Origin of the sequence: Enterococcus sp. UD-01 (assembly GCF_044909655.1) — a bacterium.
Classification (GTDB): Bacteria; Bacillota; Bacilli; order Lactobacillales; family Enterococcaceae; genus Enterococcus_L.
Map to the genome: position 1 here is coordinate 1 of NZ_JBIYEU010000020.1, position 52,722 is coordinate 52,722.

The following is a 52,722-nucleotide window of genomic DNA, read 5'->3' on the forward strand; positions in this document are numbered from 1 at the left end:
ATCTTCCTTTCACTCTCTACTATAAACCTAAAAAAGGAAAATAGAGGAGAAACTCATCCGTCGATAAGTTTCTCCTCTAATCTTAGTATGTTTTTTTAGTTATAATCGACATTTAAAATAGAATATCCGCGCTGATCATAACGGTTTCGACTGCAGGAAAACTCAATCGGCCGACCGTCTTTTAGATAGACTACCTGCTGGACTTCAAGAACTGGATCGTCTTTTTTACAATGCAGATATTTTTGGTCGTATTCATCTGATTTGCTGGCTTGGATATTGCGATAAGCACCCGCAAAATTCAGTAATAATTCTTCTTTCACATACGTATAAATAGAGCTTTTTAAGATATCTGTCGTTAAGCCCGGCACTAGATCACAAGGCATATAAGTATGCTCTAAAATAAACGGCTCATCCTCAAGAATACGTAAGCGAATAATCTTATAGACTGGCTGTTCTGCGGAAATGGCTAAGCGTTCCTGCACTTCCTTTGTGGGGAATTCCACTTCAAACAAAATCACCTGACTTTTTAGATCCTTCTGGCGTTCGTGCATTTGCTTGCTAAGCCCGCCGTATTCATTTGCCGGAGAAGTGTCTTTGTCCCAAAATGAGCGATTTAATACCTTTGTTCCAGAACCACGCTGAGAGTAGAGCAAGCCTTCCATCACTAAAATACCAATTGCTTTTTTGATCGTCATTCGACTCACGTTGAATTCTTTAACCAAATCTGTTTGATTGGGTAAAAGTGTATCTGCCTGATACTGATTACTTTTGATTCTTTCACGTAAAGTATCTGCAATTTCTTCATATTTTGGTTTCATCACCACAACCTCCTCTCTTGTATTGTAACCGATTGTTAATGTATAGACAATTGTATAAAAAGAATATAATAAGAAATCTTATCTTCTGAAAGGGCAGAGTAATTGTTTTAAACCGGATTTCAATAAGAAAAAACTCGGGAAGAAGGCGTTTCTGCACTTTTGTCCCGAGTTTTGTTTGTATTCGTTAGCGTTACTTAAAATTTTTCCTTATCTAAAATACGTAGGAATGGATACCAGATGACACCGACGATCACCATATCAACTAATTGTAGCAGACCGCCTAAAATAGAATTGGTGGCAAGCATCCCGCTAAAGAAGATAGGAACGGTCCAAGGAACCGATACGCCGGTTGGCGCCGGAACAAGACCAGCAGCCATCACTAAATAATTTAAGACAGTAACAATCAAAGGCGCAATAACCCAAGGAATCAAAATCGTCGCATTCAATACAATCGGCAAACCAAAGATCGCTGGTTCATTAACGTTGAAAATTCCAGGTGCCAGACTCAAACGACCGATATCGCGGTATTGTTTTTTCTTCATGACAAAAGCCATAATCAACACGACGGCTAAAGTCATTCCGGAACCGCCAAGTCCAACTGTAAAGGTTTCCATAAATGGTTTTGTGATAATATGAGGCAGCTCTTTTCCTGCTTTATACGCTTCCAGATTATCAAGCATCAAGGTATTCCAGATAGGGTCCATTACAGAGTTAACGATGATTTGACCGTGTAAACCGAAGAACCATAAAAATTGTACAAAGAATAAAGCAATGAGTGTTGCCGGCAAGCTGCTGCCAAGTCCCACTAATGGTTTTTGAATAATTTCATAGATCACATCATGTAGATTTGTTTTAAATAAACCGGTTACAGCTGCATTTAAAAATAAGAAAACAGATAACGTCAAAATAGCCGGGATTAAGGCAGCAAATGATTTTGAAACAGCTGGTGGTACACCGTCAGGCATTTTAATTTGCCAGCCCTTTTTAGTGATGCGGCAGTAAATTTCTGCAGCTAAAAAAGCAGCGATCATACCGATAAACATCCCTTTAGCACCCAGACGATCTAAAGATAAGACACCGGAAACTTCAACGCCTTCAGCAGTTGTCATAACAAAAGGAGTCAATAACAAGAAGCTGGCAAAAGAAACCGCACCGCCGAAAATACCTTCTACATCATAAGATTTTGATAAATAATAGCCAATCCCAAATGTGACAAACACAGACATGATGCTCATTGTTGCATTCTGTCCATTGCCGAATAATGACGATAAGGTTCCTTTGGTAGCATCATTGAAAAACGGTAAATTATTGATTACGACAATAATAGACCCAAACATGGTAAGCGGAAAAGCAAGCATAAAAGCATCTCTAAGTACGGATAAATAACGATTTTGCCCTAGCTTATTGGCTAAAGGCATTATTTTTTCGGCAAGAGAATCCATAAAACCGTTCATGTTAATCACTATCCTTTATAATATAATTGTAATCGATTACAAAAGTAATATACCATCTTTAATGTTAAATGTCTATACTTTTGTTTTGTAAAGTTAGTTTTTATTTTTGAGCATGAAAAAACGCTTGATAAAAGCAAGGAAGCTGTCTATCAAGCGCTTATTCTAAAAAATTATCTCATTAAATGCTGGCACCGCCGCCGCCGGATGAACCGCCGCCTCCAGAGAAGCCGCCGCCACCGCCGCTAAAACCACCGCCGCCGAAGCCGCCTCCAGAAGAACCGCCACCGAAACCGCCGCCGCCCCAATACCAAGGACCGCCGCCGCGTCCCCCGCGACCGCCACGACCACCTGTACCTATTGTAAAGAACAGGATAATAAGGAAAATAAAGCCGATTGGCAAAAGCTCTGAAATAACAGAACCTTCATCGGAAGAAAATTCGTCAATTTCCTCGTCGGACAATGCATTCTTGTCGGCAGGATAGTCATAGTGCTTATCAATCAAGGTAGTGACTGCATTAAAAGTATACTGAAGACCTTTATTAATCGCAGCAGAGTCACTGGATTTTAGATCATCCTTAGCTTGCTGCAGAATATTACCGGCGATACTGTCAGTAATAACCTCTTCTAAACCATAACCAACTTCAATACGCACATTTCTTTCTCCATCATTAACTGCGTAAAGAATCAAAACTCCGTTGTCTTCTTTTTGATTACCAATTTTCCATTTTTGAAAAAGATCAGGCGCATAGCTGTCTATACTGTCGCCATCGGTTGAGTCAATGACGGCCAACACGACTTGCGGCGCTTCTGCTTTTTCCTTATAGATTTCGCCCTTTTTATCGACCAAATTTTTGGTTGTTTCGTCAAGAATACCAGGTTGGTCTAAATAAAAATGAGAAGGTGCTGCGGGTAAACTTTCCGCAAATGCAGGAACCTGAAAACCGGTGAAAAGAAAGACAAGGAGGAGGAAACTACCAGCTAAAACTCCTCGTCTAATTATCTTCATCTAGATCACTTCCCACTAGTTGAAGTCGTTGAGTTGTCAAAATTGACAGATGGCACAGTGCTTGCTGTTGGATCGGCTTTAAAGTAATCCTTCTTACCTAAGCCCATCATATTAGCAAAAATATTTTTCGGGAAAGAGACCACTTGTTCATTGTAGTCTTTTACAACGTCATTGTAACGTTTACGTTCAACGGAGATACGGTTTTCCGTGCCTTCCAGCTGTGTCATTAATGTTTGAACATTATCGTTTGATTTTAATTCTGGATAATTTTCATTGATGACATTAATCAAGGTCCCTACAGATTGATCTAATTCTTGGCTGGCTTTGATTTTTTCTGAATCATTATTCGCTGAGCCATATGCTTCACGTGCTTTTGCGATATCGCCAAAGACTTTTTGCTCTTGCTGCATGCTGCCTTTTACGCTGTTTACTAAATTAGGCACCAAATCTGCCCGACGCTGCATGACGTTTTCGACCTGACTCCATTGAGATTCGACTGATTGTTCTTTTTTAGCTAAGCCGTTGTATTGACTGATACCAAAGACTACTAACAAAACGATGACAATCAAAGCAATTAAGCCGACTTTTGATTTACTACTTTTCATAACTATTCCTCCTTAAAATAAAACCATATAAGCCTTGTTAGGCTGTGGAACTCCTAGTGAAAACGTTAAAGCAATCCGCTTTCTAAAAGAACAACAAAAGAAATGGTTCATTTGATGTAACGAAATTGTAATCTAAATGAAATGTTTTGTCATCCAACTTAAGACCTATTTTTTATATTGCTTATATATCTTTTAATTATACTCGTATTTACTTAGAAACCCAAGTGAGTCACTTGGAGAATCGTATGATTTGTGCTACATAAATTTTTGTATTAGGCTAAAGGTATAGGCAGAATGTCACTTTAGTAGGAAAACAAATTTATAGGAGGAATCCAGATGACAGAAAATATTGAAAATCCGTTAACAAGATTCTATGATGGGAAATTTGAAAAACAATCTCAAGAGGCACCTGCATTACAAACAAAAATGACCCCTGTGCCAGATTGTGGAGAAGATTCTTATGTAGGCTCTGACAAATTAAAAGGGCGTAAAGCGTTGATTACCGGCGGCGATTCTGGTATAGGTCGCGCTGCAGCGATTGCTTATGCCAGAGAAGGCGCAGATGTTGCGATCAACTACTTGCCGTTTGAAGAAGAAGATGCACAGGAAGTGAAAGCGGTAATTGAAGCGGCTGGACGCAAAGCAGTCTTATTGCCGGGTGATTTAAAGGATGAACAGTTTACACGTCAATTGATCCATGATGCTGCCAAAGAATTAGGCGGTTTAGATATTTTGGTGTTGAACGCCGGAATGCAGCAATCTGTGGCTAACATTAAAGATTTGACTACACAGCAAATTATGGATACCTATACAACAAATATTATTTCTATGTACTGGGCTGTACAGGAAGCGTTGGATTACCTGCCAAAAGGCGGCAGCATCGTAACGACAACCTCTATTCAAGATGCAGAACCAAGTGCTAATTTATTAGATTATGCAGCAACTAAAGGAGCGATTACGTCCTTTACTAAAGGCTTGGCTGCTCAATTAGCATCATCCGGTATCCGTGTAAATGCAGTTGCACCGGGACCAATTTGGACAGCGTTGCAAATTTGCGGCGGTCAACCACCTGAAAAGATTCCGGAATTTGGTCAAAAAGAATTAATGGCTAGAGCAGGCCAACCGGCTGAATTAGCTGCGGTCTATGTGTTCTTGGCTTCCAATGAAGCAAGCTATGTAACTGGACAAATTTACGCAATTACTGGCGGAAGCTTCTTTGCTTAGTCACTGATGAAAGGAGCTGACAAGGCATGCCTTGGGATTTAAATGATTATCCAAGTTCTTTTAAAAACTTTGATCCATTATTGAAGAAAAAAGCGATTGATATAGCCAATGCGCTGATTAGTGAAGGCTATCCTGATGATCGGGCAATTCCAATTGCGATTTCTCAATCCAAGAAATGGCTGGATGAAGCAACGGATTCAGAAAAAGCAGCGTTCAAAAAAGCGCCTGCGCCTAAAAAATCAGATCGCCATGGCGACAAGAAAATCAATCAGGATTTACTAGATAATGACGTATTGGTTTATCATAAAAATGAACGCTGGTACGTTGAAACCAAAAATGCTGAAAAACCTTCTGATTCATTTGATACAAAAGAGGAAGCAGTAAAAAGAGCGAAAGAAATCGCTGAAAATAAAGAATCAAAGGTCATCACCTATAAAAAAGGCGAGAGCCCCGCTCGTTAAGTTGTCAGCCTTAACTCTAACCGGCATAAAATATTTGTACACTACGTATTGCTGAATTGTAATAAAGGTTGCTACTTTAATTTGAAGACTTTTCAATAAACTAAATCACCAGTAAAATTAACAAAATAGCTGTAAAAGTTAATGAATTATTGACTTTTACAGCTATTTTTTTGCTTTTTAAGTTAAGTCCAATGCTTTTTTTAATTTGAAACTAAATTAGACCCAACAACGCTATGAATTGTAGCGTTTACATTATATAGTTAAAGCAGGAGGAGCGAATATGATTGATTATCGAATGAGTTATCTTATGAATATGCCGGCCGGAGTGGATTACTCCATTCAAGAAATCAATGAAATAACAGGATTGACAACAGAAGCTGTGATTGATCAACTTGGAAAAATGAATCAGTTTTTGGCTCAAAATAATTATGAACAGTTCTCTTTTGTAAATGGTCACGTTTATTTTTCAAAAACAATAGCAGAATTATGGTTAGAGCTGCAGCTTGAAACTTGTGAATTGGATATTTATTATACGGAACAAGAGAGGCAAGCACTGATTTACCTGTTAACGTTTATTGAAAAAGAAGATTGGTCTGTTTATCATTATCAGGATTTTTTTCAGGTAAGTAAAAATACGATTTTATCTGATATCAAAAAATTACGGGAAAACTTAGCAGCGGATCAACTGGAATTAAAGTATTCTCGCAAACAGGGCTTTTATTTGTCAGGCGAAGAACGATGTTTACGGTTAAAAGCACATGAAATGATTACACATATAGTTTCTACATTAGCGGGAAAATGGGGGTTGAAAAAAGGGTTGCTGTGTCAATCGATAACACTTGAAGCGGATGTTCGTTTGTATTTATTTGATACGTTCAAAAAAAGCGAATTATTGATTGTGCCTAGCCGAATCGAAGAAACGGTTTACTTTATTGCTTACATTTTAACACGAGGACCAAAGTATTCCGTTCGATTGGAGAAGCAAACGACCTCATGTTTAAGTCAATTGAATGCTTTTCAAGCTAGTAAGCGATTTTTAGCTCATTTTTCACAAATAGAAGAGCGAAAAAATGAAGAAATTTATTTTACTTTGCTTTTTATGACGATTATTCAAGGCGAAATCAGAGATACGGCTTTGGAGTTTCTGTTGGAATGTGCCGGGCAAATTATTCATGATATGGAGCGGCTAGCTGCAGTTGAGTTTAAGGCTTACCGCAAGCTACTATTAGATCTTTTTTATCATCTAGTACCGGCTTTCTTCCGAATCAATTATGGTTTTACTTTAACAAATGTATTAATAGAAGAAATCAAAGAGCAATATGGTGAAATTTTTGCTTTGACTAAAAGTGCTTTGCAGCCTTTAGAGAAATTAGTTGGTCAGAAAATTCCAGATGAAGAAATTGGCTATTTTACAATTTTGTTTGGTGGAGAAATCGGAAATCAACGAGAGTTAAATCGAGTAATCCGCTATAAAGCACTTGTTTTATGTCCTAGTGGAATCAGCTCATCCTTAATTATGCAGTCAGAACTGAAAGAATTGTTTCCGACGATCGATTTTAGTTTAGCAACAACTGTGGATCAGTTGGAAAGTATTTCTGAAAGTGAGTACGATATTATTTTTTCTAGTGTTCCGCTAAGTATTACTAAAAAAGTTTATCTGATTAATCCGATCATGTCACAACTTGAAAAAAATAATTTGATTCGTTGTGTTCAAGAGGATTTATTAATTCCAGGAATTGTTGTTCCTTCGGTTGATGAAATTCTCGATACGCTATTGCCCTATATTGAATTGAAAAAAGGAGTTACTAAAGAAAAAATTTATCGAATTTTAAATCGAAAAATGATCAAAAAATTGAAAGTGAAAGAAGATGAGAAGCCGATGTTATCTGAGTTATTGACCTGTGATATGATCCAGTTGTCGGATAAGAAAATGAATTGGGAAGAAGCAATTATTTATGCTGCAGCTCCGTTACTTAAACAAAACAAAATAAACGAGCATTATATAGAAGCAATGATCCAAAAGGTCAAAGACTATGGCGCCTTCATTCATATTGGCAAAGGAATTGCTTTACCTCATGCAAGACCAGAAGATGGCGTGAAGCAATTGGGGATGTCGCTGCTGAAAGTCAGTCAGCCAGTTTATCTTTTAGATGACCCCAAACATGAAATCACGATTTTTATCTGTTTGGCAGCAATTGATAATGAAATGCATTTAAAGGCATTAGCTAATTTGACAAAGATACTTTCAACGAAAGAAAATTTGGAAAAATTATTGGCTGCATCTGATCAAAAAATGATTATGGAGCTATTAAAGGAAGGAGAATAATAATGAAAATGGCAGCAGTATGTGGCTCAGGATTAGGATCTAGTTTTATGGTTGAAATGAATATCAACAGTGTGTTGAATGAATTGGGGGTAACGGGAGTTGAAGTTTCTCACTACGATATGGGAAGTGCAACACCGGATTTAGCAGATGTATTCTTTGTAGCCGGAGACCTTGCGGATAGTGCGCAGCATTTGGGAAATGTCGTTGTTTTAGAAAGTATTATTGATATGGATGAACTACGGGAAAAAGTAAAGGAGCTTTGTCTAGAAAATGACTTATTGTAGTAGAAAAAAGTTCGCTGTTTTAAGGAAAAGAAAGTGAGGAAAAGCAATGAATGGATTATTGAACTTATTGATTGATATTGCAAGTACACCAGCTATTTTAGTTGCTTTGATTGCAGTGCTGGGATTAGGTTTACAAAAGCAGTCGATTTCTAATATAGTCCGTGGCGGGATTAAAACCTTTGTCGGATTTTTAGTAGTAACTGCAGGAGCTGGCGTGATTGAAGGGGCGTTAGCGCCATTCGGTGAGATGTTTCAGTATGCATTTAAGATGCAGGGGGTTGTACCAAACAATGAAGCCATCGTTGCGTTGGCTTTGACAAAGTACGGTACTTATACAGCACTAATTATGCTCGTCGGGATGGCTTTCAATATTTTGATTGCCCGTATCACGAAGTTTAAGTATATTTATCTGACAGGTCATGCCACTCTTTACATGGCTTGTATGATCGCGGTAATTATGAGTGTAACAAAAATGAATGCCGTATCATTGGTTTTAGTTGGTGGCTTGGCGTTGGGTTTAGCAAACACAATTTTTCCGGCGATTGCCCAACCTTTTACAAAACAGATCACTAAAAATGATTCAGTTGCGTTAGGGCATACAGGAAATTTTGGCTATGCTCTTAGTGGATTTATTGGAAAATATGTCGGAAATAAAGAAAAATCAACTGAAGACATTAATTTTCCTAAGGGTCTTTCATTTTTACGTGATTCTACGGTGAGTATTACATTGACAATGGGGATTGTCTATACAATTGTGGCGTTGTTTGCGGGAAATAAGTTTATCGCAGAAAATCTTAGCAATGGAACAAATTATATTATATATGCGCTACAACAAGCGGGAATGTTTGCAGCTGGTGTTTTTGTGATTTTAGCTGGTGTTCGGTTGATATTAGCAGAGATTGTTCCTGCTTTTAAAGGTATTTCAGAAAAACTAGTACCAAACTCAATACCGGCACTAGATTGCCCGATTGTTTTTCCTTATGCACCCAATGCAGTATTAATTGGCTTTTTGACTAGCTTTTTGGGTGGAATCGTGAGTTTGTTTATTATGGTAGCCACTGGTACAACGGTGATTATTCCAGGAGTTGTTCCGCATTTCTTCTGTGGTGCCACTGCAGGTGTATTTGGAAACGCAACAGGCGGTGTCCGCGGAGCGATTGTAGGCTCCTTTATTCATGGTGTGATTATTAGCTTTATGCCGATTTTATTAATGCCAGTAATGGGCGATCTAGGTTTTCAAGGATCAACTTTCTCTGATACAGACTATGGTGTGACTGGAATCTTCTTTGGTAAATTAGCAGATATGGGCGGTCAAACAGCTGTTATTGCTGGAGTAGTTGCAGTATTAGCAATTTTGATTGGCTTAACAGTTTTCAGTAAGAAAAAAGGAATTGTAACGAAGGAGACAGCCTAATGAATACACAAAAATTTGCTGATCAGATACGTTATTATACGATGAGAGAGCTGGATAATTTAGGGTTTGGTCATTTTGGAGGTAGTTTGTCTATTGTTGAAACATTAGCTGTTTTATATGGTAAAGTTTTAAATGTTACGCCGGAAAGAAAAGATGATCCCAATCGTGATTATGTGGTTTTATCAAAAGGACATGCTGGTCCTGCGCTTTATGCTACTTTGTTTTTAAAAGGTTATTTTGATGAAGCATTTCTTTATAGCCTTAATCAAAACGGAACCAATCTTCCTTCACATCCAGATCGGGTTAAAACACCGGGTATAGATATGACTACTGGTTCTTTAGGTCAAGGGATTTCCGCAGCAACCGGTATTGCGAAAGGGAATCAGCTATTAGGAAAAGCAAATTATACTTTTGCTATTGTTGGCGATGGGGAGCTAAATGAAGGTCAGTGCTGGGAAGCGTTTCAGTTTGCAGCACACCAAAAGCTTGATCATCTAATTGTATTAATTGATGATAATAAAAAGCAACTGGATGGCTACACATCGGCTATTTGTAATCCTTTTGATTTAGTTGGAAAAATGCAGGCGTTTGGTTTTAAGAGCTGGCGTGTAGCTGGCGGCGATGTTGATGCGATAGAAGCTGCGATTGAGCAAGCAAAACAGACGGTGGACAAACCGACAGCGATTGTTTTAGATACAATAAAAGGCCAAGGAATTCCTTACTTTGAAGCCTTGCTGGATAACCATCATGTTCGACCCGATGAAGCCGGCAAAGTAGCTATTAAAGAAGCAATTGAAGTGCTGGCTGAAAAGATCGGGGTGACGCAGTAATGAAAGACATAGAAATGCGCCAGATTTATACAAGGACGATTCAGGAGTTAGCTGAAAAAGATCCCAAAGTCATTGCGCTGGAGGCAGATCTGGCCGGCTCGATGGGAACAAGTAAATTGAAAGAAGCTTTAGGTGATCGTTATATTAATGTAGGTATTATGGAAGCACAAGAAATGAGTGCGGCTGCTGGCTTAGCTGTAACCGGTTTTGTTCCGTTCATTCATACGTTTGCACCATTTGCCACACGGCGTTCTTTTGACCAAGTATTTATTTCCTTAGGCTATGCTCAAAATCATGCAGTAATTGTGGGAACAGATCCTGGTGTAACAGCGGAAATGAATGGCGGCACGCATATGCCGTTTGAAGATTTAGCCTTGATGCGGACAATTCCAAAAATTCAAATCTACGAAGTGTCAGATCCCCATTTATTTAAAGCGATTTTGACGTATGCACATACAGCCCAAGGCTTGTTTTATATTCGTACAATCCGTAAGCAAGCGATGGCGCTTTATGACGGAAGTGAAGATTTCTCAAAAGGATACTACAAAATCAAAAAAGGAACGGATGGTACAATATTTGCCAGTGGTATTATGTTAGAAGAAGCGCTTCAAGCTGCGGAGCTTTTAGAAAAGCAAGGGGTTTCCGTTCAAGTGATTGATCTGTTTAGAATTAAGCCGATGAATGAAGAGATTGTAGTTGAAGCTGCAGCTTTAGGTCCGATTGTAACAGCTGAAAATCATACTATCATTGGAGGCTTGGGGAGTGCAGTAGCAGAGATCGTTGCTGAACAGCGTCCTGTAAAAATGAAAAGAATTGGTATAAAAGAACAATTTGGTCAAGTCGGAAAAATAGCGTATTTAAAAGAAGTCTACGGATTGGAAGCTGTTACTATTTCAAAGGCCATGTTAACATTGTTGCAATGATAGGCTGTCATAGAGTTTGGATACAAATGTATTCAAGCTCTTTTTCAGTTGTAAAATATTGAGTTCATAGGCTTCTTTCTTTTGTGCTATTATAAAAGAAAAAATGAGTGATAGGAGAAAAAATGAAAGAAAAACAATCGTCAACCTTTGATTGGTATCATCAGCAGTGGGGCAAGCCGACGCATGATGATCGCCTGCTTTTTATCTTGTTAACGGTAGGTACCTTTCAAGTGGGCTTAAGCTGGAAAGTCGCTGCTGGTAAGCTACCGGTTTTTTTTAGAAATTTTCATAATATGGAAATTGCCCAAGTAGCAGCCATGCTGCCGGATGAGGTAGAAGCAATTTTGAAAGATCCGGAAATGATTCGCAATCCCAGAAAAGTTCAGGCGACGATCCAGAATGCGCGAGCTATTTTGGCCGTCCAAGAAGAATATGGCAGCTTTGCTGAATACATGTGGAATTTCGTAGGCGGCGTGCCGCGTTTGAATGTCTATGAAGAAGCGTATGAAGTACCTAATGTGACACCGTTGTCTAAAACTGTTGCCAAGGACATGAAGCGTCATGGCTTTACCTTTGTCGGACCGGTCGTGACCTATATGTTTATGAAAGCCAGCGGCATGATTCAGGATGAAGTGTTGAATCCGGAATTGAGATAGTTTTTCCTTACATTTCCTTACATTTAGTGTTACAATGGTTATAAGAAAGATAAAGAGGAGGTTATGTAATGCAAACAAAAAAACAGGCGGCTATTATAGCTAAAATCACTACAAAGAATCAAGTGACTATTCCAAAACCAATTCGTCAACGTCTCAACATTCATTCCCATGATGAACTAGCTTTTGAGGTTCAGGATAACGGGGATATCCTTGTAAGAAAAAATGAAGAGAAAGAAGATATCTGGCAATTAGTTGCTGAACAACAAAAAAAATATGGGCATTATGAAGCAACTGAGTTTAATTGGGGCGAAGATGTGGGGAAAGAGGTTATTTCAGAATGAAAAAATTACGACAAGGCGATATTGTGTTTGTCGACCTCAATCCTACAAAAGGGGTGGAAACAAACAAGAAAAGACCCTGTGTAGTTGTTAGCAATAACCAATACAACGATCTGCTAAATACAATCATTGTGGCTCCTATCAGTAGTTCTCCAAAGTATCAAGAAAATACTAAATATGTAGAATCTCCATTATTTATCAATTTGCTTGATACTAAGAAAATAAAAGGGACGATTTTATTGCAACATTTAAGAAGCATCGATCCTACTGCCAGAATCAATCAATCAGCTATATCACGGATAAATGAAAAGTCATTGGAACGACTAAGAGAAATTGTTCATCAATTTTTCTAATAAGCACTAATCAAACACTAGTAATAATGAAAAACAACTTGAGTTAGTCATAAATAACCTACACAAGTTGTTTTTATCGTTTCTAGATTAGCGCATTCAAACGTTTCCCGGCATCAACTAATAATGTATCGAAGTTCTGATAAACCACGTCAAACAGTTCAGCGCAGGCTCTTATTTCGTTAGGATTCTTCTTGCTACCAGAATCAAGAAAATGATTCATAAAATGCAGCGCCTCATGCCACTCTTTTAACTCAAGTAAATCAGCGTTTATTTCCAAAAGATGTTGGTATGCGATCGTATTTAATTCTTGTGGTTTTTCCATGTCTACCTTCTCCTATTCTAAATTTGGTCTAAAGCCCAACTAGATAGGCAAACAAAAAACGATCAGACCCGCGCCTCATCGTTTTCAATAGACAAATCCACAGCAAACCTTACGACACAATCCAAAAAAAATTCTCACATATAGTAGAAATTTCCGCTGAAATTGGGTACAATGAAACAGGCTGGTACTTCGGTATCGGCTATCGGCAACTTGTATTGGCAGTTACTGCTGACTTTACAGGGCCTCATGCTATTGGTTCCCGCCAAGATCATGAGGTGCCGTTTTTTATTTGCTATCAGGTTGTTGTTACGTTAAGTAGTATTACCTCCTTAGTATGAAATGATAGGATAAAAACAAAAAAGATATCGGGAAAATCTCCCAATACCTGTTCATCAATAGTATGAACTAACTTTACTACATAGCTTCTTAAAAAATGAAACACGACAAAAAAAGCGGTCAAACACTTGATTTTTTTGTAATGAAAGAAGGCGTAATGTTAGCGCCTATTGGCGACTTGCACGGGCAGTTACTGCTGTCTTTACAAGGCTTCAAGTAGTAGGTTCCCGCCAGATACTTGAGCTGCCAATGGTTATTTATATGTGATGTAGCTTTATGAACTTTTCCTAGTTTGTAAAGCTTTTTCGTGGTTATCCTATATCAATAAGTATAAATAATTTTACATGAATAATCAATACGAACAAAGAAGAAAATCGGTTGTTTTGTTTATTTATTTATACAAATACGGTAGTATAAATGATAGTAAGCGTTTTCTAGAATGTTTGGGAAAGAATGTTTTAATTTCCTTTACACTTTTAGTATCTGCTAGTATATTATCTCCGCTTACTGCTTTGTCAGAGTCTAATGTTGAAACAAAAGCGCAAAGTGACTATAAATAAGTAGAAGTGATCTATAAACTATCTAGAAAGGGTGAATAGTAATGGATAAATTCTTAGCACGACGTTTGAAAGTAGTATCATTATTATTGTTATTGGGTTCTGGTTTATTCAGTAAATTTAGTGGAGAAACAGGAAAGGTTATACATATGACAATAGAAGTTCTTTTATTTGGCTCATCGATGTATATACTTTGGTTGATTCCAAAAACTGACGAATTTGCAGGTTTCTTTACAATGGGGAAAGCAAAAAAATATACTCTTGTTGAGGATGTATCCACGTTATTAATTTTAATTTTTCTATTTTTATTTCTTATACTATTTTGATTCTATAACAGCACTTATAGAAAAAGAACAAGATAAAAACGGGATTTAGGTCGAGTCTAACAACAGGGTACTACATTTTTTAGTACATGCTAATTAAATAACTAGATTTAGACGGTGCAGACAAAATAAACAGTTAGCTTATAAAAATACTTTTTCTGTACCTCAAACAAAACGAAAGGTGGAATAAAAAGACATGAATCTAATGAATAATTGGTTAACATTGTTTTTTTTCTGTATTGCAATGTTGGCTCCATACTCTTATATATATATAAGCCGGGATCTCCCAATTTTAGTGGCAGTAATTTTGCTGGTATTAGCCTGTATTTATCGAATAATAAAAAGATTCTATAGATAAATACAAATATAACGTTTTTTGATACTATAAGATTTATTAATCATGTTATAACCCTATCTTTTATGCTTTTATTTTAGACGTGTTTCTTTTAGATAGTTTTTATTGGTTTTGAAGGCTGAATCTGTATAAGCTGATTTTGTTTTTTTGATGTAGGAACAGTAATATTGCTGGAATATAACGATCCGTTCAAAAAAATGTTTATCATGCAGCCAATATCACTTTCAATAATTATGTGTTTTTTCCTGCTTCTTAAATAATAATGAAACAAGTCTAAAAGATTTATATATTATGCTAATTAGCATAATTACCACATTATAATTTACTTTTGGTTTAATATATGTTACTTTAGTATCGGTAAAGCGCTTACTTTATTAAGAATATGGAGGTTCATTATATGACTAAAAAATCAAAAATAGCATGTCTTATTGCTGGAATATTTTTAACATTGATCCCCTTTGCAACTTCGGGTAGTTATGTTTATGCTAACGAGACTTATAACCAAAGTTTAAATGAAACAAAAAAAGTTGTGGATAAACAATTAAAAAAAATGGAACATATGACTCTTGAAGAGAAAGAAGCTGAAGTTAATCGATTATTAAAACAATACGAAGGAATGACTGTAACTTTATATACTTCAGGTAATCCAATGCTTAGAAATGCTAAACCTTCTACGGAACTTAAAGTAATTAATGGAGGAATCAATTACTTTGCATACAATCAAGCAGGAATAAATAAACTAGCTAATCTTTTTGGGCAACTTTCGTTCGCTGAAGGAACTTCAGGAGGTGCAGCAGGTATAGCTGCTGTTATTGCAGGTGCTTTAGGGGTTGCTACAGCAGCAACGGCAGGATTAGCAGCTATAATAGCTGCTATGGGGGCGTATGCTTTCCAACGATTTGCAGTTGCTAACAAAGTAATGCGCGAACATGAAAAAGCAGGACATTCCAAAGCAGGTGCAAGAATTACCCTTACCGAGGTTCTTGATATTACTAAAATGGGAATTAATGCTTATGGATAAAAAAATCCAAGGGATATTATTTTTAATTGTAATAACTATTCTTATTACCTTTCTATTCCTTGTGACGCATAAGGAAAGTGGTTATGCATCATTATTCTTTTATATTTTTGCATCAGTCATAAGCTACTTCGTTGGTAAAAATAACAATAAGTAATATCTAATAACTAAAGGGTTTTATAGATTAATAAAAAGATAAAAGGAGTTTCTTTTATGAAAAAATTAACTGTTTTCATATCAGTCTTATTATTGTTAGTTACAACGTTTATCTTAAGTGGAGTAAACGTTGATGCTGCCATGGAGCCACCAGAAATAGAGACAATAACAATTCAGGAATTTACTGAACCGTATAAAAAAAGGTTTACCATGCAATCAATACCTGAATCTACTATTGAAGTATTAAATTTTGTTGAAAAATCAACTAATAGACAAACAAATCAATTACTAAAATATGTTTATCCAACTTATAGTGATACACAATTAAAATCTGTTAATGCAACTTTAGAACAAACTAATAAATATTTACTCAACCAAAATTACAAAACAAAAATTATAAAAGGCGTTTTAGATATTGCTCAATTGAAAGAAGAACTTTCTAAGGGTCGTCCTGTCATCGCCTACTTAACAGCAAATGGTGATTATTGGATTGAGCAAGAGACAGCTGTAATTATTTTTGGTTATCAAAAAATAAAGTTCCCAAATCAACCAGAATGGATTTCTTATACTTATAAAAGTATTAATCATGGTAAAGGAGCTATATATAATGGAGCGGAAAATGAAATTTTTCTATTACTGAACGAAGGTATAATAGATCCTTCCGCAAACGTGACATTTAAATGGGTCTCTACCCTGTATGGATTTAGTAAGTAAGAAGGAGTGGAATATATGAAACGAATAAGAAGTTTTGGATTAGGTGTTTTTATAGCTGTTGTCTTTATGATAACCGTAGTTACAACAGAAGTAGATGCGGCTCCTTTATACGTAAAGTCCACTGATGTTCCAACTGAAACAACTACTTTAGCTAAACAATATTGGCAAGAATATCTGAACAGAATGATGGTTATAGAGAGTGGAAACAGCTCTGACTATTACTTGGGTCATCCTTTCACAATTAGTTATCCTGAAAATACTACATTTAACTATCCAATTATTGGTGCCGAAAACAAACAAATTGCCTACTTGCTGCAAATTGATTCCTCTGATAGCCAAAATCCCGATAGTTTTATTTTGTCAAAGGCTTTGGCAAAGAAACTTGAAGAATTAAGTGTAACAATTCCAGTTGACAGTAATGAAGCAATTACACTATTTGGTCTCAAACAAAATATTTTTTATGAGTATCAAGGGCAACAACATCCATTGTTAACAATTAACAATACCGATATTCCAACTATCACTTCTGATTTGCAAACAATTATTGATATAACTGAACCAACTGCTCAACCTCGGTTACGAAAGGCAAGAGCTTTAGTAGAATTTGAAACGAATATATTGCCTTGGACAGTTTATGAAACCCAAAATGACCAACCATGGTGCCAGGATTTTACTATGGCTTCTGTTATTAACCATCAAGCTGGAAAACAAGTAACATCTGCTAGTGATGTTATTCATAAGTCGTATCCTAAAGCAACTGAATCACAACTTATGGATATAAACTGGATTTCTAAACAAAATCTCTATGATATTATTAACTATGTAAATAAAGCATACAACTATTCAATTAAATTAGAGAATAACACACTTCCATTCTCAATGGTAAAAAAAGAGATTGAAAATAATGCTCCTGTTATTACTGATTTAAAATCAAGTACTACTTATGGTCATTCTATTGTTCTTATGGGTTATACTGCACCAAAAAATGGAAATGTGACGTCATATCCTCCTTATTATTTTTATTGGAATCCTTGGTGGGAAGATACTTTTATTGTTTCAAGTAATTCGGAATATATGACATTAGGACAGTCGAAATACGAATGGTATCGATCATTATATAATTTTAGAAGAGGAAAATATCAAGATAAAATAGGGACAGTTGTTACTTTACAATCGTTTGCATCTCACTACCAAACGGGAGAAAGTATTCCTACAAATTTAAGAAATAAAGAATACAGCATTAAAGATGTGAAAGAAGTGAAGCAGTCTAAATCAAAATTAGCTTATTATCTTGAGGGACTAAATAAATGGGTATTAGAGCAAGATGTAAAATCCTATGCAACTCCTTTATTAAATAAAAACGTGTTATTATTATCCAAAGCTTCACATGCTCAAACGGGTGAATTTCTTGATCCTTCTTTAAGGAATAAAAGATATTCGGCAATACAAGTTAAACCTGTAAGACAATCTAAATCAAAATTAGCTTATTATTTAAATGGATTAAACAAATGGATTTTAGAACAAGATCTTACCCAATAACCAAAAACGAGCAGAAAAATGACTTTCTGCTCGTTTTTGGTTATTTCTCTAAAAGTTTTACAACACTTCGCCATTACTTTTAATCACCTGCTGATACCAGTCAAACGACTTCTTCTTAGAGCGTGCCAGCGTTCCGTGACCCTCATTATCTTTATCTACATAAATAAAGCCGTAGCGTTTTTTCATTTCACCGGTGCCGGCGGAAACTAGATCAATAAAGCCCCATGGCGTATAGCCGATTAAGGGAATGCCGTCGTATGCAACGGCTTCTTTCATCATTTCAATATGTGCTTTTAGGTAATCGATTCGATATTGGTCATTAATCGTGCCATCCGGTTCGATTTCATCTACCGCCCCAAAGCCGTTTTCAACAATAAACAAAGGCAGCTCGTAGCGTTCGTTAAACCAGTTCATGGCATAACGCAAACCTAAGGGATCGATCTGCCAGCCCCATTCGGATGCTTGAACATGGGGATTACGGACTAAATCCTTTGATTCATCATAATCGAAGGCAGGACCTTTGCTGTGGTCTTTAATAGCGAATGACATATAGTAGCTGAAGCCAATATAGTCCACACAACCATGCGTAAGATCGGCGATATCCTCATCGGTTATGTCCAAGTGAAAGTTTTTGCGGGAAAAATAGCTTTCAATGTAGCTTGGATAATGACCGCGCACATGAACATCTGTAAACCAGTAGCGTTTTTGCATCGCACTGACAGCCATCATCATGTCCTTCGGATCGCAGGAATAGGGATAAATCGGACACATGGCGATCATACAGCCAATTTGAAATGCCGGGTTAATCTCGTGACCGATTTTTACCGCCTGGGCACTGGCAACTAGCTCGTAATGTGCTGCCTGATACATGATTTCTTCACGATTTTCACCTGCTTGATACTTAATACCAGAATTGGTAAAAGGCGCGAAGTCTTCTGTAAAATTGGCCTGATTATTGATTTCATTAAAGGTCATCCAGTATTTGACTTTTCCTTTGTAGCGTTCGAAGCATACCCGAGCGAATTTGACAAAAAAGTCAATCATTTTTCGGTTACGCCAGCCGCCGTATTCAGTGACTAAATGATAGGGCATTTCAAAATGAGACAAGGTAATTACAGGTTCAATTCCATTTTTTAAGCATTCATCAAACAAATCATCGTAAAATTGTAGACCCGCTTCATTCGGCTCAGCTTCATCGCCTTTGGGGAAAATACGTGTCCAGGCGATTGAGGTACGAAAGCAATTCAAGCCAAGCTCCGCGAATAATTGAACGTCTTCTTTGTAATGATGATAAAAATCAATCGCTTCATGATTGGGGTAATTTTCCCCAGCCAATACGCCGTCTGTGATTCTGCGAGGCACACCATGAGCGCCTGCTGTCATCACGTCTGCTACGCTTACGCCTTTGCCGCCTTGATCCCAGCCGCCCTCCAGCTGATGGGCTGCGACAGCGCCGCCCCATAAAAAGTTTTCTCTTAAAATCGACATATGATCTACTCCTTGCAGTATTCGCTTTTTTAGAAAAGAAGTGCCCAGCTAGTCGTTTCAGCTAATTTGACTGCTGGGCAAAAACATTGTTGCTTGGTTGAAACGTTATGCTTGAACCTCGATTTCTTCAAGTGTTTCTTCAGTAATTGGTTGATTCGTTTCTTGAGCGTAATTGATTGCATCCATTTTTCTAGCAAATGGTAAGTAAACAAAGAAGCCAACGGTTAATACAACGAGCTGCAGTAATGCTGCCTGCCAGCCGCCGACTAATAAGCCGGAAATAATTGGCGGTGTTGTCCAAGGTACTTGTACTGCCGTAAATAATGGAACTAAGCCAGTATATAGCGCAAAATAGGTAATAACAGAAGAGATTACCGGTGTTAAAATAAATGGAAGTGCCATAATTGGATTCATCACGATTGGTGTGGCAAAGGTAATCGGTTCGTTAATATTAAAAACTGCAGGTCCGATTGACAGACGACCTAATTGTTTGAATTGAGCAGAACGGGCAAAGAAAACCATGTAAACAACTAACCCGATCGTCATTCCAGCCCCAGTTACGGTCAAGAATTGATCCAAGAATTGTTGCGTAACGATATGGCCGCCGTTAGCAACAGTTAACGCTTTGCCGGAATTTAAAATCTCTGTGTTTTCCAACGAATTTGCCTGTAAAATCGGCCCCATGATACCGCCGACAATGGTTGAACCATGAACACCGAAAAACCAGAAGAGTGGTACTAAGAAACCTAATACCAGCGCGCCACCCAGTGAATCGGTCACGCCTTGAAGCGGTGACTGCAGCACATCATAAATGAAGTCAAAGAACGTCGTTTTAAAGACTTTGTCAAAGAAAATATAAACAAGCATAGCACCAGTAATTAAAGCCCCAGCGGGAATTAATGCAGTAAATGAGTTTGCCACATTTTCCGGTACAGCTTCCGGCAATTTAATGCGAATATCGTGACGTAGGAACCAGCTGTACACCCAGCCAACGATTAAACCAACGATAATTGCGGTGATCATGCCTTTACCGGCAGTCCAGTCTTTATTAATGATATTACCGATCGTTACGCCGCTTTCTGTGTCTGTAATTTCAGCAGCCATAAATAAAATAAAGACAACTAATGAAATCATTCCGGCAGGCAATCCCTCAAAGCCCTCTGATTTTACATAAGAATAAGCGATGCCGATTACAGCGAAAATAGACATAATGGCAAAAGAAGCACCATAAGCCTGATTAAAATAAACAACCAAACCGCTCTCTGTGATCCAATTGGCTACAGATTCAATCGGTAAATTTGCCAGTAATAAGAAAATCGAACCAACAATTGTAAAGGGCATGGTATAAAGCATCCCATTTCTTAACGCGGTAATTGCTTTGGTATTGACAAATTTTAGTACGGGCGGCAGAACTTTCTCATTGATCCATTCATTCATGCTAACTCTCTCCTTTGTCATTATAGTAAACGAAATAAGTGCATATAATCGTAGTCAAAAACGGCCGTTAAATATTTTTTTGAATACGTTTACATTTTTACTATAATAGAATTAGTATAAAATTAAAATAGATAAGCTATGTGAAAAAACATGTACCACAGAAAAAAACAAAGGATACAAAAAAAGGCCGCCAATCTGTAAAGAGCGGCAGCAACCTTAATTTAATTAATCGATAGAGCTGTGGTTCATACGTTTATTTGCTTGATGAGCTAACAATTCAATGAGTGCAATAATCGGCACTTGGGTGGTTGTATTAATATAAGGATCTCCGTATATGGACTGTTCATGAGGCATGTAATAAGAGATATTATAATCGGCCAAACGTGCAATGGTCGAATGCTCATTATTCGTAATACTCAAAATTTTTGCACCGGAGCGCTTAAAATCTGTCGCTTGTTTGATCATTTCAGCTGTTTCACCTGAGACAGAAAGAATAATAGCTAACGTATTTTCAAACCCTCTTTGAGGAATCGGAGTGAAGGGATCGCCGATACTATAAGCATTAATGCCCATATTAGCAAAATAACGGCTGCCGTAGCTCCCTAAAATCCCGCTGGTGCCAATGCCGGAAAATACCACATGATGAGCGGCAATGATCATTTCGATCGCCGGCTCCAGTGTTTCATGATACGTTTCCTGATTAATCCGCTTTAAAAAAGAATCAACATGCACCGCTGCATCATAATATTGCTCAAAAGAAGGCTGTTTTTGCGTTAATTCCTTTTTTACTGCGTACTTTAATTCCGAAAAACCATCGAAGCCCAGCTTAGAACAAAAGCGTAAAATCGTTGACGTTGAAACATGACAATCGGCTGATAATTGCCGAATGGTCAGTCCCGGTACGCTGGCTAAATGCTCCAAAATATAATGGTAAACAATCATTTCCAGCTCATTTAATGATTGAACCTTCTTTGAATCAAACAAAAAAGCTCCCTCCTTTTCAAACAGAAAATTCCTTATTTCTATTCTACATGAAGAGAGCCGATTTCGCCTTCTTTTTACTTATTAATTCCGCTTGTTATTGTGACTGCTTGGCTCTTTTGTAAAAATTTTGGTAAAGCAGCAGTGCAATCAGCGTGAATAAGAGCGGTCCGCTTAACAGCGTGAGACTTTGTAAAATATCACCCTGCGTTAAAGGCTGATATACCTGAAAGCCAATGGCCAAAGCGATACTTAAGACCACGCTGCGGCTGATGAAAGTACTGCTAATTCTGGAATGAATGAGTGCTGCCGCTGGATTCGCTGCAAGCTGCTGCTTTTTAAAGGCTGGATAAGCTAAGGCAACCAGTAAATAAGGAATCGCGCGGGAAACATTCGTCATCAATGTCAGCTGATTATACAAAAAGACAACATATTGACTGCCGCCGCTGATGCCGATAATAAACAGGCTGATTAAGCCACCTTGAAAAAGCAGCGCATAAATCGGCATGTCGTGACCATTCTTTTTACGCATAAGCGGATGCCAATAATGCTTAGGTGTTCCTTCAACTAAGGTGCGCAAAGGCAAATAAAAAATCGTTGATAACAAGCTGATATAAGATAACGCCAAGGTTAACGCTGTTAAACGCGTGAACAGCTGTGCGATCAACAGACTATTTGTTTCAGATAAAGCCAACGAATGACCTATTTCATAGCCTAGATTTTCCATTAAATCATACATTAAATTTCCTAGATGAATGCTGCTGTTTGCCTTAATATGAGCCAAATTCATTCCGCCGCTCCACAGAAGAATCCCTAAAAAATAACAGCCGACAACTAGAATACTGCTGATAATCAATAATTTAGGAAATTTTTTCTTCTGTTTGCCGGTTTTGTCCACAAGACTGGCAATCGTATCCAAGCCGCCAAAAGCAGTAATGGCGAAAATCAAAAAGGACAATTGGCTCAAAAGCCCCTGCTGATCGTCGGCTGCTGATTGCCCCCCGCTCATACTAATCAGCAAATTAGGTAAAATCTCGCTTTGATTTTTTAGCCAAAGCCACAAATTTCCACCCAGACTAACAAGGATCAGCAAGGTCATGGTAATTCCACTTAAATATAACACTGAAGCAATCCCTTTAAAGCCTTTGCTGACAAAATAAAGAGTAAGCCCTACTGCAGCAATTGATAAAAGTCCGATGAGCAAAGAAGTTGATATATGTGGAATCGGACTGCTCTTTTTCGTTAAGTCTTCCCCAAATAATAAAACGGAAAAAGGAATCCAAAGCTTCATGAATAAGCTGATCATCCAAATAAAATAACTGCAATACCATAAAAAAGCAGCAATAAAAGCGACCTTTTCAGAAAGATGCCCGGCCAGCCATTGATACAGGCCGCCAATATGATTTTTATATACACCAGTAAATTCTGATATAATAATGGCGTAAGGGACAAAATAAAATAGCGCCGCTCCGATAAAATAAGGAAAAGCTTTAATCCCCATCAGAAAAAAAGCAGTTGTCATACTCGAAAAAGAGAAAACAGTCATTGTAATAATAATAATTAATCGTTTAGAATTAAAAGTAGTAGTTTCCATTATAAATCCTTCTGTAATAATAGTTGTTGGGTTAAGGATAAGAGAAGCTGCTGCAGAAAACAAGCTTTTTATGAAAAAGTAGGGAATAGGAGTAGTCCAATGACCAAGATCCAACAAAAAATCAATCAGATAAAAAAAGAGCTGGAGGTCGATTTTACCGCACTGGCTCTTTCAGAAATAAACCCGACAACTCATGTACGGGACATTCGCTGGCAATATGTTGCCGGCAATACGAATCAGCATTATACTCGGATTCGACTACAGGTCGGTAAAGGCATTGGCGGGATCGTTTGGCGAACCGGTCGCGGCTATCAAGCGACAAATTTGCAAAAGCAGCCGGAAAAGCTCGTTGAGCTGCCGATCACGCGAATGGAAAAGCTGGAAACGGTGATTGCTTATCCTGTTTGGCAAGCAGAAGAGGTTAAGGGTGTTTTGCTATTAGGCTATCGTAGCATCACAGAAGTGCCGGAATCTTTTTTAACAGCGGCAAAGGAAAAAGCTGAGGAATTGGCAGAATATTTATAGGTGAAAAAAATGAAGAAAAATCTATGGGAAAATCTTTTTAAAGAAACAAAGGATGCCTTGTTTTTGATTGAGGCAGGCCAATGTATTCAACAAAACAGCGCAGCTGAACGGCTGCGGGAGCGCACACATTTTTCATTAACAAAAGTGCTTGAAGTTGCTAAAGGCAAAGGCTGTGTACTGCACCCGACCAAAGACGAGTGTCAGGATTGCGAGGTGAAAACTCATTGGGATCAAGCCTCGTTTCCCCTTGTTTTGGAAACGAAGTCAGAGAGTTTTGAGCATTTTTATGGTAGCTATACAGAGCTGGGACAACAAACAGCTTTATTGAGTATTCGTTGTGTAGCAGAGCAGGATCGGCTACAGCAGGTAATTCAAAATAAACGCTTGATTGAATATGTTAATCAGGCGCATGAAAACGAACGACGGGCACTATCACAAGAGCTGCATGATGGTCTGGCCCAGAGTATCTATAGCTTGATGCTGGAAACCAGACAGTTGAAAGGGGTTGGACAATCACCAGAATTAACCAGTAAACTGGCAAAAATTGATGAAGATTTCGTTGCCTTGTTAAGTGAGGTCAAGCAATTAGCGGTAGATTTACGACCGGCTGCGTTAGACGACTTAGGTTTGATACCAGCGATTGAAGCGCTCATTCATCGCTTAACGGAAACGACCGGTATCGATATCCATTTTATTCCCATGCTTAAGACAAAACGTTTTTCAGAAAGCATTGAAACGGTGACCTATCGTGTGGTGCAGGAAAGTATGATGAATAGTGTGAAGTATGCCGGAGTTGATGAGCTCTGGGTCACATTAAGTGAGCAACGGGGGCATCTTGTACTGAATGTCAGAGATCATGGCAAAGGCTTTGACGTGAAAATGCTTGATCAAAACAGTCGCGGTCTGGGCTTACTGCATATGCAGGAGCGAGCGGAATCTGTTGGCGGACATTTGGACATTCAATCAAAACCGTTGGAAGGCACGAAGATTTCACTGCACTTGCCGGTTCAATTGGAGGGGAAAGCATGAATCTAATTATTGCTGACGATCATGCGGTTGTCAGAAGCGGGTTGCGGTTACTTTTGGAAGGTCAGGCGGATTTGACGGTGGTGGGTGATGCTGCTGATGGAACGGAGGCTTTTTTGCTCCTTGAAAAATTTCCGGTTGATGTTGTATTGATGGATATGCGGATGCCGCCGGGGGAAAATGGACTGCAGACAACCCGCCGCATAAGTGAACATTTTCCAGAGGTAAAAACGATTATTTTAAGTATGCACGAAGAAGAAGAGTATGTACGGACAGCGCTGGAGTATGGCGCGCGCGGCTATATTCTAAAAAGCTCACAGGATATTGTTCTATTGGAAGCCATTCATAAAGTGATGGATGGCGAGCTTGTGATTGATCCTTTGTTCGGTGATTACGATCAAAGCTATTGGAGCAAATCAGGCGAACCGCTAGAAAAGGATGAAAAGTACGAGCGTCTTTCAAAACGTGAGCGAGAAGTTCTGCCGTTGGTTGCTTTAGGCTACAGTAATAAAGAAATTGCGGAACGACTATTCATTTCAGTGAAAACGGTTGAAGTTCACAAATCACATATTATGAAAAAAATGACCTTTGATTCTTTTAGCGAGCTTTTACAATACAGTATGAAACATCAATTAATCGACTTATGAGGTGAGAAAGATGACAGGAATTTTATTTGTTTTTCATGGCAGCCAAAAGCAAGAAAAAAATACCGCAGCGCTGTCTTTCGTTAAGCAGTTGCAGAAGCAGTTAGCCGCTAAAGCTGACAGCAGAGTCGCTTTTTTAGAAAAACATCCGGCGACCATCGAAAAAATGGCGCAGGATTTGATTGATGCAGGAAGCAACAAACTAATTGTGGTGCCGGTTTTATTGTTTGCCGGTCGTCATGCGCTAACGGACATTCCAGAAGCCTTAAATAACGTTCAAAAAGCTAATCCTGAGATCAGCGTGGTACAAACTAAAACCTTTGGTGCAATGAAAGGCTGTCGAGAGATTTTACAAGAACGTTTCCAGACAGCTGCACAAAAACTTCCACAAAAAGAAATCGAAGGGATTTTAATAGCACATGGCACTAAACGTTCACTTGAACCGCAGCGTGAGCTAGAAGAAATAGCGGCGGAGATTGCCGAAAATGTAGGCTTTCCTATTCGTGCCTTAAGCTTAAAAGGAGACGTTAATTACATTGCAAGCCTAAAACAGCAGCCGTTGGCAGGAACGGGAATTGTCGTTCCGTTTTTCTTATTCGAAGGGCATTTAATTACACTGATGCAGCAGCAGCTTGCCGAGCTTTTACCGAATCATGACTACGTGTTTACTAAAACATTAGAATTTGACTCGCGGATTTTAGCCGATCTGGCAGAATTGATTGATGAGGCGCTTGTATGTACCCAATAATGCTACAGCTGACAGGAAAGAAAATAGTGGTGATCGGCGGTGGTAAAATTGCTTTGCGAAAAACGGTAGAGCTGGTCAAAGCGCAAGGGCAGGTGACCGTAATTGCGCCCGTTTTTTTGTCAGAGTTTAAACAGCTGTCTAGCGTGACGTTAATCGAAGCAAATTACGCATCAGAACAGCTGGTGGATGCCCAACTGATTTTTGCCTGCACCGATCATCCGGCGATTAACCGACAAATCGTCAAAGACGCAAAAGCAGATCAATGGGTAAATGATTGTAGTGAAAAAGAGCATAGTGATTTTTACAACATGGCGACAATCACTGCTCAGGATTACTTGATCGCCATTTCCACCTACGGCAAAAATCCGACAGCTGCCAAAGCACTAAAAACAAAGCTAAACGAGCTGTTAAAAGCTTCAAGCGCTAAATGAATTGAATAGTAATTCGTTCGCAGAAGTCGTCAAGGCTTCTGTTTTTTTTATGGGAAAGACTGAAAAAGTCAATAACCCAATGATCAACAACTGTGCATTAATGTACAAAAAGTAAAAGGAACAGGTTATTAGGTAATTCCCTAATAGTCAGCCGCAATTATTATTGCTATTCTAAAAACAGCTAGTTATCGAAAAGATTGCTCAAAATATCACAAAAGGAGACAATAGCTAAAATGAAAGAGAAACTTGTTCTAATCGGAAATGGTATGGCCGGTGTCCGCACGATTGAAGAAATTTTGGATCGCGATGCCGAGCGCTACCAAATCACCATTATTGGAGAAGAAAATTATCCAAACTATAATCGCATTATGCTTTCAAACGTTTTGCAAAAGAAAATGACGGTTTCTGAAATCATTACAAATCCACTGGAATGGTATACAGAAAATCAGATCGAGCTGATTAACCATGATCCAGCTGTAAAAATGGATACAGTAGCTAAAACAATTATTACTCAATCAGGGAAAGAGGTTTCTTATGATAAGTGCATTTTAGCTACAGGTTCCAGAGCCTTTATTTTACCGGTGGCAGGTGCCGAGCTTCCGGGGGTCGTTGGGTTTAGAACAATTGACGATACGGAAAAAATGCTGGCGGCTGCTCAAAAATACCAGAAAGCAGTGGTGATTGGCGGCGGGTTGCTTGGCTTGGAAGCGGCGAAGGGACTATTGGATCAAGGCATGGATGTGACGGTGGTCCATTTGGAAAAATGGCTGATGGAAACGCAGCTGGACGAAAAAGCCGGCAAAATGCTGCAGGCTGATTTAGAAAAGCAAGGGTTAAAATTCTTAATGGAAAAAATGACGCAAAAGATTCTTGGGGAAGATCGTGTGACAGGCTTAGCTTTTAGCGATGGCACCTCGATTGAAACGGATATCGTCGTTATGTCCATTGGGATTCGTTCGGAAACCACACTGGCTCGTTCAACGGATATTCGAGTGAATCGTGGGATTGTAGTAGATGATTTTATGAGAACTAGTGTTGAAGATGTTTACGCAGTTGGCGAATGTGCGGAGCATAATGGCAATGTTTATGGTTTGGTGGCGCCCTTATTTGAACAAGGAAAGGTGTTAGCGGATGTCCTAACAGACAAAGAAGCAAAAGCCTATCAGGGAAGTACAACCTTTACCTCATTGAAGGTATCAGGCTGTGATTTATATTCAGCTGGAAATATTCGTGAAACAGAAGGCGTCAATAGTATCGAAGCCTTTGATGGCGTAAATTATACGTACAAGAAAATTTTTGTTAAAGACAATCAGGTCGTTGGCGTTGTGCTTTACGGTGATACAAGTGAAGGCAATCGCTATTATAATATTTTGAAGAAAAATGAAAGCATTGAAGACTATACACCGGTTTCGCTTTTACATATGGTTGGTGAAGAAGCCAGCGCAGATGTTAGTGAATGGCCGGACGACGAAGTGATTTGTGGCTGTAATGGCATTGATAAAGGCACTATTATGACGGCGATTAAGGAAAAAGAGTTGACCTCTGTAGCTGAGGTGACGAAGCATACTAAAGCTGGTGGCTCCTGTGGAAAATGTAAATCAGTCATTGGCGATGTGCTGGCGTATGCTTTAGGCGGCGAAGTAGTTGCCGGACCGACAGGTATTTGCGGCTGTACCGATTTAACCAGAGATCAAATTGTTACCCAAATTTATGCGAAAAAGCTTACTTCCTCGGAAGAGGTCTATCGTGAATTGAATTTCACTAATCCGGAGGGCTGTCCGAAATGTCGCCCTGCCATTAATTTTTATCTAAACGTTGCCTGGCCAAAAGAGCATGCGGATGAAAAGGAATCTCGTTTTGTGAATGAACGTTTATATGCCAACATTCAAAATGATGGTACGTTTTCAGTGATTCCAAGAATGCGCGGCGGGAAAACCAATCCGCAGCAGTTATTATTAATTGCGAAGGTAGCTGAAAAGTACGATGTACCAATGGTTAAGGTCACCGGTAGTCAGCGGATCGGCTTATATGGAGTGAAAAAAGAAGACTTGCCGAAGATTTGGGAAGAACTGGATATGAAATCAGCAGGCGCTTATGCTAAGGCTGTGCGATCTGTGAAAACCTGCGTGGGTGCGAACTTCTGTCGTTTTGGTACGCAAGATTCAATGGGCTTGGGTATCAAGCTAGAGCAGCGCTATGAATTTATTGATACACCACATAAATTTAAAATGGGCGTTTCTGCCTGTCCAAGAAGCTGTGTCGAAAGTGGTGTTAAAGATTTTGGCGTGATCGGCGTTGAAAATGGCTTCCAGATTTATATTGGCGGTAATGGCGGAACAGAGGTTAAAGAAGCACAACTATTGACGACTGCGGAAACGGAACAGGAAGTCATTGATATTTGTGGTGCAATGCTGCAATATTATCGTGAAACAGGAATTTATGCAGAACGGACAGCGCCATGGCTTGAACGAATGGGCTTTGATGCCGTTAAAGAAATTCTGTTGGATCCGGCAAAACGTCAAGAGTTGCTTGCTGCACTGGATGAAGCAGTCCGAGATCGTCGCGGCAATCCGTGGAATGAAGTAATCGAAGACGACCAAGCACGTCAAGAACTATATACAGTAGGGAGAGTCTAGCATGGAAAAGATTTTTGTAGCTCGTTTAGGAGAATTAGCGCCTAGAATTGGAAAAGAAGTGATTGTTGGCGAACAAAAAATTGCCCTCTTTCGTTTAAATGATGACCGTGTCAAAGCAATTGAGAATGTTTGTCCCCATAAGCAGGGGCCTTTAGCGGAAGGAACGGTGTCCGGCGAGTATGTTTTTTGTCCGTTGCACGATTATAAAATCAGCTTGAATGACGGTCAAGTGCAGGAGCCAGACGAAGGCTGTGTCCGGGCCTATGAAACGGTTGTTGAAGTTGATGCTGTTTATGTCATGGTGTAATTATGGGAAAGGTCTATTTTGTAGGCGCTGGTTCTGGTGATCCAGAGCTGTTAACCTTGAAGGGAAAAAGAGTGCTGGAATCAGCTGACGTCATTATTTATGATCGGCTGGTTCAGCCGGTCTTATTATATTTGGCTAAAGAAACTGCACGTTTTATCTACAGTGGGAAATATCCTAAAAACCATGTCGTAAAGCAAAAGAACATTAATCAGCTCTTACTGGAAGAAGGTCGTCAAGCGCAAATCGTGGTTCGGTTAAAGGGCGGCGATCCGGGGATTTTCGGTCGTGTCGGTGAAGAAATTGCTGCACTTCGAGCTGCTGAAATCAAGTATGAAATTGTACCGGGGGTTACGGCGGCTTCAGCTGCCAGTAGCTATAGTGGAATTCCATTAACACACCGCGAGCATAGTAGCAAAGTAACGTTGGCAACTGCACATCGCCAGGCCGGTGAAGTGCTTGATTTTAAAGGCTTAACTGATAATGGCACTATGTGTTTATATATGGGGGTTGAAAAAGCTGACAGTACCCGCCAAAAGCTTCTGGAGCAGGGCGTTCCGCCGCAATTGCCGGCAGCTATCGTGGAGTGGGGCAGCTTAGGACGTCAACGAACATTGACGACAACTCTGCAGGAGCTAATAAAAACAATTGATCAAAATCAGGTACAAAATCCATCGCTGATTATTCTGGGCGAAGTGATCGCCAGCCGTAAAGGTCCGGACTGGTTTGAAGAGTTACCTTTGTTTGGGCATAAAATTCTTTTGATTGATACGAAAAAAATTGAGTTCGAAACCATTCTTTCCTATACCCAGCAAGGTGCAGACACATATGCCATCCAAGTAGGCGCAGACCGTGACCGCAGATACGACGAAGTACATCAGCACTATTTAGCCGATCATTCTTTTGATGAAATTATCTATTTGGATCAAGAATTAACAACGATACATGAAAAACAATGGGCTATATTAAAGAAAGAATTCATAAGGTAGTATTTTATAGAAATTAGTGATTATTTTCACTATGTTGGATAGGACAAGTTTTTGCTGAGAATCATAGTGGAAGAAATGAGTTGGTGATAAACGGTAGAAGACTTGCTGAGAATCACAACGAAAGAAGTGAGTTGATGATGAACAGTACAAGACTTTCGTAGAAAGTGTTGATCATTATTATTATCCAGCTGCACAAATCAATCCTTAGGAAAATAGATAAATTGCCAGTGAGACAAGAAGCGTCTCAATGTCAATTTCCTAATTTTCTACAGGATTAAGCGATTTGTTCCGCTTTTATTAAAAGGAGATGTTTGTTTATGGGGTCTTTACAGCCACCGGAAATTGTTGATGTTACGATTGAAAAAGGGATTCAAAAAGCGCGGGCTAGTATATTGACATTAGCAGTGTTGGGCTTTTTGGCGGGTGTTTTTATTGCGATTGCCGGAATTGCGATGATTCGAGCCATGGGAACGATGCCGAAAGAATGGGGCACGCTGGTAAATGTGATCGGCGCAGCGGTGTTTCCATTTGGGCTAATTTGTCTGCTGTTGGCTGGCGGAGAATTAGTTACAGGAAATATGATGGTCGTTTCCATGGCACTGTTTGCGAAGAAAATTAATGGAAAAGAATGGCTGCGAAATATTGTTATTGTGACTATTTTTAATTTATTAGGGTCATTATTTGTTGCTTATTTTTTCGGTTATTTAAGCGGCGCGCTGCAGGGAGATTTTGCTGAGCGGGCGATTCAGGTTTCTTTGGGGCGAACGAAGGATACGTTTTTGCAAGGCTTTCTTTCAGGAATTGCCTGTAACTTTTTAGTGAGTACGGCCGTTTATTTAAGCTTTGCGGCGAAGGATTTTATCGGGAAAATCGTCGGGATCTTTTTGCCGATTATGGGCTTTGTGATTTGCGGCTTTCAGCACGTGGTAGCGAATATGTTTTTGATTCCGATGGGAATTTTTCTAGGAGGAAATACCTGGGCTGCCTTTTGGCAAAACATGTTGAGCGTCTATTTAGGGAATATTATTGGCGGCGGCTTTTTCGTTGCCGGACTGTACTTTTTAGCTTACAAGGTTGGTACAGGGCAGTTGTCAAAAAAATAAAAACTAGTACAATTGAAGATAAGAAAACACAAAGGAAGTTAGTTTAATGAAAACCGTTCGTGTCGGTACCAGAAATAGTCCGTTAGCTATGAAACAAACGCAAATCGTATTGGATCTGCTCAAAAAGATTCATGGGGATTTTCCTGTTGAAATTGTCCCGATGACGACGAAAGGAGATCAATTACTTTCGGTTAGTTTATCGAAAATTGGCGGTAAAGGCTTGTTTATCAACGAAGTGGAACAAGCCTTATTACAGGGGAAAATTGATTTTGCGGTTCATAGCTTGAAAGATATGCCGGCGCAGATAGCAACGGGCTTAGCTTTAGCTGCGATTCCTGAACGGAGCGATCCGGCTGATTGCTTGATTTTTAGAGAAGCGACTGCGTTGGAGGAATTGCCGCAAAATGCCAGAATTGGTACAAGTAGCCTGCGCCGTGAGTTTCAAATGAAAAAATTGCGCCATGATTTACAGGTAGAATCGATTCGCGGCAATGTGGGTACACGTTTGCAGCGTATGGAGGAAAATGGGCTGGATGGGATTGTTTTGGCGGTGGCCGGCTTGAAGCGTCTCAACTGGTTTGAAGAGCCTACTTATCCGTATTTGATTTTAACGAGTGAGCAGTGTATTCCGGCGGTAGGACAAGGGGCATTAGCGGTGGAATGTCGCAGTGATGATCTTGAAATGATGAGGTTTCTGCAAACCATTGATCATGCTGAAACAAGAGAACTGGTATTAGAGGAACGTGCATTTCTTGCAGTTTTGAATGGCAATTGTGATATTCCTATTGGTGCCTATGCTACGAAAACAGTAGCGGGCTATCGTTTTTCCGGCTTTTTAGGCGATAAGAGTCAGCAGCAATCCTTTAGCGAAACGGTGACCGTTAAAAATCTAGCTGGCACAGGTTTAGCTGTAGCTCAACGCTTATTGGCTGCGATGGAGCAGGAATAGCATGAAAACTATTTTACTAACCAGACTTGAAGAGGATAATCAGGCGGAGCGAGTGTATTTTAGTAATCAGGGCTATCAGGTTTTGGAAATTCCGTTGATTTTTTTGGAAAAACGGGAGTGGACATCTACGCTGGAAACTTTGCTGAAAGAGAGTGAATGGGTCTTTTTAACAAGTCAGCATGCGGCAGACTTTTTATTGCAGGCAACTTCTAGAGAAATATTAGATTCAAAAAAGTTTGCGGTTATCGGTACGAAAACTGGCGAGGTTCTTCTTCAGAGCGGGTACCAAGTGAGTTTTCAGTCACCCTTTCCTGCTAAGCAGCACATGTTCGATGCTTGGGCTGCACATTATCCGGCACCCGCAGCGATTTTTTATCCAAAAAGCAATCTTGCTGATATTAAGGGAGAAAATGCATTGAAAAGAGCCGGTTACCGACTTGCTGCTCCCATTTTGTATGAAAATGTTTTTTCAAAAGAAAGCCAACAGCAGCTTGCACATTGTTTAAAAACGACCACTTTAGCCGCTGTTTATGTAGCGAGTCCGTCATTGTGGCGGCGATTTTTGACTGTTTTTAATCGCAGCGGTTTAAAGCAAATGCCTAAACTTTATTGTCTAGGTCAAACGACTGCTGATGCAATCGCTGAATCAGGCTACACTGTCTGTATAAAAAGGCTCTAAAAGCAAGATAACTCTTTGCTTTTAGGCTTTTTTTGTGGAATCAAATCGATTGACGAAACCAGAAAAACAGGTAGAATAAAGAGTTCAGAGAATGGTACATGAGGGGAGTTTCTTTTATGAGCAGAGAGGTTATTTTATATATTGCAGCTAGCTTGGACGGTTATATTGCTGAAGCGGACGGCAGTATTGATTTCTTGGGCGGCGGTGCTGAGGTGGTTGAAGCAGAAACCAGCTATCAAGAACTAATGAAAAAAATCGATACAGTAGTTATGGGACGAACAACCTATGATCAAGTAGTTAATGAATTGTCTCCTGAGCATTATCCGTATGAAGAACAACATTCGTATATTATTACAAGTCATCCCGAAAAGAATCATGACAAAATAACGTTTACTGACCAAGCACCCACAGCGTTGATTGAACAGTTGCGGACAGAAAACGGCAAGGCTATTTGGATTGTGGGCGGCAGTAGTATTATTACACCACTAGTGGAAGCGAATTTGATTGATACGTATATTATCACCACTATTCCTGTTATTTTAGGCAAAGGAATTCCTTTGTTTAGAACATTTGACGGAGCTGTAAGAGTAAAGGCTGAGCAGGTTGTGTTGAAAAATGGGATGATCTATTCGACCTATTCCCGTTGTGAGTAATCACTTAAATAGTTGCGGAATTGGCTGAAGTCTAAGGATGCCTAGGTTCATCGCTCAGAATGATTATTTTTAAAAAAATTTTTTTCGAAAATTAACAAAAAATGCTATAATTATAGGAGAGTTCTATTCTAGAAACAACAGAAGTATAATTTTTATTTAGGACAGTTAAAAAGAAAAAATAGGAGGGTTACTTTTGAGAAAAGGATACAATACAAAAGGGTCAGGTGGTAATTGGGGCGCCACATTGCTTGTTTTTTTGTTAATAGGATTGGTGATAACGTATTGGCCTTTTATCATACTTGCATTAGTAATCATAATTGGGGTATGGCTTTACACGTATTTACCAAAAAGAAAAATTCAAAAACAACATGAAAAGGAAGAAGCGGAACTTGTTGAACGTGAAAGACAACTTAAGCTTGAACGCAGAAGAATTCAGTTAGAGGAACAAGAAATGAAGCTAGGTGTTCAACGAACTGAAACGCTGGATAAAGATAATTGGGACGATTTTTAATAAATGAAGCACCTGAACACACCAAATGCCAGCTGAAGTTTTGAAAGTGATAAGCAGGTGATTATTAAAAACTATGCTGTACTATTACTCGCATAAGGCTGTTTTATAAAACTATTAATTCGATCAGAAGACCGCCACAGACAAGATAGTCAATTTGTCTGTGGCGGTCTTCTGATCGTTTGGCTGATATAAGAGCGCTTTTTGAGTTTCAAAGCTGTTAATCTCTGTCATTTAATAAAAAAGCTGGAATTGATTTTTTTTGAAGGTAAGTAAACCTTCTTTTTGTAATTTGCCTAATTCTTTAGAAAGTGCGCTGCGGTCAACGGCTAAAAAGTCAGCCAGCTCTTGACGATTATAGGGAATAACGAAGCTGGCGCTGTTTTTTTGTTTGGCCATGGTTGATAGATAAGCCAAAACCTTTTCGCGAATCGTTCGTTTGGTGATAAAAGACATTCGTTGAACCAGCTTACTATTTTTTTCAGCGATAATTTGCAGGATATTCTTGATAAGCTGGGCGTTAGAACGAGTATCGTGTGCCAAAAGAATTTTCTGATAATCGATTAGTAAAATTTGAGTCACTTCAGCAGCGATTACAGAAACAGGTAGCTGTGTGGGATTGCCGCAAACATAGGACTCTGCAAATAAATCCTTTTCTCCGACTTTTGAAATAATCGTCGTATTGCCAAAAATATCCTCCTGTTGAATGATCACTTCTCCTGATAACACCAAGTTTAACGTATGAACGCTTGCTCCTTCAACCAGTATACTCTCGCCTTTTTGATAAGCTTTTGTTGTTATTGTGAGGCTTTCCAATAAGTGTACAAGTTCTGTCTGAGGAATCTGCATAAATAAAGGTACATCTTTAAGCATTGAACTGATTTTTTCCATAATAATCCTCTTTTTCCGTGGTAAAAACAACCGCTTTCTTTTTTTTAGTATAGTATACTTCCTGTATGAAATGCAATGAGCGAGAAGAAGGGATGATTGATGTGGAAAAGATGTTCTGTTTTCAATGCGAGCAAACAGCTAAAAATGAAGCCTGTATGGTTTCAGGCGTTTGTGGAAAGACACCTGAAGTGGCTTTAGAACAAGATATTTTAACGTGTGAGATGATTGCTTTGGCGACCGCTGCCAAACGGCAAAATGTGCAGGATGAAAAATTGGTTGACTTGTTGGTGGATGGATTGTTTACAACGGTCACCAATGTCAGCTTTGATGCGCAACGAGAAGCGCAGTTGACTCAGCAGATCAAAGCTGCGCGTTTGGCGCTTTCTGGTGAAGATATTGTCTTGCCGACCGATTTGTTTCACGGCGAGGCGGATAGTAGATCATTGCGCTCAACCTTGCTTTTTGGACTGCGGGGAATGGCGGCTTATGCACACCATGCAAGGGTTTTAGGCTATCGGGATGAACAGGTGGATGCTTGGTTTATTAAAGGGCTGGCGTTAGCCGGTCAAGCGCATAGTGTTGCGGACTGGTTGGCTATTTTAATGGAATTTGGCGAAATTAATTTAGCCTGTATGGCTTTATTGGACGAAGCTAATACCGCTAGTTATGGCGATCCAGTTCCGGTGGAGGTTGCCTTTGCCATTGAACCCGGTCCGTTTATTGTGATTTCCGGTCATGATTTACATGATTTAAGTATGCTGCTGGAGCAAGTCAAAGGTACCAATGTAGCGGTGTACACGCACAGTGAAATGCTGCCGGCGCATGGCTATCCCAAATTGAAGGCTTATCCGAATTTGAAAGGCAACTTTGGAACTGCTTGGCAAAATCAGCAAAGTGAATTTAAAGACTTGCCGGCTCCGGTTTTATTTACGACCAATTGCCTGATGCCGCCGAGAAAGAGCTACGCGGATCGTGTGTACACAACTTCAATAGTGGCTTATCCCGAATTGCAGCATATTGAAGCAGATCAAAACGGTCATAAGGATTTTTCAGCGATTATCGCTCAAGCCATTGAATTAGGCGGTTATACTGAAACAAAACAAATGACGGGAATTAATCACGGAACTAAAACAACCACAGGCTTTGGTCGGCAAACTGTTTTAGAAAATGCGCCGGCGATTATTGAGGCTGTCCAGACTGGTGCAATTAAGCATTTCTTTTTGGTCGGCGGCTGTGATGGAGCGAAGTCCGGCCGGAATTATTATACAGAATTCGTACAGCAAACGCCGGAGGATTCGGTTATTTTAACCTTGGCCTGCGGGAAATACCGCTTTAATGATCTTGAATTAGGAACAATTAATGGCTTACCGCGATTACTTGATATGGGCCAGTGCAACGATGCCTATGGTGCTATCCGAGTAGCCTTAGCCTTGGCGGAAGCCTTTGATTGCGGCGTAAACGAGCTACCTTTAACATTGGTTTTGTCTTGGTTTGAACAAAAGGCTGTTTGCATATTATTGACGTTGTTGTCATTGGGCATTAAAAATATTTATATTGGTCCAAGCGTGCCGGCCTTTTTCTCAGAAGCTGTTGTTGAGGTATTGGTGGATATGTTTGATCTACATGTTATTACTAGCGTGGAAGCAGATTTACAAGCTATTTTACAGTAAAAGAAGGGAAAGAGACGTTATTCACTAGCTTTGTGTAGTGAGTAGCGTCTCTTTTTTTCATTTAAATAATCGTTACGTCATTTTTGTAATGCTTTTTCATTTCATCCAAGAGCTGATCATCTGTAATCAAGCTTTCCAATTGGTTTAATTGAGCAAAAGTAGCAATCGATTTTTTCTCGAATTTGGTGCTGTCGATTAAAGCGACCGTTTGAGGAGCAATCTCCACCATGCGTTTTTTCAGTTCGACTTCGTATAAGTTAAAATCAGACAAGCCTTCAGAAGCAGAAATCGCATAAGCGGATGTAAATAAGGTATCAATATTTAATTTTTTTAGAATTTCAATCCCTAAAATGCCTTCTACTGCGTTGGACGAGCCTTTCACGACCCCTCCTATTAGAATCACCGTCAAGTTATAATTTTCCTTTAGTAAAGAAGCTGTGCGGATGCCATTGGTTAAAATGGTTAATTTCAAATCAGATTTATCAATAAGCTTGGCTAATTCGTAACAGGTAGAGCTGGCATCTAAAATGATGCATTCGCCGGAATGAATAAGCGGTAAAGCTTTTTTAGCGATTTCCATTTTTTTGTCTATATTTTTTTGTTTACGAATATCGTAATTTTTATCTAATTTCAGGGTTTCGTCTTCTTTGCTTCTGATCGCTCCACCGTGTGTCCGGATTAACAGATTATTTTTACTTAAATAGTTCAAATCTGAGCGGATCGTCGCGCGGGAAACGCCTAAAATTTCTGTCAAGCCGTTAACAGATACAGACTCTTGCTCCTGGAGTAGGGTCAAAATCTTTTCTCTTCGTTGGTCTGTATACAATGCTGGTTCCTCCTATATCCTTTTGTTAGCTATAGTATACAGTATTGCGGTTTGTATGACAAATTTATTGGCTTTTATTTTCGTTTGTTGTTGATTTTTTGTTTGATATAAAAGTAAAAGAAGAACGAATATTTCAATTAAATGAAAAATAACAGTAAGAATAAGCTTTCGTATTTTCGTTTTTTTATCCAAAAACGAAAACAAACGAAAATGAATGTTGACAAAACGAAAATAGAAAGCTACTATTAAGCTATCAAAGAGAAAGAGGTGGACAGGTTGAAGATTGGAATTGGATCGGATCATAATGCTTTTGAGATGAAATCCCAATTGAAAGATTACATCGAGTCATTGGGGGTAGAGGTGATCGATTTTGGTTGCTTTTCACCAGAAGAAATTGATTATCCAACAATTGCCTTTGATGTGGCAAACAGTATTAAAGAGTCCAAAATTGAACGTGGTATCCTGGTTTGCGGCACAGGAATCGGTATGGCAATGGCGGCGAATAAAGTTCCCGGCGTCAGAGCAGCTCAGTGCCATGATACGTATTCTGCCGAACGGGCGCAGCTAAGCAATAATGCTCAAATTATCACCATGGGATCAAAGGTCATCGGTATTGAAACGGCAAAAAAAGTAGTTGCCGAATATCTTTCAGTTACATTTGAAGGCGGCAATTCTGCTCGGAAAATTGAACAAATTATGCAAAAGGAAGCAGAATTCAGTAAATAAAATGGCTAGAAAAGGAAGGGACAAACATGAAATTTTTCTTGGATACAGCAAATGTTGAAGAAATTAAGCGAATCAATGAATTAGGCTTAGTGGACGGCGTAACAACGAATCCTACGATTATTTCCAAAGAAGGACGTGATTTTAAAGAAGTCATTACAGAAATCTGCGGCATTGTAGCAGGACCAGTTAGCGCAGAGGTAATTGCACTGGACACGGAAGGTATGGTCAAAGAAGCCAGAGAAATTGCGCAGTGGGCGGATAATGTAGTCGTGAAAATTCCTATGACAGAAGCAGGATTGAAAGCGGTTCATATTTTAAGCAAAGAGCAAATTAAAACCAATGTGACGTTGATTTTTACAGTGGCCCAAGGATTAATGGCGGCGAAAGCGGGCGCTTCCTTTATTAGTCCGTTTGTAGGTCGCTTGGATGATATCGGTACAGACAGCTTAGCGCTTATCCGGCATTTAAGACAAGTCTTGGATCAATATGGTTATTCAGCTGAAATTATTGCAGCCAGTATTCGCAACTTAAAACATGTGGAAGATGTGGCTGAACTTGGAGCAGATATTGCAACGATTCCGGGAAGTATTTTTCCAAAGCTTTGGTCACATCCTTTAACCGATGCTGGCATTGAAGCCTTCATGCAGGATTGGCAAAGCTTTAAAGGATAGTTTAAATGAAGAATTTGAAGCATTCGGCTAACCATTGATCAAAAAAAGCGCAATTTTCACAAGCCTGTTTCAAATTCTTCTTTAACAATAGAAAGGGGAAGCATGAATGGCAAAGAGAAAACCAATCGTCGGTATCAGCTTGAAAATGTACCAAAACAAAATCAAAGAAGCACAGAATTTTGCTGAAGAACTGGTGAACATTGTTGGAGATGAACAAGAAGTCGAACAATTTATGTGTCCGGGAATGGGTGTCTTGTATCCTGTTTCTATCATTCTAGAAAATTCTTTGATTGGTTTAGGCGCACAAAATATGGCGCCGGTTGAATATGGTGCTTATACAGGAGAATTTTCCATTGATTCATTGCTGGCTATGCATGGATCGTATGTGGAGCTAGGACACGTAGAGCGTCGAACGATTTTTGGAGAAAGCGATGATTTAATCAACCAGAAGGTGCGTTTAGCCTTGGGAAAAGGAGTGGCACCTGTTCTTTGTATTGGAGAATTGGAGCACAATGAGAACGAATCAGAATTGAAGAATATCTTGATGAAGCAGTTATTTTTAAGCTTAAATCAAGTGGCACCCGAGCAGGCTGAAAAGGTTATTTTAGCTTATGAACCAGCTTGGGCTGTGGGGAAAACCTTAGCAGCTAGTGCAGTTCACGTGCATCTCGCTCATGGTTTTATTCGAGAGTGTTTAAAGGAGCTTTATTCAGAGGAAACAGCCGAAAAAATTCGGATAATTTATGGCGGTTCTGTTTCACAGGAAAATGTTGGCTTAATTGTGGCAGATGAAAATGTTGACGGTGTTTTTGTTGGACGTTTTGGACATGATCCTAAGCGTTACGGCAATATTGTTGCAACGGTTAAAAAAGTCAAGGGAGTGTAGCGGATGTTCGGGATCATTTTAGTTTCTCATAGTCAAAAAATTACGGACGGCACAAAGGAAATGATTGAAGAAATGACCGGCGAACTCAATGGAGTCAAGGTTATTTCAGCAGGCGGTACAGGCGATGGACGCTTAGGAACAAATACGGTCATGATCATGGAAAGTATTGAGGCTTGTCGTTCGTATGAACATATTTTAATTTTCTGTGATATTGGAAGCGCTATTTTGAGTTCGGAAACGGCTGTTGAGTTGATTGAGGATGAAACGCTGCGGGAAAAAATAGAAATTATGGATTGTCCTCTGGTAGAAGGGGCCTTTGCTGCTGCTGTTCAAGCGTCTGTTTCACAGGATAAACAATTGGTTGTTGCAGAATTAAGTCAGTTATAAAAGAAAAGGAGCGAAAAGATGAAGTTCTTACGTGGATTAATCGGTTATACAATCGCTGGCATGATAGTTATGGCAGTCTGGGGTGAATTAGGTGCTTTTGGTATATTCGGCGGGTATTTAGCAGCGCTGATTATTATTGGTCCGATGTGGTTTATGAATCATTTTGTTAATTTGACGGGAAATGAAGATGATGCAGCTTTTGTTGATATGGGACTTGCGATTGGGATTTGCGGAATTATGCGCGATACGTTTATAAATGGAACGGATAGTCTGGTTTCTTCCTTGCCAACGATCGGCTTAGTCTTTGTCGGTGCAGTGTTAGGTGGAATTGTCGCAGCTGCTGTTGAAAAAAGTATGGCTTCTGAAACAGAAGTGGATGAGCTGGCGCCGGAGCCTGGCATGACTGGAAAAGAATTAGATCGTTTAGTAGAAACGGATTAAAGGAGGAGAAAAAATGACGATTAGCTTAGCAATTGCAACTATATTTGGTGGCTTCTTGTTTCCGTTTGTCATACGGATGAGTTGGGGGAAAATGGTCGAGCAATGGGGTGCGGCAGGCGGTTGGATGGCTGCGGCTTTCATCGTAGGAACGATTTGGTGTATCAATCATGGTATTTCTACACCGATGATTACTCAATCCGGAAGCGCTTGGGTTGATATGGGGTTAGCTGCAGGTGTTGGTGTTTGGGTTGCGTCCGCTTTAACCGGTGGAAGTGTCAAGAAATCTTACCGGAACCTGTTGGCTGCTGTTGTCGGTGGAGTTCTAGGTGGTTTCATGCTGTCACTATTTCTATAAGCAAACTGGACTTAATTTGTTCAAAAAAAACTAGGAGGAACATCTAAATGAGAAGATTAGTCAATGATGGATATGAAGTAGTAGAAGAAATGCTGGCAGGCTATTGTGAAGCGCATGCTGACTATGTAACATTTGCTGAAAATAAACGTGTATTAGTGAGTAAAAAAATGAGCGAAGAGCCAAAAGTTCGTGTAATTATCGGCGGTGGCTCGGGTCATGAGCCCTTGTTTATCGGTTATGTTGGAGAAAATTTTGCGGATGCGTCTGTAGTGGGAAATGTCAATACTTCGCCAGCTCCGGATGCTTGTTATGATGCAGTAAAAGCGGTTGACAGCGGCAAAGGTTGTTTGTTCATGTATGGTAATTATGCCGGCGATGTGATGAACTTTGATATGGGTGCCGAAATGGCTGCAGAAGACGGCATTCGTGTGGAAACTGTATTAATTACAGACGATGTCTATTCATCAGATACTATTGCTGATCGTCGCGGCGTAGCCGGTGATGTTCCCGTATTTAAAATTGCTTCAGCGGCAGCAGCAAAAGGCTATGAGTTGGATCAAGTAAAAGCAATTGCTGAAAAAGCCAACCAAAATACCTATTCCATGGGCGTCGCTTTATCTTCTTCAACCTTGCCGGTAACAGGGAAAGCTATTTTTGAAATGGCTGAAGGAGAAATGGAGGTTGGAATGGGCATTCACGGCGAGCCCGGAATTGAGCGGACGTCATTGGAGCCAGCAGATAAAGTTGTGGATCAATTGCTGCAGTACATTTTAGCAGATGCTCAGGCACAAGCAGGAGAAGAATATCATGTGATGGTCAACGGCTTAGGCGGTTTGCCGGTGATGGATCTGTATGTCTGCTATCGCCGAGTAGCAGAAGTATTAAAAGAAAAAGGGATTCAGATTCATCGTCCGTTAGTTGGAAATTATGCAACTTCCATGGATATGGTAGGTATGTCTATTACAGTTGTCCGGCTAGATGACGAGTTGAAAGAATTACTTGATATGCCTTGTGATACCCCTTATATGAAATTATAGGGTAGTGTTTCGATTATATTTACAGACAGGAGAGCTTAGTATATGGCGGAAAAAGCAATGTTAGATAAACAATTTTTTAAAGAAGCACTGCTTAAAATGGCAGAATTATCAGAAACGCAAAGAGATTATTGGACAGCCTTAGATTCTGCAATCGGCGATGGCGATCACGGGATTAATTTAAGTATTGGCTTTCGCGGAATTTCAGCTCAAATGGATGAATTATACAGTTCATCAGCAGATATTCCAACCTTGTTGAAAAAAGCTGGTATGATTCTTTTGTCCAAAGTCGGCGGCGCATCAGGTCCTCTATACGGCAGTTTTTTCATGAAAATGGGAACGCCAGTGGCCGGTAAAGAAGCAGTGACATTTTCTGAATTTGCGGACATGATTCAAGCAGGGGTGACGGCCATCCAAGTCCGCGGAAAAGCAGAGCTGAAGGATAAAACCATGCTAGATGCTTTACTTCCAGGAGTCGAATACCTGCAGACGCATAAAGAAGACGCGGATGTGCTGTCAGTAATGGAACAAACGATAACGCTTATGCATGAAGGAGCAGATAGTACCATTCCGCTGATCGCTAAAAAAGGCCGGGCAATGCGTTTAGGTGAACGAGCAGTTGGCGCGAAAGATCCAGGCTCCGAATCTTCATGGATGTTGATGAATGTCTTCTATGAAGCTTTAAAAACGCAGCAGGCAGGAGCTGCCGTATGAAAAAATTAGCAACCAAAGCGGCTGAATTGCGTCAGCTGATCATTCAGTCTCTGGCAGAGGCCGGTTCCGGTCATCCGGGGGGGGCTTTATCAGCAATCGATATTTTAACTACGCTTTATTATCAAGAAATGACGATAGAACCGAGTAATTATGATTCTGTAGCGCGCGATCATTTTATCTTATCGAAAGGACACGCTGCACCGGCTTTATACGCAGTCCTAGCAGATAAAGGTTTTATTAAAAAAGACGACTTGCCGCAGCTGCGAAAGTTCGGCAGTAAGCTACAGGGCCATCCTGACAAAAATAAGACCTACGGAGTGGATGCTTCCAGTGGTTCCTTGGGACAAGGGCTGTCGATTGCAAACGGCTTGGCGTTAGCGAAACGCTTAGATCATTGTGACTGCTATACGTATGTTTTGTTGGGAGATGGCGAGCTGCAGGAAGGACAGGTCTGGGAAGCTGCAATGAGTGCGGCGCATTATCAGCTGGATCATGTCATTGCATTAGTGGATCACAATGGGCTGCAAATTGATGGAACGAATGATGAGGTTATGAAGGTGGAAGATATAGCTGCTAAATTTGCCGGTTTTAATTGGCAGGTACTGCAGGCAGATGGTCATGATTTTACTAGTCTAACCCAAGCGATTCAAGCCGCGAAAAAAAATCAAGGTGCACCTACCGTGATTGTCTGCAATACAGTGAAAGGCAAAGGTATCAGCTTTATGGAAAACCAAGTGTCCTGGCATGGGAAAGCCCCGTCAGCAGTTGAAGCGAGTCAGGCTTTGGCTGAACTTCAAGGAAGGAGCAGCAAATGAAAAAAGCAACCAGACAGGCCTATGGAGAAACGCTAGTCAGCTATCAAAATCATCCGGATTTAGTCGTGCTGGATGCCGATTTATCAGCGGCTACTAAGACCGAGCTGTTTAAAAAGGCTGCGCCGGAAAAATTTTTTAATATGGGAATAGCAGAGGCTGACATGATTGGAACAGCTGCCGGTTTAGCCCTAGGCGGTAAACGCCCTTTTGCCAGCAGCTTCGCGATTTTTGCAGCAGGTCGGGCGTATGAACAAATTCGCAACAGCGTCGCTTATCCTAATTTGAATGTGGTGATTGCTGCTACACACGCAGGCGTTACAGTGGGCGAAGACGGTGGTTCTCATCAGGCGATTGAAGATATTGCCCTAATGCGGGTAATTCCCGGCATGACTATTTTAAACCCGGCAGACGATGTCGAAACAGAAGCAGCAGTAGAAGCCGCTTTAAAGCATGCAGGTCCAGTCTATTTACGACTGGGACGGTTAGCAGTTGAGCGAGTACATGAGGAAAAACCGATCTTTACGATCGGTAAAGGTGAAATCTTGAAAGAGGGAACTGCCGGAACGATTATTGCAACCGGCTTAATGGTTCAAGAAGCGCTACAAGCTGCCCAACAATTAGAAGAAAAAGGAATAAAGATTAGAGTCCTTAATTTCTCCACGATTAAACCGTTGGATGAAGCGCTTGTGTTAAGTGCGGCCAAAGAAACGCCGTGGCTGATTACAGCAGAAGAGCATAGTATCATTGGCGGATTAGGCTCCGCTGTTTCAGAATATTTAGCAGAAAATTATCCTGCAAAAGTAGTGAAAATCGGCGTACAGGATCGTTTTGGCCAATCGGGTGATCCGGAACGTTTAAAAGCGGAATATGGGTTAACTGCTGAACATATATTGAAAACTGTTCAGCAACTAATGAATTAATTTTTATGAAAAACAGTGATTCGTGAAATCTGCGAGTCATTGTTTTTTTTAGTATGAAACAATCAATTGACAAACAAACGAAAACGAGCTACTATAAGAATATAGTTTGACTACATATGTAGTTTTTGTCGGCTAAAAAAGTACGAAGGAGACTTTGCTATGTCAGAAAAGAAAAAGACCCGCAACATTACGGATGCGGAATGGGAAGTCATGCGCGTAGCTTGGGCAACCGGCGAAACGACCAGTAAGGAAGTTACAGCAATTCTAAATGAAAAAACTGAATGGAAAAGTACAACGGTTAAAACCTTATTAAGCCGTTTAGTGGATAAAGAAATGCTGGGAACTAAAAAGTCCGGAAATAAGTTCACTTATTTTCCTTTAGTGGCAGAACGTCAAAGTATTGATGTTTTAGCAGAGGAATTATTAACCAAGGTCTGCAGCAAAAAAGTTGGCAAAGTACTGGAATCCATCATACAGGAAAGTGTTCTAAGCTTTACAGATATTGACCAGCTGGAAGCCGTACTGAAGGAAAAACGCCAGTCTGCTGTTGAAACGGTACCTTGCAATTGTATTCCCGGACAATGTCAATGTCATTTAATTCGTTAACAATAAATTATTTTAAGGAGTGTTCAGTAATGGAAAAAACAGTAACAATCAACGGAATGAAATGTGATGGCTGTGTAAAAATCGTTAAGGAAAATTTTGAAAAAATCGCCGGTGTTCAAGCAGCTGCAGTTGATTTAGCAAACAAAACAGCAGTCGTAATAAGCGAACGGGAAATTTCCAACGAAGAATTACAAAAGGCGTTATCTGAAACAAAATTTACAGTCGCTTAATAAAAAGTAGCTTAGCTATTCAAATGATTTATGATAGGAGAATCACCTAGACAAGGATTATTAGTTATTTTGTACTCAGAAATTTTTATCGAAAAGCATATTAACTACAATGAAATCAAAAAATAAGAAAAATGCAGAGGATTAAACGACAGGTTTAACCTTCTGCATTATTTTTTATTTAAAAAAGCCATAAGTAACGGAATTTTCTCGAAGCGGTTTTTCCATTAAATAATTAAGGAGCAACACACCGTTGCGGTAGTTACTTTTTTGTTCAATCACGTTCAACCCAAGCTGTTCAAAAAATGGTTTTGCGGTAATTGATGAGTAAACGGTAATTTTCTTAGCGCCAGCTTTGGTCGCATGATCGATTAAATCCTCTGCGATCGCTTTACCGATGCCGTAGCCAATCCAAGCTTTATCAACATACAAGTAATTAAGCTCTCCGCTTTCAGTAATCGAGCCAAAACCAAGAATCCTTGTGCCTTGTTCAGCGACAATCGTATACGAAGATGCAAGAATTTCATGCCATTTGTCATAATCGGGCGTTGTTTGAACCCACTGTGCAATTTGCTGTGCGGTATAATCTTTTTTATTAATTGCCTGAATCGTTGCATTGAATAAAGAAACTATTTCGTTTAGATCATTCTGTTGATAATTTCTTAATTTAAATACACTCATGTTTGTTCACTCCTATTCACTAAACTAGTTTAATCATATAGTAAAGATATGTCAAAGCGTTCTTTAAAAAAATAATGAGAAAAATTTGAGAAACGAGCCTGATCATTTTTTAGCCAAGATTGTTTCTTTTATCATATTGTTTTAAATAGTATAATGCAATGTTTGAAATAATGCTAGGATATAGGACAGATTTTAAAGCGACTTGACACACTACTATTCCCAAGTATAATACCCTTAGTAAGTGAGTGGGGTGAATCTGCATGCAACGTGTCGATAAAATTGAAGCGATTCTTGCTGAGCAAACAAAAAAGCAACTAAAATCAGGAGAATTAACAGGAGTGACTGCTAAGGATATCAGTGATTTGTTAACGCTTGCCCGCAATACTGTAAGTGAAGATTTGAACAAGTTGTTGACTTTGCAAAAAGCCATTCGAATTAAAAGTCGTCCAGTTCTGTTTTTTAGCAAACTAGAAGTAGAAAAAGAAAATAATGTTTTTTTTAATGAAAAGCTAACCTTTAAGTCTTTAGCTGCGTTTAAACAATTTATAACGGAACAAACGATAGATGAATCTGACAAGCCGGAAGAATTTTCGGAAATCATTGGCTATCAGGGTAGCTTGAAGGATCAAATTGAAAAGCTAAAAGCAGCTGTGCTGTATCCGCCAAATGGTCTGAATGTCTTACTTGGTGGCGAATCCGGGGTAGGGAAAACCTTACTGGCTGAATCTTTACACAAGTATTATGAACAGTTTACCGGAAAAGAAACACCGTTTATTTACTTTAATTGCTCAGAGTATTATAACAATCCGGAATTATTAACCTCCCATCTCTTCGGCTATCAAAAGGGCAGCTTTACCGGCGCCTTGGAGGATAAGGCTGGTTTGGTAGAGTATGCAGATCAAGGCTTTCTATTTTTAGATGAAGTCCATCGCTTATCCAATGAAGGTCAAGAAAAGCTCTTTACCTTGCTGGATAAAGGCTATTTTTCCAGAATGGGCGAAGCCGATACGAAAAGAGCAGTAAATGTCCGCTTTATTTTTGCGACAACCGAAGACTTTTCTCAAACTTTTTTGAAAACCTTTTTACGGCGAATTCCCGTGGCCTTAATGCTGCCGTCGATAAAAGAACGGCCCATTCAAGAAAAAATTGAATTAGTGGTAAAATTCTTTCAAAATGAAAGCCAAAAAATTAAAAAGGATATTACGATTAACTACCAAGTGATTGAACAACTTGTTTTCAAAAAATACACGGGTAATATTGGTGAAATGAAGTCAGAAATTCAATTCATTTGTGCCCAAGGCTACTTAAAGCAGCTTGAAAAACAAGCCAGTGAATTAGTCATCGATCAATCTTTACTGTTAAACGAGGAACCGCTGGAAAAAGACGCCAAGGATCAAATAGCCTTAAAAGAGCTGTTGGCTGGTGAAAGCTTAAAAATAAAAGCAGATAACCGCTCATCGGTCAGCCATTACTTCACTGCGCGGGATAAAATTAATGATGCATTCTATGACTTCTTATTAAAAGAGTTTTCTAATTTAAAGAACAGCAATATTCCGCAAAAAGAAGTAGCATCTATTTTGCAGAAAAAAATCGATCAATTGTTTGATATGCGGTTGTTTGAACCTATGCACAAAACACAGCCTTTGCGCATGCTCGATGAAAGCTTTGAGCAAAAGATTGCTGAATTAACCGCCTTTATCACTGAACTAACTGGATTTTCAATTCAAAAGAACTTAGTAGAGGTGTTGTCTAATCATATCTATTCTACGTTATTGTTTATGGAAATTCCCAATGATGACTTCTATTTGTATTCCAGTCAATTAATGCTGGGACGTCTTGAAAATTACGATATATCCAAACAGATTGTTGAAAAAGTGTCAGAGCTTTTTTCTGTTCAGCTGCCTAAAACGGAAATCACGTATTTTGGCTTGCTGCTAAGAAAGCTCAAGCAGGCGGATAGTCAATATCAGCGGAATGATGAATGCGGGGTCATCGTGGTTGCACATGGATCAACCACTGCTACCAGTATGGCTGAATATTCCAATGTCTTGTTTTCCAGCAATCTTTTAAAGGCAGTGAACATGCCTATTCACCAAACCGTTGAAGAAACCTTGGAAAAGGTCAAAAGTATTATTCGTGTAAATAAGTACAAACGATTAATTTTGCTGGTGGATATTGGTTCTTTGGTTTATTTTGGCAATCTGATCAGTGAAGAATTCGGAATCGAAGTCCTATTAATTAAGAATATTAATCTCTTATCCTTATTGGAAGTCTCCAGAGAAGTCATCTATGAATCAACAGAATTCGATTATTTACTTCCTGTGTTAAATGAAAAAGGACATCTTTCCTCTATTTGTAAACAAGGTCATTTTTTTGACTCTAAAGTACTTATCGTTTCTTGTATGACTGGATTGGGCACTGCGTTGAAAATTGAGAAACTGATCATAGATGTTTTTCAAGAAGAAGTGCTGGAAAATATTCGCATCCTTACGTTGGACAACAGTGAAATACAAGATATCGAGCGCATTCACCAACATATACAAGCAGATGAAAAATTAGTCGGTATCGTGGGAACCTTTCAAACAGAAGTACCGGATATTCCCTTTATTCCTTTGGAAGAGTTGTTTTCTGAAAAGGGTGTCGAACGTTTATTGCTGATATTTGGCTATGACATGGCAGATGAAAAGAATCGGGCCTTGAAGGAACAAATCGCTAAACGCTATGTGCATGGGCTAACCTTAAAAGCGATTATCAACCATATTACGGTTCTTAATCCACAGCGCTTGTCCATTGAAGTCAGTCAGGTCTATGATGATTTGTGTCGTCAACTACACATCAGCAGTGATGAAAAAACAATGCTGCGCTTTTTGATTCATACCTGTTGTACAGTGGAACGGCTGGTTATTAATAACGATTACAGTACGGCCGAATATAATGTGTCGTACAAAGATATTCCGGAAGAGGCATCTGTCATAAAAATGGCCTTCCGACCATTGGAAGTGTCGTACAATGTTCAATTCTCACCGCTTGAAATAAAATATATCTATGAATTGCTTTATGGAAACTAACAAAAAAGAATCTATATAAGAAAGTTCGTAATCCTGCTGAACGGCGGGATTACGGGCTTTTTATTTTTTAAACATAGCTAAATTTCGAGCCTCTTACTGTAAGATACGCAAAAAAATTGAGAATTTTTTTTTTCAAGCAGTTATTTTTTTATTTTTCGACAGATTTTTGGCACGCGTTTTGCTATATAGATAAATGTAAATAGCTGAACAAGCATTCAGCAACAGTTAAGGAGATGGATACATGGAAAAGGAACCTATCATTATACTGACTCATGGTGGTTGGGGAGCAGGTCTTTTGAAAAGCATCAAAATGATCGTCGGCGAAACGGAAAATATCCATGAAGTCGTTTTACGACCAGAAGATAATTTGCAGGAATATATCGCACGTGTAGAGGAACAGCTTAAAGCGATTACTTGGCGCGGAAAATTATTAGTTTTAACGGATATTAAAGGTGGAACGACAAGTAATGTAGCGCTAAGACTTTCCAGAGATTATGATATTTTGGCACTTTCAGGCCTAAATACAGCAATGCTTTTAGATGCGGTAATGAAGCAAACGGCTCCTTACACCGAACAGTCCGGAGCAGAAATTCTACAAGCCTCACTAGATAATTGTCAAATTTTAGAACTACCAACAAACAAATAGATAGGAGCAAACAATCATGGCAAATATTGTATTAACACGAGTAGATAGCCGTTTAATTCACGGACAAGTAGTAACGAAATGGCTACAACAATCAGGAGCAGATGAAATTTTTGTAGTAAGTGACGAATTAGAAAAGGACGAATTTTTACAAAGCATTTACGTGATGGCAGCCCCTCCAGGTGTTGAAGTGAAAATTTACGGTATTGAATCTGCTAAAAAATACTGGCAGGAAGAAGCCGCTTCAAGCAATGCGAAGGTTCTCTTTTTAGTACCGGATTTACCAACCTTAGCTGCAATGGTAGAAGCACAAGTTATTACCAATGATATTCAAATCGGCGGTCTTGGCGGCGGAGCTGAACGGAAAAACGTTTTGAAAAATATCAACCTTTCTGAAAATGACGTGGAAATCTTAAACAGCTTTTTAACCAAAGGCTTAAATGTCTTTTTCCAAGCAATTCCAGAAGACAATCCAATGCCGATTGAAAAATTAATAGAAAAATATCATTCATTATAAAATAAGACAAAGGAAGTGACGAAAATGGGTGTTTTAGGTGTTTCAATTACAATGGGGATCTATTATTGGTTTGCCCGCTTGCGTTTTGGCTATACATTTTCTGGTATGCTGTCTCAACCGTTATGTGCAGCGATGGTTGCCGGACTTGCGACAGGAAAAATTGCTGAAGCAATGACAATTGGTGCTGGGATTCAGTTAGTTTATTTAGGAGTAACTTCAACCCCAGGTGGGAATGTTCCTAGTGATCCAGCCTTGGCTTCAGCTATCGCTATTCCAATTGCTTTAGGGGTAGGAATGAATGCAGAAGCTGCTGTAGCTTTAGCTGTGCCATTTGGTGTTTTGGGCGTTTTCATGGATCAAATCAGAAGAACTGTAAATGCAACTTTTGTTCACATGGCTGATAAATATGCGGATAACTTGAACTATAAAGGGATTTACCGCGCAGCGTTTTTATACCCGGCTTTAGTAGGTTTCTTATTACGTTTTCCACTAGTCTTTGCCGGTAACTTTTTCGGTCAATCCGTTGTTAATAACATCTTGAATGTTATTCCGGAAAAATTAATGCATGGTTTCGAAGTAATGGGCGGCTTATTGCCTGCGTTAGGTTTTGCGTTAACTATTATGGTTATCGGTAAAAAGACCTTGATTCCTTATTTCTTAATCGGTTTTGTGGCCGTCATGTATTTTGGTGCTGAAGTAATGGCTATTGCTGTAATCGGAACCTGTGTGGCTTTCTTAGTGAGAAATAATGCGCTGAAAGAGGGGGATGCATAATGGAAAAAGCAACAGAGTTGAATCAAAAGAAATTAACGAAAAAAGAAATCAGCAAAACCTTTTGGATTTATCAATTAGGCTGTGAATTATCTAATTCCTATGAACGTCTGCAAAGTTTAATTTTCTGTGCGTCTATGATTCCGGCGATTAAAAAATTATATGCAGATAACGAAGAAGAACAAAGAGAAGCGTTGAAACGTCACTTAGCTTTTTTCAATACAGAAGGAACGATCGGTGCGTCAATTCAAGGGATTTCTTTAGCAATGGAAGAAGAACGTGCCAACGGAGCGGATATTGGCGATTCTGCAATTACATCCATTAAAACAGGACTGATGGGTCCTTTAGCTGGTATCGGTGACTCAATTGTTTGGGCTGCTATTATGCCATTAATTATTTCTATCTTTATTCCGATCGCTAAAAACGGCAGTATTATGGGTGGTATAGGACCATTAGTGATTTATACCGTTTTAACAATGTATATTAGCTGGGGCTTAATCAATAAATCTTACACATTAGGGCGTAACTCTATTATGGCCTTGCTGAAAGATGGTAAAATAAAACAAGTCATCTATGGTGCCAATGTTTTGGGTATGATGATGATGGGTGCTTTATCTGCAAGCTATGTAAATATCTCCAGCCCAATGAAATTCCATGTGTCCGGCGGTGCTACAATCGTTGTACAAGACATCTTAGATCAAGTAATGAAAGGCGTTTTACCATTAGCTGCTGTCTTCTTGATTTATTTCTACATGGTTAAAAAAGGACCTCGTTATGGCATCATTATTGGAACGATTGTTCTTGTAAGTATCATCGGCTCATTTTTAGGCTTATTGTAAAATGAGGTTGAGCCAAAAGCCGTTTAGGTTCGAGTAATTAGAGTAAAAGACGACCAGTATGCTTTTTACATTGAGCGGATTTTATGAAATTGCCGAAGAACCTGACTTTTGGTCACCATTTATTCATAAGTAGTGGGTGGAACAAAACTATTTTTAGTTTTGTTCCGCCTATAATTTCATAGTCACGCTAAAGTGACTAAATTGTTTAGAAGAGGTGAATCAGCAACATGGATAGTTACGAAAAATTCAATCTAAAAGAAGTCATCAACGCCTCAGGCAGAATGACGATTCTCGGGGTATCCAAGGTTTCGGAAAATGTGCTGGCGG

At 39.3% G+C, this 52,722-nt stretch carries 57 protein-coding genes; 45 read left to right on the plus strand and 12 right to left on the minus strand.

Annotated elements, in window-relative coordinates; all coding sequences use genetic code 11:
- Positions 1-95 precede the first annotated feature (95 nt).
- The 4 genes from ABH902_RS13770 to ABH902_RS13785 form a co-directional block, all read right to left on the minus strand.
- A complete protein-coding gene (locus ABH902_RS13770; protein WP_404591640.1) occupies positions 96-818 on the minus strand; it encodes a GntR family transcriptional regulator in 723 nt (240 codons plus the stop codon).
- 194 nt (positions 819-1,012) lie between these two features.
- On the minus strand, positions 1,013-2,272 hold the full coding sequence (gene celB, locus ABH902_RS13775) for a PTS cellobiose transporter subunit IIC (RefSeq protein ID WP_404591642.1): 1,260 nt from the start codon (positions 2,270-2,272) through the stop codon (positions 1,013-1,015).
- 178 nt (positions 2,273-2,450) lie between these two features.
- A complete protein-coding gene (locus tag ABH902_RS13780; RefSeq protein ID WP_404591644.1) occupies positions 2,451-3,278 on the minus strand; it encodes a TPM domain-containing protein in 828 nt (275 codons plus the stop codon).
- 5 nt (positions 3,279-3,283) lie between these two features.
- Positions 3,284-3,883 (minus strand): LemA family protein, encoded by a 600-nt coding sequence (locus ABH902_RS13785; protein WP_404591646.1) that lies wholly within the window; start codon positions 3,881-3,883, stop codon positions 3,284-3,286.
- Between the two features lie 336 nt (positions 3,884-4,219).
- Between ABH902_RS13785 and ABH902_RS13790 the strand changes: the two genes are divergently transcribed.
- From ABH902_RS13790 to ABH902_RS13835, 10 genes are all read left to right on the plus strand, one after another.
- Positions 4,220-5,107: an SDR family oxidoreductase gene (locus ABH902_RS13790; protein WP_404591648.1), complete on the plus strand. Its 888-nt coding sequence runs from the start codon at positions 4,220-4,222 to the stop codon at positions 5,105-5,107.
- A 26-nt stretch (positions 5,108-5,133) separates the two neighbouring features.
- Positions 5,134-5,568, plus strand: coding sequence for a DUF2188 domain-containing protein (locus ABH902_RS13795; protein ID WP_404591650.1), 435 nt, complete (start codon positions 5,134-5,136; stop codon positions 5,566-5,568).
- Positions 5,569-5,848: 280 nt separating this feature from the next.
- Positions 5,849-7,894, plus strand: coding sequence for a BglG family transcription antiterminator (locus ABH902_RS13800; protein ID WP_404591652.1), 2,046 nt, complete (start codon positions 5,849-5,851; stop codon positions 7,892-7,894).
- 2 nt (positions 7,895-7,896) lie between these two features.
- Positions 7,897-8,178 carry a PTS sugar transporter subunit IIB gene (locus ABH902_RS13805; RefSeq protein WP_404591654.1) on the plus strand — a complete coding sequence of 94 codons (282 nt, stop codon included), beginning with the start codon at positions 7,897-7,899 and terminating at the stop codon, positions 8,176-8,178.
- 46 nt (positions 8,179-8,224) lie between these two features.
- Positions 8,225-9,592, plus strand: coding sequence for a PTS ascorbate transporter subunit IIC (locus ABH902_RS13810; protein WP_404591656.1), 1,368 nt, complete (start codon positions 8,225-8,227; stop codon positions 9,590-9,592).
- Positions 9,592-10,422 (plus strand): transketolase, encoded by an 831-nt coding sequence (locus ABH902_RS13815; RefSeq protein ID WP_404591657.1) that lies wholly within the window; start codon positions 9,592-9,594, stop codon positions 10,420-10,422. The genes ABH902_RS13810 and ABH902_RS13815 overlap by 1 nt, the downstream gene beginning before the upstream one ends.
- Positions 10,422-11,345 carry a transketolase family protein gene (locus ABH902_RS13820; protein ID WP_404591659.1) on the plus strand — a complete coding sequence of 308 codons (924 nt, stop codon included), beginning with the start codon at positions 10,422-10,424 and terminating at the stop codon, positions 11,343-11,345. The genes ABH902_RS13815 and ABH902_RS13820 overlap by 1 nt, the downstream gene beginning before the upstream one ends.
- Positions 11,346-11,467: 122 nt before the next feature.
- Positions 11,468-12,001, plus strand: coding sequence for a DNA-3-methyladenine glycosylase I (locus ABH902_RS13825; protein WP_404591661.1), 534 nt, complete (start codon positions 11,468-11,470; stop codon positions 11,999-12,001).
- Positions 12,002-12,069: 68 nt separating this feature from the next.
- Positions 12,070-12,342, plus strand: a complete 273-nt coding sequence (locus tag ABH902_RS13830; RefSeq protein ID WP_404591663.1) for an AbrB/MazE/SpoVT family DNA-binding domain-containing protein — start codon at positions 12,070-12,072, stop codon at positions 12,340-12,342.
- Positions 12,339-12,692 (plus strand): type II toxin-antitoxin system PemK/MazF family toxin, encoded by a 354-nt coding sequence (locus ABH902_RS13835; RefSeq protein ID WP_404591665.1) that lies wholly within the window; start codon positions 12,339-12,341, stop codon positions 12,690-12,692. Before ABH902_RS13830 ends, ABH902_RS13835 begins: the two co-directional genes overlap by 4 nt.
- A gap of 82 nt (positions 12,693-12,774) precedes the next feature.
- On the opposite strand, the gene ABH902_RS13840 is transcribed toward ABH902_RS13835, so the two are convergent.
- Complete coding sequence (locus ABH902_RS13840) at positions 12,775-13,014, minus strand: hypothetical protein (RefSeq protein WP_404591667.1); 240 nt, start codon at positions 13,012-13,014, stop codon at positions 12,775-12,777.
- A gap of 937 nt (positions 13,015-13,951) precedes the next feature.
- On the opposite strand from ABH902_RS13840, the gene ABH902_RS13845 reads away from it, so the two are divergent.
- The 4 genes from ABH902_RS13845 (at position 13,952) to ABH902_RS13860 (ending at position 18,012) form a co-directional block, all read left to right on the plus strand.
- Positions 13,952-14,233, plus strand: coding sequence for a hypothetical protein (locus ABH902_RS13845; RefSeq protein ID WP_404591669.1), 282 nt, complete (start codon positions 13,952-13,954; stop codon positions 14,231-14,233).
- Positions 14,234-14,982: 749 nt separating this feature from the next.
- On the plus strand, positions 14,983-15,606 hold the full coding sequence (locus ABH902_RS13850; RefSeq protein ID WP_404591670.1) for a hypothetical protein: 624 nt from the start codon (positions 14,983-14,985) through the stop codon (positions 15,604-15,606).
- Positions 15,607-15,816: 210 nt separating this feature from the next.
- Positions 15,817-16,473 (plus strand): hypothetical protein, encoded by a 657-nt coding sequence (locus tag ABH902_RS13855; RefSeq protein ID WP_404591672.1) that lies wholly within the window; start codon positions 15,817-15,819, stop codon positions 16,471-16,473.
- A gap of 15 nt (positions 16,474-16,488) precedes the next feature.
- On the plus strand, positions 16,489-18,012 hold the full coding sequence (locus ABH902_RS13860; protein WP_404591674.1) for a C47 family peptidase: 1,524 nt from the start codon (positions 16,489-16,491) through the stop codon (positions 18,010-18,012).
- 57 nt (positions 18,013-18,069) lie between these two features.
- On the opposite strand, the gene ABH902_RS13865 is transcribed toward ABH902_RS13860, so the two are convergent.
- The 4 genes from ABH902_RS13865 to ABH902_RS13880 all read right to left on the minus strand — a co-directional run bounded on the left by ABH902_RS13865 (position 18,070) and on the right by ABH902_RS13880 (position 23,512).
- Positions 18,070-19,500, minus strand: a complete 1,431-nt coding sequence (locus ABH902_RS13865) for a 6-phospho-beta-glucosidase (protein WP_404591676.1) — start codon at positions 19,498-19,500, stop codon at positions 18,070-18,072.
- A gap of 105 nt (positions 19,501-19,605) precedes the next feature.
- Entirely contained in the window at positions 19,606-20,937 is a 1,332-nt protein-coding gene (locus ABH902_RS13870) for a PTS sugar transporter subunit IIC (RefSeq protein WP_404591678.1), read from the minus strand.
- A 225-nt stretch (positions 20,938-21,162) separates the two neighbouring features.
- Positions 21,163-21,921, minus strand: coding sequence for a MurR/RpiR family transcriptional regulator (locus tag ABH902_RS13875; protein WP_404591680.1), 759 nt, complete (start codon positions 21,919-21,921; stop codon positions 21,163-21,165).
- Between the two features lie 94 nt (positions 21,922-22,015).
- Complete coding sequence (locus ABH902_RS13880) at positions 22,016-23,512, minus strand: amino acid permease (protein ID WP_404591683.1); 1,497 nt, start codon at positions 23,510-23,512, stop codon at positions 22,016-22,018.
- A 99-nt stretch (positions 23,513-23,611) separates the two neighbouring features.
- On the opposite strand from ABH902_RS13880, the gene ABH902_RS13885 reads away from it, so the two are divergent.
- From ABH902_RS13885 to ABH902_RS13945, 13 genes are all read left to right on the plus strand, one after another.
- Positions 23,612-24,037 (plus strand): GAF domain-containing protein, encoded by a 426-nt coding sequence (locus ABH902_RS13885; protein WP_404591685.1) that lies wholly within the window; start codon positions 23,612-23,614, stop codon positions 24,035-24,037.
- A gap of 9 nt (positions 24,038-24,046) precedes the next feature.
- A complete protein-coding gene (locus tag ABH902_RS13890; RefSeq protein ID WP_404591687.1) occupies positions 24,047-25,066 on the plus strand; it encodes a sensor histidine kinase in 1,020 nt (339 codons plus the stop codon).
- The gene (locus tag ABH902_RS13895; RefSeq protein ID WP_404591689.1) at positions 25,063-25,710 is read left to right on the plus strand and encodes a response regulator; all 648 of its coding nucleotides are present in this window, start codon (positions 25,063-25,065) and stop codon (positions 25,708-25,710) included. Before ABH902_RS13890 ends, ABH902_RS13895 begins: the two co-directional genes overlap by 4 nt.
- A 10-nt stretch (positions 25,711-25,720) precedes the next feature.
- On the plus strand, positions 25,721-26,455 hold the full coding sequence (locus tag ABH902_RS13900) for a sirohydrochlorin chelatase (RefSeq protein WP_404591691.1): 735 nt from the start codon (positions 25,721-25,723) through the stop codon (positions 26,453-26,455).
- Entirely contained in the window at positions 26,443-26,886 is a 444-nt protein-coding gene (locus ABH902_RS13905; protein ID WP_404591693.1) for a bifunctional precorrin-2 dehydrogenase/sirohydrochlorin ferrochelatase, read from the plus strand. Before ABH902_RS13900 ends, ABH902_RS13905 begins: the two co-directional genes overlap by 13 nt.
- 233 nt (positions 26,887-27,119) lie before the next feature.
- Positions 27,120-29,522, plus strand: coding sequence for a nitrite reductase large subunit NirB (gene nirB / locus ABH902_RS13910; protein ID WP_404591695.1), 2,403 nt, complete (start codon positions 27,120-27,122; stop codon positions 29,520-29,522).
- Position 29,523: 1 nt separating this feature from the next.
- Positions 29,524-29,829, plus strand: a complete 306-nt coding sequence (nirD, locus tag ABH902_RS13915; RefSeq protein WP_404591697.1) for a nitrite reductase small subunit NirD — start codon at positions 29,524-29,526, stop codon at positions 29,827-29,829.
- Positions 29,830-29,831: 2 nt separating this feature from the next.
- Positions 29,832-30,815, plus strand: a complete 984-nt coding sequence (cobA, locus tag ABH902_RS13920; RefSeq protein ID WP_404591699.1) for a uroporphyrinogen-III C-methyltransferase — start codon at positions 29,832-29,834, stop codon at positions 30,813-30,815.
- Between the two features lie 317 nt (positions 30,816-31,132).
- A complete protein-coding gene (locus tag ABH902_RS13925; protein ID WP_404591701.1) occupies positions 31,133-31,918 on the plus strand; it encodes a formate/nitrite transporter family protein in 786 nt (261 codons plus the stop codon).
- 46 nt (positions 31,919-31,964) lie between these two features.
- Positions 31,965-32,867 carry a hydroxymethylbilane synthase gene (hemC, locus tag ABH902_RS13930; protein WP_404591703.1) on the plus strand — a complete coding sequence of 301 codons (903 nt, stop codon included), beginning with the start codon at positions 31,965-31,967 and terminating at the stop codon, positions 32,865-32,867.
- Position 32,868: 1 nt separating this feature from the next.
- Positions 32,869-33,546 carry a uroporphyrinogen-III synthase gene (locus ABH902_RS13935; RefSeq protein WP_404591705.1) on the plus strand — a complete coding sequence of 226 codons (678 nt, stop codon included), beginning with the start codon at positions 32,869-32,871 and terminating at the stop codon, positions 33,544-33,546.
- 116 nt (positions 33,547-33,662) lie between these two features.
- Complete coding sequence (locus tag ABH902_RS13940; RefSeq protein WP_404591707.1) at positions 33,663-34,199, plus strand: dihydrofolate reductase family protein; 537 nt, start codon at positions 33,663-33,665, stop codon at positions 34,197-34,199.
- A gap of 193 nt (positions 34,200-34,392) precedes the next feature.
- Entirely contained in the window at positions 34,393-34,710 is a 318-nt protein-coding gene (locus ABH902_RS13945; protein WP_404591709.1) for a hypothetical protein, read from the plus strand.
- Between the two features lie 231 nt (positions 34,711-34,941).
- Here the strand turns inward: ABH902_RS13945 and ABH902_RS13950 are convergent, their stop codons facing one another.
- Complete coding sequence (locus ABH902_RS13950; RefSeq protein WP_404591711.1) at positions 34,942-35,598, minus strand: Crp/Fnr family transcriptional regulator; 657 nt, start codon at positions 35,596-35,598, stop codon at positions 34,942-34,944.
- Between the two features lie 92 nt (positions 35,599-35,690).
- On the opposite strand from ABH902_RS13950, the gene hcp reads away from it, so the two are divergent.
- The gene (gene hcp, locus ABH902_RS13955) at positions 35,691-37,268 is read left to right on the plus strand and encodes a hydroxylamine reductase (RefSeq protein ID WP_404591713.1); all 1,578 of its coding nucleotides are present in this window, start codon (positions 35,691-35,693) and stop codon (positions 37,266-37,268) included.
- A 61-nt stretch (positions 37,269-37,329) separates the two neighbouring features.
- Here the strand turns inward: hcp and ABH902_RS13960 are convergent, their stop codons facing one another.
- Complete coding sequence (locus ABH902_RS13960) at positions 37,330-38,094, minus strand: DeoR/GlpR family DNA-binding transcription regulator (RefSeq protein ID WP_404591715.1); 765 nt, start codon at positions 38,092-38,094, stop codon at positions 37,330-37,332.
- 267 nt (positions 38,095-38,361) lie between these two features.
- Here ABH902_RS13960 and rpiB point away from each other — a divergent pair, with 267 nt between their 5' ends.
- From rpiB to ABH902_RS14020, 12 genes are all read left to right on the plus strand, one after another.
- Positions 38,362-38,820, plus strand: a complete 459-nt coding sequence (gene rpiB, locus ABH902_RS13965; RefSeq protein ID WP_404591717.1) for a ribose 5-phosphate isomerase B — start codon at positions 38,362-38,364, stop codon at positions 38,818-38,820.
- 26 nt (positions 38,821-38,846) lie between these two features.
- Positions 38,847-39,491, plus strand: a complete 645-nt coding sequence (gene fsa, locus ABH902_RS13970) for a fructose-6-phosphate aldolase (RefSeq protein WP_404591719.1) — start codon at positions 38,847-38,849, stop codon at positions 39,489-39,491.
- 106 nt (positions 39,492-39,597) lie between these two features.
- Positions 39,598-40,377 (plus strand): triose-phosphate isomerase family protein, encoded by a 780-nt coding sequence (locus ABH902_RS13975; protein ID WP_404591721.1) that lies wholly within the window; start codon positions 39,598-39,600, stop codon positions 40,375-40,377.
- A gap of 3 nt (positions 40,378-40,380) precedes the next feature.
- Positions 40,381-40,764, plus strand: coding sequence for a dihydroxyacetone kinase phosphoryl donor subunit DhaM (dhaM, locus tag ABH902_RS13980; RefSeq protein WP_404591723.1), 384 nt, complete (start codon positions 40,381-40,383; stop codon positions 40,762-40,764).
- Positions 40,765-40,782: 18 nt separating this feature from the next.
- Entirely contained in the window at positions 40,783-41,205 is a 423-nt protein-coding gene (locus ABH902_RS13985; RefSeq protein WP_404591725.1) for a Lin0368 family putative glycerol transporter subunit, read from the plus strand.
- A gap of 13 nt (positions 41,206-41,218) precedes the next feature.
- A complete protein-coding gene (locus tag ABH902_RS13990; protein WP_404591727.1) occupies positions 41,219-41,560 on the plus strand; it encodes a Lin0368 family putative glycerol transporter subunit in 342 nt (113 codons plus the stop codon).
- A 47-nt stretch (positions 41,561-41,607) separates the two neighbouring features.
- The gene (locus ABH902_RS13995) at positions 41,608-42,597 is read left to right on the plus strand and encodes a dihydroxyacetone kinase subunit DhaK (protein WP_404591729.1); all 990 of its coding nucleotides are present in this window, start codon (positions 41,608-41,610) and stop codon (positions 42,595-42,597) included.
- 42 nt (positions 42,598-42,639) lie between these two features.
- Positions 42,640-43,308 carry a dihydroxyacetone kinase subunit DhaL gene (gene dhaL / locus ABH902_RS14000; RefSeq protein WP_404591731.1) on the plus strand — a complete coding sequence of 223 codons (669 nt, stop codon included), beginning with the start codon at positions 42,640-42,642 and terminating at the stop codon, positions 43,306-43,308.
- Positions 43,305-44,123, plus strand: a complete 819-nt coding sequence (locus ABH902_RS14005; protein WP_404591733.1) for a transketolase — start codon at positions 43,305-43,307, stop codon at positions 44,121-44,123. Before dhaL ends, ABH902_RS14005 begins: the two co-directional genes overlap by 4 nt.
- Positions 44,120-45,043 carry a transketolase family protein gene (locus ABH902_RS14010; RefSeq protein WP_404591735.1) on the plus strand — a complete coding sequence of 308 codons (924 nt, stop codon included), beginning with the start codon at positions 44,120-44,122 and terminating at the stop codon, positions 45,041-45,043. Before ABH902_RS14005 ends, ABH902_RS14010 begins: the two co-directional genes overlap by 4 nt.
- Before the next feature lie 159 nt (positions 45,044-45,202).
- Complete coding sequence (locus tag ABH902_RS14015; protein WP_404591737.1) at positions 45,203-45,649, plus strand: CopY/TcrY family copper transport repressor; 447 nt, start codon at positions 45,203-45,205, stop codon at positions 45,647-45,649.
- Positions 45,650-45,678: 29 nt separating this feature from the next.
- Positions 45,679-45,879: a heavy-metal-associated domain-containing protein gene (locus ABH902_RS14020; RefSeq protein WP_404591739.1), complete on the plus strand. Its 201-nt coding sequence runs from the start codon at positions 45,679-45,681 to the stop codon at positions 45,877-45,879.
- A gap of 174 nt (positions 45,880-46,053) precedes the next feature.
- Here ABH902_RS14020 and ABH902_RS14025 read toward each other — a convergent pair whose 3' ends face one another.
- Positions 46,054-46,557 carry a GNAT family N-acetyltransferase gene (locus tag ABH902_RS14025; protein ID WP_404591741.1) on the minus strand — a complete coding sequence of 168 codons (504 nt, stop codon included), beginning with the start codon at positions 46,555-46,557 and terminating at the stop codon, positions 46,054-46,056.
- 260 nt (positions 46,558-46,817) lie between these two features.
- Here ABH902_RS14025 and ABH902_RS14030 point away from each other — a divergent pair, with 260 nt between their 5' ends.
- From ABH902_RS14030 to ABH902_RS14050, 5 genes are all read left to right on the plus strand, one after another.
- Positions 46,818-49,625: a sigma 54-interacting transcriptional regulator gene (locus ABH902_RS14030; RefSeq protein ID WP_404591743.1), complete on the plus strand. Its 2,808-nt coding sequence runs from the start codon at positions 46,818-46,820 to the stop codon at positions 49,623-49,625.
- A 241-nt stretch (positions 49,626-49,866) separates the two neighbouring features.
- Positions 49,867-50,271 carry a PTS sugar transporter subunit IIA gene (locus ABH902_RS14035; protein ID WP_404591745.1) on the plus strand — a complete coding sequence of 135 codons (405 nt, stop codon included), beginning with the start codon at positions 49,867-49,869 and terminating at the stop codon, positions 50,269-50,271.
- Positions 50,272-50,287: 16 nt separating this feature from the next.
- Positions 50,288-50,785: a PTS system mannose/fructose/N-acetylgalactosamine-transporter subunit IIB gene (locus ABH902_RS14040; RefSeq protein ID WP_404591747.1), complete on the plus strand. Its 498-nt coding sequence runs from the start codon at positions 50,288-50,290 to the stop codon at positions 50,783-50,785.
- A gap of 24 nt (positions 50,786-50,809) precedes the next feature.
- Positions 50,810-51,559 carry a PTS mannose/fructose/sorbose/N-acetylgalactosamine transporter subunit IIC gene (locus tag ABH902_RS14045; protein WP_404591749.1) on the plus strand — a complete coding sequence of 250 codons (750 nt, stop codon included), beginning with the start codon at positions 50,810-50,812 and terminating at the stop codon, positions 51,557-51,559.
- Complete coding sequence (locus ABH902_RS14050) at positions 51,559-52,395, plus strand: PTS system mannose/fructose/sorbose family transporter subunit IID (protein ID WP_404591751.1); 837 nt, start codon at positions 51,559-51,561, stop codon at positions 52,393-52,395. The genes ABH902_RS14045 and ABH902_RS14050 overlap by 1 nt, the downstream gene beginning before the upstream one ends.
- Positions 52,396-52,722: the final 327 nt, after the last annotated feature.

What these genes read in the sequence shown, in the direction of transcription:
- ABH902_RS13770 (WP_404591640.1), bottom strand. Translation starts at nt 818, where the DNA reads ATGAAACCAAAATATGAAGAAATTGCAGATACTTTACGTGAAAGAATC.
- celB (WP_404591642.1), bottom strand. Translation starts at nt 2,272, where the DNA reads ATGAACGGTTTTATGGATTCTCTTGCCGAAAAAATAATGCCTTTAGCC.
- ABH902_RS13780 (WP_404591644.1), bottom strand. Translation starts at nt 3,278, where the DNA reads ATGAAGATAATTAGACGAGGAGTTTTAGCTGGTAGTTTCCTCCTCCTT.
- ABH902_RS13785 (WP_404591646.1), bottom strand. Translation starts at nt 3,883, where the DNA reads ATGAAAAGTAGTAAATCAAAAGTCGGCTTAATTGCTTTGATTGTCATC.
- ABH902_RS13790 (WP_404591648.1), top strand. Translation starts at nt 4,220, where the DNA reads ATGACAGAAAATATTGAAAATCCGTTAACAAGATTCTATGATGGGAAA.
- ABH902_RS13795 (WP_404591650.1), top strand. Translation starts at nt 5,134, where the DNA reads ATGCCTTGGGATTTAAATGATTATCCAAGTTCTTTTAAAAACTTTGAT.
- ABH902_RS13800 (WP_404591652.1), top strand. Translation starts at nt 5,849, where the DNA reads ATGATTGATTATCGAATGAGTTATCTTATGAATATGCCGGCCGGAGTG.
- ABH902_RS13805 (WP_404591654.1), top strand. Translation starts at nt 7,897, where the DNA reads ATGAAAATGGCAGCAGTATGTGGCTCAGGATTAGGATCTAGTTTTATG.
- ABH902_RS13810 (WP_404591656.1), top strand. Translation starts at nt 8,225, where the DNA reads ATGAATGGATTATTGAACTTATTGATTGATATTGCAAGTACACCAGCT.
- ABH902_RS13815 (WP_404591657.1), top strand. Translation starts at nt 9,592, where the DNA reads ATGAATACACAAAAATTTGCTGATCAGATACGTTATTATACGATGAGA.
- ABH902_RS13820 (WP_404591659.1), top strand. Translation starts at nt 10,422, where the DNA reads ATGAAAGACATAGAAATGCGCCAGATTTATACAAGGACGATTCAGGAG.
- ABH902_RS13825 (WP_404591661.1), top strand. Translation starts at nt 11,468, where the DNA reads ATGAAAGAAAAACAATCGTCAACCTTTGATTGGTATCATCAGCAGTGG.
- ABH902_RS13830 (WP_404591663.1), top strand. Translation starts at nt 12,070, where the DNA reads ATGCAAACAAAAAAACAGGCGGCTATTATAGCTAAAATCACTACAAAG.
- ABH902_RS13835 (WP_404591665.1), top strand. Translation starts at nt 12,339, where the DNA reads ATGAAAAAATTACGACAAGGCGATATTGTGTTTGTCGACCTCAATCCT.
- ABH902_RS13840 (WP_404591667.1), bottom strand. Translation starts at nt 13,014, where the DNA reads ATGGAAAAACCACAAGAATTAAATACGATCGCATACCAACATCTTTTG.
- ABH902_RS13845 (WP_404591669.1), top strand. Translation starts at nt 13,952, where the DNA reads ATGGATAAATTCTTAGCACGACGTTTGAAAGTAGTATCATTATTATTG.
- ABH902_RS13850 (WP_404591670.1), top strand. Translation starts at nt 14,983, where the DNA reads ATGACTAAAAAATCAAAAATAGCATGTCTTATTGCTGGAATATTTTTA.
- ABH902_RS13855 (WP_404591672.1), top strand. Translation starts at nt 15,817, where the DNA reads ATGAAAAAATTAACTGTTTTCATATCAGTCTTATTATTGTTAGTTACA.
- ABH902_RS13860 (WP_404591674.1), top strand. Translation starts at nt 16,489, where the DNA reads ATGAAACGAATAAGAAGTTTTGGATTAGGTGTTTTTATAGCTGTTGTC.
- ABH902_RS13865 (WP_404591676.1), bottom strand. Translation starts at nt 19,500, where the DNA reads ATGTCGATTTTAAGAGAAAACTTTTTATGGGGCGGCGCTGTCGCAGCC.
- ABH902_RS13870 (WP_404591678.1), bottom strand. Translation starts at nt 20,937, where the DNA reads ATGAATGAATGGATCAATGAGAAAGTTCTGCCGCCCGTACTAAAATTT.
- ABH902_RS13880 (WP_404591683.1), bottom strand. Translation starts at nt 23,512, where the DNA reads ATGGAAACTACTACTTTTAATTCTAAACGATTAATTATTATTATTACA.
- ABH902_RS13885 (WP_404591685.1), top strand. Translation starts at nt 23,612, where the DNA reads ATGACCAAGATCCAACAAAAAATCAATCAGATAAAAAAAGAGCTGGAG.
- ABH902_RS13890 (WP_404591687.1), top strand. Translation starts at nt 24,047, where the DNA reads ATGAAGAAAAATCTATGGGAAAATCTTTTTAAAGAAACAAAGGATGCC.
- ABH902_RS13895 (WP_404591689.1), top strand. Translation starts at nt 25,063, where the DNA reads ATGAATCTAATTATTGCTGACGATCATGCGGTTGTCAGAAGCGGGTTG.
- ABH902_RS13900 (WP_404591691.1), top strand. Translation starts at nt 25,721, where the DNA reads ATGACAGGAATTTTATTTGTTTTTCATGGCAGCCAAAAGCAAGAAAAA.
- ABH902_RS13905 (WP_404591693.1), top strand. Translation starts at nt 26,443, where the DNA reads ATGTACCCAATAATGCTACAGCTGACAGGAAAGAAAATAGTGGTGATC.
- nirB (WP_404591695.1), top strand. Translation starts at nt 27,120, where the DNA reads ATGAAAGAGAAACTTGTTCTAATCGGAAATGGTATGGCCGGTGTCCGC.
- nirD (WP_404591697.1), top strand. Translation starts at nt 29,524, where the DNA reads ATGGAAAAGATTTTTGTAGCTCGTTTAGGAGAATTAGCGCCTAGAATT.
- cobA (WP_404591699.1), top strand. Translation starts at nt 29,832, where the DNA reads ATGGGAAAGGTCTATTTTGTAGGCGCTGGTTCTGGTGATCCAGAGCTG.
- ABH902_RS13925 (WP_404591701.1), top strand. Translation starts at nt 31,133, where the DNA reads ATGGGGTCTTTACAGCCACCGGAAATTGTTGATGTTACGATTGAAAAA.
- hemC (WP_404591703.1), top strand. Translation starts at nt 31,965, where the DNA reads ATGAAAACCGTTCGTGTCGGTACCAGAAATAGTCCGTTAGCTATGAAA.
- ABH902_RS13935 (WP_404591705.1), top strand. Translation starts at nt 32,869, where the DNA reads ATGAAAACTATTTTACTAACCAGACTTGAAGAGGATAATCAGGCGGAG.
- ABH902_RS13940 (WP_404591707.1), top strand. Translation starts at nt 33,663, where the DNA reads ATGAGCAGAGAGGTTATTTTATATATTGCAGCTAGCTTGGACGGTTAT.
- ABH902_RS13950 (WP_404591711.1), bottom strand. Translation starts at nt 35,598, where the DNA reads ATGGAAAAAATCAGTTCAATGCTTAAAGATGTACCTTTATTTATGCAG.
- hcp (WP_404591713.1), top strand. Translation starts at nt 35,691, where the DNA reads ATGATTGATGTGGAAAAGATGTTCTGTTTTCAATGCGAGCAAACAGCT.
- fsa (WP_404591719.1), top strand. Translation starts at nt 38,847, where the DNA reads ATGAAATTTTTCTTGGATACAGCAAATGTTGAAGAAATTAAGCGAATC.
- ABH902_RS13975 (WP_404591721.1), top strand. Translation starts at nt 39,598, where the DNA reads ATGGCAAAGAGAAAACCAATCGTCGGTATCAGCTTGAAAATGTACCAA.
- dhaM (WP_404591723.1), top strand. Translation starts at nt 40,381, where the DNA reads ATGTTCGGGATCATTTTAGTTTCTCATAGTCAAAAAATTACGGACGGC.
- ABH902_RS13985 (WP_404591725.1), top strand. Translation starts at nt 40,783, where the DNA reads ATGAAGTTCTTACGTGGATTAATCGGTTATACAATCGCTGGCATGATA.
- ABH902_RS13990 (WP_404591727.1), top strand. Translation starts at nt 41,219, where the DNA reads ATGACGATTAGCTTAGCAATTGCAACTATATTTGGTGGCTTCTTGTTT.
- ABH902_RS13995 (WP_404591729.1), top strand. Translation starts at nt 41,608, where the DNA reads ATGAGAAGATTAGTCAATGATGGATATGAAGTAGTAGAAGAAATGCTG.
- dhaL (WP_404591731.1), top strand. Translation starts at nt 42,640, where the DNA reads ATGGCGGAAAAAGCAATGTTAGATAAACAATTTTTTAAAGAAGCACTG.
- ABH902_RS14005 (WP_404591733.1), top strand. Translation starts at nt 43,305, where the DNA reads ATGAAAAAATTAGCAACCAAAGCGGCTGAATTGCGTCAGCTGATCATT.
- ABH902_RS14010 (WP_404591735.1), top strand. Translation starts at nt 44,120, where the DNA reads ATGAAAAAAGCAACCAGACAGGCCTATGGAGAAACGCTAGTCAGCTAT.
- ABH902_RS14015 (WP_404591737.1), top strand. Translation starts at nt 45,203, where the DNA reads ATGTCAGAAAAGAAAAAGACCCGCAACATTACGGATGCGGAATGGGAA.
- ABH902_RS14020 (WP_404591739.1), top strand. Translation starts at nt 45,679, where the DNA reads ATGGAAAAAACAGTAACAATCAACGGAATGAAATGTGATGGCTGTGTA.
- ABH902_RS14025 (WP_404591741.1), bottom strand. Translation starts at nt 46,557, where the DNA reads ATGAGTGTATTTAAATTAAGAAATTATCAACAGAATGATCTAAACGAA.
- ABH902_RS14030 (WP_404591743.1), top strand. Translation starts at nt 46,818, where the DNA reads ATGCAACGTGTCGATAAAATTGAAGCGATTCTTGCTGAGCAAACAAAA.
- ABH902_RS14035 (WP_404591745.1), top strand. Translation starts at nt 49,867, where the DNA reads ATGGAAAAGGAACCTATCATTATACTGACTCATGGTGGTTGGGGAGCA.
- ABH902_RS14040 (WP_404591747.1), top strand. Translation starts at nt 50,288, where the DNA reads ATGGCAAATATTGTATTAACACGAGTAGATAGCCGTTTAATTCACGGA.
- ABH902_RS14045 (WP_404591749.1), top strand. Translation starts at nt 50,810, where the DNA reads ATGGGTGTTTTAGGTGTTTCAATTACAATGGGGATCTATTATTGGTTT.
- ABH902_RS14050 (WP_404591751.1), top strand. Translation starts at nt 51,559, where the DNA reads ATGGAAAAAGCAACAGAGTTGAATCAAAAGAAATTAACGAAAAAAGAA.